The sequence below is a fragment of the Neoakkermansia glycaniphila genome (assembly GCF_001683795.1).
Taxonomy (GTDB): Bacteria; Verrucomicrobiota; Verrucomicrobiia; order Verrucomicrobiales; family Akkermansiaceae; genus Akkermansia; species Akkermansia glycaniphila.
Map to the genome: position 1 here is coordinate 57,672 of NZ_LIGX01000038.1, position 57,671 is coordinate 115,342.

Genomic DNA, 57,671 nt, shown 5'->3' on the forward strand with positions numbered 1-57,671 from the left:
ACGGCTGGATGATCTGCACAGCCTGCAGATCATCAGCCGCGGTACCGAGTGGCACGCCCCCGTCTACATCGGCTGCCATGCCGGCAACCTGTATGCTGTCGAATGCAGCTACAGCCAGGCGACCAACCCGGCCGTCACGTCGGACGTGGGCCAATACTCGAGCATCATGTCGCGCGGCACGTTGTGGGTCAGCCGCACCTACCTGAGCGACCGCGCCAACCAGGACAAGCAGGACGTACCGCCCGCCATCACGATACATGCCCACACCATCCCTCTCCGCAACTGGACGACCTACAAACGCTGGCCCGAAGAACAGGCCCTCCTCGAAGCAGCCGACAAATCCTGGGTGGACTGGCGGTACGTCACCGCCAGCCTCGACTACACGCCCGCAGGCTCAGAAACCGTCATTGTCGCCGCCAACATCGGGCGGCATGTCTACGTTACCGCCGCCGCGCAGGACATCGGCCTCTCCGCATCCGTCTACCGCCCCAAGGCGGGCGACGACACCCTGCTGCCTGACGGCGTCGTGGTGGACATCGACACCGCGGCCACATGGCTCACCCACTCGGGCGGAGCCTTGCACCTCGCCGCCAACACCACGGGCGCGGAGCGCATCGCCAGCGTCTGGCTCTACTCCGCCTCGTTCACGGGCACCATCTACGAACTCCAAATCCACCAAAGCACATGATCCCTCAGCTTCAAATCACCTGTTGCCCAGCCGACTGGGACTCCTCCACCCTCACCGCCGCAGGCATTACATTGCCGGATGGCCGCACACTCCTGCCACGCGACATCATAGCCCGTGACCTGCCGCCCGACCTCCTCACCATCTGGCATGGAGCGGTCGACACCATCTCCACCCTCGACCCCGGAGGCTGGGCCGCCACTCTCATCATCGCCCGGCGGGGAGAAACCGCCGAACCACCGGCAGCAGAGGATGGCCTCAATGCCGCGCCCATCGTCATCCCTCACCTCACCCTAACCATTGACCGCCGCTGGGATGACGGCGCCACCGCTCCACCCATCACTCAGACCTATCCCGATCCCTACATGCTCCACTTCTTCGATATTCTTACCGCTGCCTCGTACTGGGTCGCGGATGCTTGATTTACCGCCATGATCAAAATATCCGCCAAACTGCAAACCGTCATCGTCCCCACCACAGGGTTGGGGCAGGCCGACCTCGCCGAAATCAGCCGCTCCGCTGCCCTGGGTGTCCGGCAGCAGGTCGTCGATCATTTCATGGGGATGAAAGAGGCCACGAAATCTCGGTACTGGTGGCATGGCGCCATCAAATCCATTGGCCAGCCGGCAGTGGAAGGCTGCACCGCCACCATCTCCATCGGGCAGAAAGGCGTGCGCCTGCAGTGGCTGGGCGGAACCGTCCTCCCCAGCGGCCGCACCTCCCGCGTCACGGGTCGTCCGATCCAATCCCTCCTGGTACCTTTCTCCGACTCTCCCCTTCGCCGCAAAAGCCTGGATGAACTCGGCATCCCCGACGACGAAATCGTCGTCCTGCCCTCGCAAACCGGCAAAGCTCCCGTCATGTACTGGGTCCATGAGCGCAAACGGAAAGGCAAAGACGGGCTGAAACACAAAATCGTCCCCCTGGCATGCCTCCTGCGATCGGCCACCATCAAGCCGAAACCGCAGGTCATGCCCACCGACGCAGAGATGACCGACGCGGCGCGATCGGCCGTCGTCTCCTACACCCGCGCCATCAACCACAGAAACACCATCCAACCATGAACATCACGGACAAAGCAGAAACAACGCTCGAAGAAATCGCCAAAGACACCCGCCGCCCGCACTGGCAACGCATCCTGGGCTGGCTCGGCTGGATCATCGCCGCCGGCATCACCGCCGCCTACAACCTCTGACCCGCCATGCCCACCGCTCCGGACATCTCCCAGCTGCCGACATCCCCCCGATGGGAATTCGGGAAGGCCCTCATCGACCGCCTCCGCATGTACGAACCGATCCGGCCGTACGTGTACGAACACCTCATGACCTCCCCCGATCAGATCAAAGCACTGGACGCCATCGTGCGGCAATACTCCGGACTCGTCGCCGTCGTCCCGCAGGACCTGGCCAACCCCACCAGGGACACCACCGTCCGGGCGGCCTACCTGGACTGTGAATACGTCATCTCCTGCGGCGTCTGGAGAGGCCTCGGCATGGACGCAACCGGCATCACGGCCGACGAAGCCACCGACCGCCTTGCCGCCACCGTCATCTCCATCATCCAATCATGGGACATCAGCAACCGCCCCTACGGATCGCCGGTCGTCACCGGAGACGGCGACCTCGCCGTCGTCCTGGGCGACAAACGCCTCCTGCAAACCCGGGGCATCAGCATCACCGCCCGCATCATCCACCCGACCATCGCATTCGATTAAACCAACCACACAAACACATGGCTACAACACCAAAAAACACAGACAAACCCCAAGCCGAAACGCCTGCGGAACCCGCCGTTGAAGCAACAACCTTGCGCTGCACCATCACCGCTCGCTCCCTGCTGATCGGCCGCATGTACCATGCCCGCGGCACCATCGTGGACATACCCTCCGCCAAGGCCGCCGCCCTGGAACAGGCAGGCAAACTCCGCATCCTCGGATAATTATTCACTCATACCTACTCACTAAAAACATGTCTACACCTCCCGTCATCACCCCGAAAATCACGGCCCGCGTCGTCTCGCACGACGTCCTAGGCCCCTCCTCCATCTCCTTCTGCCCCGCCTCCCTCACCGTAGACGGCGCAAAAGTATCCGCCACCAGCCGCCCCGACTACGCCACCGCCCCCGAAGCCTGGCACGACATCGGCCGCGGCTCCAACTTCCAGCCAGCAGCGGAAGAAAAAATGATCGAAATTGAAGAATGCCAGCAAAACGGCGCCTGGATGAAACACAAGGAATCCATGCTCCAATCCTTCAGCTTCACCTTCACGACATCCCAAACCTCTCCGGAGGCTTTGCAGCTCGCCTTCGGCCTCGGCTCCCCCATCAAGGACGGAGAAGAAATGCCCCTGGCCAACGCCGGCAGCAACTGCATCGAAGGCTGGCTGCGCATCGTCATCAAACGCTCGCAGGACGGCACCGACAAAGTGCAGGAACTCTACGGCTACGGCCGCCTCAAACTCAAAACGGCCCCCTCCTTCACCTCCGACTTCATCAAACCCGAATTCGAATTCCTCGTCGATCCCGGCGTCGAAATGGCCACCATCACCTTCGCCAACGTCCAGGCCATCGCCGCCTCCGCCTAACCCCGCGCACCGGGCATGCCTCCACCGTACATGCCCGGTGCGAACCATCTCCATCGCCATGATCGCAACCGAAAAACACCTCAAAACCACAGCAGGCATCCGCGGCGTCTTCTACTTCCAGTTCCGGGATGGCGACACCATCGTGCAATCCCCGGGCATGCTCACCGGAGCCGTCCAGCTCGACTCCACCGCGGGCGGCGGCATCATCACCATGCCGCCGGACACCGAAAACCTCAGCTACCCCGGCCTCCCCGCAGGCCTCCACACCTACGAAATCCGCATCGCAGGCGTACCTGCCGTCCGCGGCCTCCTCGAAGTCCAGCCCTCACTCCTGCCGCCTCCCGAAACCTCCACCTCCGTCTTCTTCGACCTTGACCTCGGCACCACCATGGCCATCCACGTCGAAATCGGCACCGGGCGCAACGGCACCAATGGCAAAGACGCCTACGAAATCGCCGTCGCCCAGGGCTACAAAGGCACCCGCGACCAATGGCTGGCCAGCCTCAAAGGCGACTCGCCCTCCATCTCCGGCCTCGTCCCCTGGGCCACCTACAACGCACACGCCAACAGCGGTGCCACCCACGTCTCTGCTGCCGACCGTACCAAATGGAACGCCGCCGCCACCGGCCCCAGCTACGCCGTCAAAATCCTCTGGACCAACCCGCCCTCAGGCCCCTACTACCGCGACGACCTCGACTCCGCCTGCACCTCCTGCGGCTATGAATACGACTGGCTCGCCGCATCCGGGTGCAACCTCATCGTCTACACCGACACACCCACCCTGCAGCAACCTCTCCTCGCGACACTCGACAGCTACAAATCCACCTCCCCCGGCAGCAGCTACGCCCTGCAAACCGTCTCCCTCTACACAGCCCTGCGCGAACACATCTCCAACGGCGGCGGAACTACTGCCTCCACCGTCCGCCGCAACTACTGGCGGCTCCGCTGGACCAAATTCCCGGACGTCTACTCCCCCGGCACAGTCTCCTCACTGGTACGGGCCCAGCTGGATCAGGACGGCTACACCTACACCTACGACACCGACGACGCCTGCGACATCTACACGGAAGACTCCACACTCGCCTTCGGCTTCATCAACCAATTGAGCGAATTCATCGCCCCGCAAGCGAACGGCACCTACACCCTCCAGCGCGCATGGATGGATGTCGACCCTCTCGCCGCCGCCTGTGCAGACCGCCTCAACCGCCTCCGCACCCCCTGACCCCGCTCTGCCATGCAAACCGCCCTCTTCACCTTCGACTTCGTCACCCTCCTCGGCGGCCAGGAAACAACCATCCCCTGCTGCAGCCTTGGAGACATCATGCCCGGCCCCGAAACCAACGACTGGCAAACCTCCATCCAGACAGACGACATCATCGCCTCCCCCTGGCAGCACCACCAGGGCCGCGGCAACGCCACCAAAACCTTCGGCTTCACCGTCCTGCGCTCCTACCCCACCCGGGCCCAGGCCGAACTATACGCCCACGACCGCGAACACCTCCTCAACACCAGCCAAACCGGCCACGCCCTCTACCGCTACGGCTGGCACGAAGGCATCCCCATCTCCTCCGAACGCTGGCAGGCCACCGTCCAGCGCTGCCGTGCCCTCCCCATCTCCTCCGACCAATACGCCGGCATCCGCCGCCGCTACGGCCAAACCTGCGGCGCCTGGATCGCCGTCGAATACGCCTTCCTCCTCACGCACCGCACCATCATATAATCGTCCCCCGCCATGTCCACCGACCCGAACATCAAAATCACCATCGCCTCCGCCTACGACCCCACCGGCACCAACCAGGCACAGGCCGCCCTCCGACAAACACAGGCCGCCGCCGCCGGCATCGGCAATGAAACCATCACCGACATGAATTTTGCCGATGAGCTGGAGGCTGCCGGCAAAGCGGCAGGAGACGCAGCCAAGGAGGCCAAAACACTGGGAGATACAATCACCGATGCAGGAAGGAAAGGAAAAACTGCTGCAACCGACATCGTCTCGGGTTTCGGAAAAGCTCCCAATATCATACAGACCTCAACAGGTGCTGTTGGACGTATGGCATCTGGATTCAATACAGTCATGGGGTTAGCTCGAGGGCTGCTGGGCAAATTGGGACAGTTGGGCTTAGCTTATTCTCTCCTGCGCGGAATGTATGATTTTTTTACCAAAAGCCAGCGTGAAGCAATCGCACAGAAAAACAAAGATTTGGAAGCTTCCATTGACAAAGCTAAAGACCTTCAAAAAGAATTGAATGATCTGATTGAAAAAAACAGACTACTGAACGAACAACAGGAACGACAAGAACGGTGGGATTCGTTGATGAACTCATATCAATCCCAAACGGCTGAATTGCAGAAACAGTTGGAAATCACGAGAGCGCGTGCTGCCGTCGAAGCCGAAATCAAAGGCTTGGGCATGCAAGCAAAAAAATACGAACTGGATAACAGACGTGACCGAGGTGAAATCACGGCCTTTGAACATCTACAGGAAACGCGAAAACTGGAAGATGAAGAACTACAGGCGAAACACGCGTCGGAGTTGGCAGAGGCCAATACAGAATTGGACAATCTGCGGGAACAATCGAAAAAAACTGCTGAAACGATCAAAGACTTGAATCAGGAATCCGAACGTTTGGATCAAGGCAAAGCCGGAGCACTCACCCCTGAACAGAGAAAACAACATGAAATAAACCAGAAGAAAAATGAAGCCTATGCTCTAACCAGAGAAAAGGCATTGGCAGAAGGCTCCATCGGAGTCATGGACCGCTATCAGGTAAGGCGTGAAGCGGAACTGGGCCGGGCCGAGGCCAAAAAATTTGAAGATGCCATCAAAAGATCGGACGCATGGTACAAGGCGGAAGGCCGCGGTGGAAATTACGAATCGTATATCAAAGCTAAAGAAGACATTCAAGGCAAGAAGACGCAGGCATACGCAAATGCCAATCAACTGATGGGGCGGATTCAGGAAAAAAACAAAACAGTTGATGCCATTAAGAAAAAACAACAGGCAGAAACCGATGCGGTCATAGGGAACCGACAGGTAGTCGACCAAACTGTAGCAGCCAAGGCAGCTGATGATTTCGCCATCAAGGAAGCAGTCGGCACCCTCACCTCGGAACGCAACATCCTCAAGGAGGCGACGCAAGGCCTGGCGGATGCCGCACGGATCGATGCGGAAGAAATCTCCAAACAGGCCGAAGCCATGAACGAAATCGCCGCCGACGCCGCCAAACTGGGCAACAGCGGCAAAGATGCACAGAAACTCATGGCGGACTTCCAGCGGCTCGCCTCCTCCGGAGACTTGTCCGGCCAGCAGGCAACCCTCGCCGAAATGGGCTCGAAACTCGAACTGCTCCTCAACAACGGCACCTTCGACAAAACGCAATACGACACCCTCTCCAAAATCCTGGAACACATGAACAGCATGGCCGGCTACCAGCTGCGGGCAAAAGACAACGAAGCGAAAATCACGGAAATCGACCAGAAAATCGCCCAAATCGAAACCCTCCCCATCCTGAAACGCAACCTCCTCGCCGACGAATCCGGCTCCCAGGCCATGGCTGAAGTCTACAGCTCCCACCTGAAGGGACTGCAGCAACAGGTGGAGGCCGGATCGGAAGCCGAACGTGCGGTAGCTGACTCACTCAACGACCTGTCAGACGGCTACCTCGACACGCAGGAAGCCCAGCGCATGGCTGACAATGCCGAACGCCTCCTGCAATCGCATGATGCCGCCGCCCAGCAGATTGGAGGCTTCCTGAAAACTGTCGTCTCTTCTTATGGTGAAGCTTCCTCCATCCTGCAGGACACCCGGTTTCAAGTTTCATCCGCTCGGGCCCAAATGGAAAGCATCCGCGCGAAAAACAATCAAGCCTATACCGCCAAATGACCACCGAACACCGCTACGACCTCGCCGCCATTGGCCCGGACAAACTCACCGAATGCACCATCACCTACGCCAGCCTCGCCGCCGGAACCTGCAGCATGGCCTGGGCGATGGATAACCTCGCCGACATCCCCGTCCCATGGCAATACGGCCACTGGGTACGCCTCTACCGGGGTACTGACCTCGTCTTTTTGGGATACGTCAAAAAAGCCCAGCCGAAAATCTCCGCCGGCAGCATCCACTACGCCGTCGAAATGACCGACCCCTACGACCTCCTCGGCCGCTCCATCTACCAGCCTCCGCCTGCCGACCCCTCCCGGTCGGATGGCCGCCACCTCCAGATCGGCCAAACCGCCACCACCGCCCGCGCCTGTGCCGACCTCGCCACCGCCCTCGACCAGGCCACCGCAGGCCCCGCACGGAACATGCCCGCCACCATCGACATCCTCGCCAAAGGCACCACGGGAGCCATCGGCACCAACGGATCCAACACCTGCGCTCAGATGATTGAAGCCATGTCCCGCTGGTGCCCCGGCCTCGTCTCCTGGATGGACTACGGCGGCACGCACCCCCGCCTCGTCATCGCAGACAGCCTCGACCTCCCCGTCATCGACATCCCCTACGGCACCTGCGCCATGGGCGGCATCGACCTCACCCCCCGCCACGACCTTGTGCCGCCGGTGGTTGCGCTCAAAGCCCCGGATGGAACCATCGTCAAAATCATCCCCGAAGGCGGCGACCTCAACGTCCCGGACGCCTTCGTCTACACATTGCCCTCTGTGACTCGGACAAAGACTGTGGAGAAGAGCGAAGAGGAAGAAGCCGAAGAACTCTCCAAACCCGGCAAGGCCGAAACCTCCGGCCCCGTGGATGCAGCCACCGCCGCCGCCGCCCGCCAAGTCATGGAACTCAAAGGCATCCCCTTCCCGAAAGCCAACCCCAACGGCAAAGAAAACGAATGGACGAAAAACACGGCCGCCTACAAATACTGGAAACACCACTTCCCCTTCCTCGCCCAGGTCAAAGACCACGTCAAATTCTCCACATGGTGCAACATCACCTACGAAGGCCAGCCCGACGAATTCCACGAAGAAAACCCCGAAACCGGCGTCGAAACATGGATACTGCCCGCCAACTACAAAATCGACGGCCAGAAATACGAACTCATCCTCGGCAGCATCACCCGCAAATTCCCCAGCATCCGCTGGTGCTACGCCAACATCGAACAACGCGTCTGCTGCACCCCGGATGCCCCCCGCAAAGCCAGCGTACGCGAATTCTTCAGCGGCGACGGCACCGACGGCGCCGGCAAAGTCATCACCCGCTCCCTCGCCTACCGGGTCATCGCCATCAACCTCTCCGGCAACAAACGCTACATCGGCGGCGACTACGGCGACGCCTCCGGGGACCCTGCCGCCGATCCCGAAGCATGGGAACAAAACTCGACGCCGGAAGAAGAAAAAGAACACGGCAAATACGAATACCGCTACTACATCGTCCACCTACCGGAAGGCGGCCTCCTCACCCTCTCCACCGAATGGTTCGACGCCCTCGGCTTCATCCTCTGGGGAGACGGCCACGTCACCTACACCATGGACCCCGGCCGCATCAACCAGGGCACAGCCACCGTCCACCCCGCCTCCCGGCAATGGGCACCCCAACAGCAAATCGCCCACACCTACGCCCCCGGCATCTACACCCTCAAACTCGCCGCCCGCGAAAACGAAAGCATCTTCTTCACCCCGCACGACAAAGTGCAAGAAATCGAAAGCGACATCCCGGCCGACCTCATCCGCAACTACTGGGACAAAACGCGAGCCCTCCAGTACGACGGCAGCCTCGGCCCCATCCTCTGGCCCACCCCCTGGCAACTCCCCGGCCACCGCATCCGCATCACCGGCTCCGGATACGCCCCGTGGGACACCATGGACACCACCGTCCAACACGTCTCCTGGGACCTCAAAACCGGACACTGCACCCTCACCCTCGGCACTCGGGCCGCCTACAACTTCGATGAATACACCAACCGCAACCGCGTCGCCGACCTCCGAGACCAAACCCTCGTCAGCGACACCGCCCTCGACCCCGCCCAGCAACCCTCTTCCGGAAACAGCGGCGGAAGCGGTGGCGCAGACAAAACCGAAAAAGAAGACAACCCCGTCGCCCCCATCTTCCAGCCCCTCAACACCGGCAGCAGCGGCGGAGAACGGCGTAAACCCTTCGAAGTCTACGTCGAAAACGGCCAATGGTGGATGAATGGCGGAGAACTCCCCCTGCCGGACAGTGCGCGGCCCCAGAAACTCGAACCCGTCCTCCTCCCGGACGGCCAGAAATACGGCTACTACCACGTCCTCGAAAAAAACAACACACTCGGCTGGATGTGGACCCTCAAAAAGAAACCGAAATGAGCGACATCCCCGACCTCCTCGAAACCGAACAACACCGCGCCATCCACATCGCGGACATCGACGGCATCACCGCCACCCAGCACCACCTCGGCGGCATCCTCCTCCCTCCGTCATGGGGCAGCATCGACCAGATCGACGACCCCGAAGCCTGGATCGTCATGGATGAATGCCCCCTCTACCACAACAACAGCAACGGCACCTACACCCCCGCACCCTCCCGCTACCTCCACGGAGCCTACTGGCGCGGCAAACTCCACCTCCGCATCACCGACATCGCCTTCCCGGAACCGCCTCCGCCACCCGACCACACCATCCCCGACCTCATGGAAGAAGAACCCGGCATCCTCCGTGCCGAACTGGATGGCCCCACCGCCTCGGACGTCAGCCCCGGCACCTACCGCGGCTGCACCCTCGTCCCCGGCGACCTCTACGAACGCGACGCCTACCTCCGCCACAACGGACAATGGCGCGGCGACCTCCCCTGGATCATGGCCGACACATGGGCCCTCCCCTGGTACAACCCGGACGGCTACACCGGGCAAAACGGCGTCACCTACTGCCTCTGGGCCTGCATCACCTGCGGCCGCCTCTTCCTCGTCCTCCAGCACGCCGTCGAAGGCTTCGGCAAAGTCTGCGAACTCATGGATGGCCCCTGGGATGCAGACGGCACCCAACCATGGCGCCCCCTCGGAGGCGAACACATCGGCATCCCCGACCTCGACCCAACCCTCCCATCAACCGCCATCCACATTGCGGACATCGACGGCATCGCCTCCACCCAGCACTACAGCGGCGAACACATCATCCTCCCCGCCTTCGCCCCATCGGCCGTCGCCACCTACGACACCGTCATCCTCCGCTGGCAAGCCATCGACCCGCGCCACACCATCACCACCACCGCCAGCCTCGACCCCCTCACCTGGACCTACGCCCTCCACACCTCCGTCGACTACACCGGATAACCCGTGCATCCCCCGTGCATCCCCCATGCACAACACAGGCACGCCCCATGCACGGGACGTGCCTTTTTCATCCATGAATGCCTCGACATCCAAACTACATGTCAAACGCATCCAAACCCTCATGGCGCGTTACACCAATTATCTGTATGTGCAATCCGGCGGCAACAATAAATACAACGTGTACGGCAATGGCCTGATCGGCAATGGAGGGGAATCGACGGCGCCGATTACGCAGAACGTATGGAACCACATGGCCTTGACCTACCAGAACGGAGTAGCCACTCTGTTCCTGAACGGCGAACAGGCCGGACAATGGACCGGCACACCGATTGCCAATGCGGATGTGACGCAGTTCACCCTTGGAAACGGAGATTCGGGTAGCAAGCCGACAGCCATGTACGATGAGGTGGCGTTGTTCTCCGGAGCTTTGACGAAGGATCAGGTAGGCTATTTGGCTAAGGGACGTGTATCCGATGCCATCAAGGCGGAAAATGCCGCTGTTCCCGAGCCTGCAACGGCAACTCTGGGCCTGTTGTCCCTGGCTGGCCTGATGCTGCGCCGCCGCCGCATGGCGTAAGAGGACAAACGGATTCGGAACGGCTGCCTTTCCATGGGGAAGGCAGCCGTTTTGCATGCTTGCGTGTAGCAGAAATGGTAATAGAACCACGCAGTGAATGTACTTGTGTGTCGTGCGGCTCCAGAATGGCGTGACCACCTGCCTGGGCTCATGGGGGTGCGGTAGGGTGAAAGTTTGCGTTGTTTGGATGGATTCTTTTCCGAAAGGCTATCTTTTTGTGTCTTTTTTTCAAGAAAGCTCGACAATACAGAGGTTTCAGGTGTATTATTAACAGTGCGAAAAAACATGAATTCGCAATAACCCAAAAATAGAAAGAGGTAAGTACCATGCAAAAAGCAGATATTACGGTAACGGGGCGTCATGTAGAAGTGACCGAGGCGATCCGCGAATTCGCGGTCAAAAAAATTGAGGCAATCCATATCGACTACCCCAAGATCATTGAAGCACGAGTGATTGTGGACGTGCAGAAAGACCGACAAATTTGTGAAATCATCCTTTTCTGCTCCGATCATATCACGATTGAAGCTTCCACCGTCGGTGTCGATCTCTATGCGGCCATTGACGAAACGGTAACCAAGATCATGCGCCGCATGCGTAAGCACAAGACGCGTCTGATGAAGAGGTTCCGCCCGCATCGCGCAGAATCCATCCGCCATCTGGAAGCTCAGGTGTATGGGGAAGATGTGCTTGATTACGAAGAAGGTGCAACGGAAGATCCGAAGCCGATCACCATACACCGCGAAGGCTACGAACTTGTCACCATGTACAAGGAAGATGCCATTATGGCACTGGAAATGTCGGACAAGCCTTTCGTGCTGTACCGCAATGCCCGCCGCGATGTTTTGCAGATCGTGTACCGTTTGCCGAATGGAGATTACTCCATTATTGAGCTCGGTGCATCCTTGTAATCATCGATTGTACGGTATTTGAAAAGAGCCCCGGAATGATCCGGGGCTCTTTTTTTGCAATTAATATGACAAAATGATGCAAAATTGTTTATATGAAAATTAATTGTAAAAAATCTGGGAAAAGATGCGAAAAAATGGTAATTTTGAAATAAGGAGAAACAGCAATCGGTATAGTATAAGAAGCGGATTTTAAATCCGTTTATTTTCATTTATGTTTATTTAATTAATACTAAAATGATTGTATTTTTGTACATGTACACAAAAGCCGTTTTCGCTGTGCAATAATATTTTTTCATTCCACGTAACGCGCTTATAGTAACTAATAAATGATAGATGTTCATTTGAGGGTTGACGTACGGATTTAAAAACCGTAGAATAATGCCGTTCCAAATCTGAAAGCTGAACGCCAACAAGTGGAATTTATTGTGCTTGCGTATCCTGTCCTGTCGAGAAGGCAGCAAGGCATCCCCCTCTTCCATCAGGTAAATGGAAGTTACATAGAGAGAGTAGTGCCACCTCCGTAAGGGGGTGGCACTTCTTGTTGGAGAGGAAGAACGGATGATGGTATTTTTTGTGGCGGAGAAAAGGGCTGAAAAAGAGAGGAAAAAAGGATGTGAAATAATTATTTATGATGTGCTGATTAATGAAAATTAACGGATTATCAATCCGTTTGTCAATAATAAAATCCTGAAATATACAACTTCTTCATTTTTTATGCTTCCTGTTGCTACATGGTTGATCTGTGTGCATGATGCCTTCACGGTATATCTATTCATAAGTGCATCAAGACGCTGAATGTCTGACGAATGTGAAATGGGTATGTCATGCGGATTGATAATCCGTATTCTAGGTTTTGTTCCGGATGGGCAAAATATCCCAATGGTTCAATTGTTGTTCTGTTGACGTTTTTACTTCGCCGGGGCAACATCTGCTTCATGCGCTTGCAATTCCTGTCGTGCCGCGAAGGAGCAAGGCATCCCCCTCTTCCACAGGTAAATGGAAGTTACATAGAGAGAGAGCTGCGCCACCTCTGGGTAGAGGTGGCGCAGCTTTTTTTCCGAGAACGGCATGTAACCGGTGTTCGGTTTGTTCAATGTGAAGATTTCCTTGACAACCCGTTGCCTTTTGCCTTGTCAAATTCGTGGAAACAGGGCATTCTAACGGCATGAACCGTCACGATCACAGACAGGCGGACGAATTGCGTCCCATCTCCTTTATTCCGCATATCGCCCCGAATGCGACGGCCTCCGTATTGGCATCGTTCGGGAATACACGCGTGATTTGTGCGGTGACAATCGAGGAGGATGTGCCCCGCTGGATGAAGGTGCAGAAGGTTGAGGGCGGCTGGCTGTCTGCCGAGTATTCCATGTTGCCCTATTCCACGCTGGATCGTAAGCGCCGCGATATTACTTCCGGTAAACTGGACGGGCGTTCTTCGGAAATCCAGCGACTGATCGGGCGCTCCTTGCGCGCCGCCGTCGATCTTTCGAAGATCGGCCAGCGCACGGTCTGGATCGATTGCGACGTGCTGCAGGCTGACGGCGGTACAAGGACGGCTTCCATTTCCGGAGCGTCGGTTGCTCTCGCGATGGCGCTGAACAAGCTTGTAGCGGAAGGGAAATTGGCTGAAATGCCCATGAAGCAGCTCGTTGCCGCTATTTCCGTCGGCATGCTGGAAGGTACGCCTCTTCTGGATCTCTGCTATGTGGAAGACCGCGATGCAGATGTGGATATGAATGTGGTGATGACGGAAGGCGGCCAGTTCGTCGAAGTGCAAGGTTCCGGGGAAGAAGCGGTGTTCACGGCCGATGAGATGGCAGCCATGCTTGCTCTTGCTGGCAAGGGCATCCGGGAGTTGAACGCTTTGCAGCGCGAGGCGATTGCTGCTGCAGACCGCCCGGCGGCCGAGGATTTATCGGCTCTGCAGGCTTTGTTTGCCCGCTAAAAGGGAAGTGCGGGCAGGGGCGATCGGCATGGTCGGGAAAAATGAATTTACCGCTTGCCAACTATACTTGTAAATGCTATAAATAACCGTCAATCACAGATTCAACCATGAAACTCAAATTTGCACATAAAGTCCGTCGCGCAGCGGCATTCACGCTGATCGAGCTGATGGTCGTCGTTGCTATTATTGCGTCTCTGGCCGCCGTATCCTGGGGTCCGATTCTCGATAAGTTGAACGATGGCGATCGCACTGCCGGTGTTTCGAACATGAGGAACGTGTATTCCACCCTGATGGATTTCAATAATTCATACGGTTCCTTCCCGTGCGATAGTACGGCGCTGGATATCGAGGAGCAGAATGGCGAGACAGCAACCCAGTACGGCCCAATCAAAGGCAACTATTCGAACGATTATCTTCGCCAGCTCTTTTTCCTGAACAATGTTGGTCCTTCCTTTGAAGGCAATTTCTATGCAAAAATCGCTATTGCCGATGGCCGCAAGATCAAGGAAGCCGATAAAAAGGTAGGCGGTGGCAAAGCTCTTTCCAAAGGCGAATGTGGCTTCGGTTACGTGATGCGCACCGACCCCGACAATGCGGACGTGCGTACGCCCGTGACGGGCAACGACGCTACTCCGATTCTCCTTTCTTCGGTGGCCAGCAAGGCTCCGACGAAGGCTGCCGATACCCGTTACGATATGAACAGCTTCCGCGGCAATCTCCTGTACTATACGATTTCCAATTCGGGTGGACAGAAGGAACTTGTTGAAGAAGAAGATAATACCGATTATGGTACTCCCAAGAAGAGTCTCTTCGGTGAGGACAAGAAAGGCCGTGACAATGGCAGCAAATACATTGTCATGCCTCCCAATCTCTAAAGAGGCGGGTAGATACTGAACCGAACTTTTCACAAGGCGTTCTGCATCGTGCAGGGCGCCTTGTTGTTTATGGCAGCGGGAGCTTCGGAATGGGCGAAAAGCGCCTTGACATTCCGATGTCCGTGTAGAAGGATACGCCATGCCCTTTCTCTACCTTGTGGTTTTTCTCTGCTGCTGCCTGCTGCTGGGATGCGACGATGCGGTCGATCGTCTACCGGAACCGCCGCTGGTTATTTTTACGCCGGATCCTGCTCCGCTGCGTTGTCTGACTCCGCAGCAGTTGCGCGAGGAGATCAATATCTGTGAGGATTTGATTCCGAAAGGGGAGTTCGGCCGTTGCAAGCCGCGTGAGCTGGTGCCGCACTATATCACGATCCATGCGACGCGGAATATGAATGCCTCCGCCAATGCGGCGCGGCATGCCTCCGTGCTGAAGATGGGGCGCATTACGGGCGGTGCGGTGGGGTATTTGAGCTGGCATTTTACCGTGGATTGCGGGGAGGTGCGCCAGCATTTGCCTCTCAACGAAATGGGGCATCATGCGGAATACGGTTACAAGCCGGGCAATCTGTATTCCATCGGCATTGAGATGTGCGAGAACGAGGGGAACGATATGCCGGCGACGTTCGAGCGAACGGCCAAGCTGGCGGCTTTGCTGATGTACGAGTACCGGATTCCGTTGAAATGCGTGGTCGGCCATATTTTCTGGACGGGGAAGAAATGCCCCGCCCCTCTTCTGGATGACGGGTGCCTGGGGGCGACCTGGGCCGGCTTCATTTCGCGAGTCGATTACTATGACCGTTGCCTTAAATTCGGGTCGCAGCAGCAGAAAAGGGCGGAAAACAAGGCAGGCTGACAAGGGAGTGTCATACTTTGTTTTCTTGTAGGATATTGATTATTAATATAAATGGATGTTCGTTCGTTGCCTCGGCATGAAAAAAATAGTCTGTACGCAAATTATTCTTGCGAATCAGTCTAAAAAACGGCAGAATCCCGGCGCACCAAGTTCATCCTTCATTCAACTTTTCGGTTTTTTCCGCTTCCGATCCTTGACAGGATATTTCTTCATTTCGAGGAGGCTTTTTTTGTTGATTCCCGCATGGCATCCGTGTCTTCCTTTTGTGCGGTCCAGTATCATGTCTCCGCATCTTCTTGCCGCGCCGTAACCGGCAGGTGATTTTTCCGTTCTTTCCTTTTTCATTCATTCACAATTAACATAGAAATAAATAGATCCATTATGAGTTACAAGCCTGAAACATTAGCCATTCATGCCGGACAGCCCGTCGAAAGCGATACCCTTTCCCGCGCTGTGCCCGTTTACCGCACTTCATCCTTCCTGTTCAAGAGCGCCAAGCATGGCGCCGACCTGTTCGCCCTGCGCGAGCTGGGCAATATTTACGCCCGTCTGATGAATCCGACGAACGATGTGCTGGAGCAGCGCATTGCCGCACTGGAAGGCGGAGTCGGCGCCCTGTCGCTGGCTTCCGGTACGTCCGCCATCCAGTATGCGTTGTTGAATATTCTGAAGGGCGGAGACGAGTTCGTGACGGCAAACAATCTGTACGGGGGCACCTACACGATGTTCGACGCCATTTTGCCGAATTACGGGATTACGGCCCGCTTTACGCCGGTGAACGATTTTGCCGCCGTGGAGGCCGCCATCAATGAGAAGACGCGTGCCATTTATATTGAGGTGATCGGGAATCCTTCCCTTGATGTGGCGGATATCGACCGTTATTCCGAGATTGCCCGCAAGCATCATTTGCCCCTCGTCGTGGATTCGACGTTTACGCCGCCCACGCTTTTCCGCCCGATCGATCATGGTGCGGATGTGGTGATTCATTCACTGACGAAGTGGATCGGCGGGCATGGTACGGGCATCGGCGGCATCGTGATCGATGCTGGCAAGTTCGACTGGACGGATCCGAAGTTCGCCCTGTACAACGAGCCGGACGGCGGCTACCACGGGCTGCGTTTCGGACATGATCTCGGCAGTTTGCAGCAGCTTGCCTATATTCTCCGCATGAGGACGGTGCTTCTGCGCAATCTGGGTGCGACTCTTTCTCCCGATTCCGCCTGGAATTTCATCCAAGGAGTCGAAACGTTGCCGCTTCGCACGCAGCGCCACAGCGAGAATGCCTTGAAGGTGGCCCGTTTCCTGAAGAATCATCCGAAGGTGGCATGGGTGCGCTATCCGGGGCTGGAGGACGATCCTTCCTACCCGCTTGCAGCCAGGTACCTGAAGAACGGGTTCGGCGGTATGGTGGTGTTCGGCCACAAGGGCGGTTATGAAGAGGCCGTGCGCGTGATCGACAATATCCAGCTGTTCTCGCACCTCGTGAATGTGGGCGATGCGAAGAGCCTGATCGCCCATCCGGCAAGTACGACTCATTCGCAGCTTTCCGAAGAGGCCCTGCTCAAAGGCGGCATTACGCCTGATCTGCTGCGCCTGTCCATCGGTCTGGAACACGTCGATGATATTATCGCGGCTCTGGACGAAGTTCTGTAAAAAACAAGGAAGCCGTGAACGCGGCTGCGTCGGGAGGCGTCTATACCTGCAAGGCAGGGTAGCCCTTCCGGCCCGGCTGCCCGCGCGGCCTCAACCCGGGCGTCGGCAGCGCCGCACGCCCTCAGCCAATAAGAAAACCATGAGTACACCAGAAACATCAGCAGACAAGAAGGCCTATTCCTCCGTCGTGGAGACGATCGGCCGCACTCCTCTCGTTCGTCTCAACCGCCTGGCCGAAGGCCTGAATGCGGAGATCTGGCTCAAGTGCGAATTCCGCAATCCCCTTTTCAGTGTGAAGGACCGTATCGGCCGCGCCATGATCGACGCCGCCGAGAGGAGCGGAGCCTTGAAGCCCGGAGGCATCATTATTGAACCGACTTCCGGCAATACGGGTATTGCCCTCGCTTCCATCGCCGCTGCCCGCGGTTACCGATGCATTCTCGTGATGCCCGAGACCATGTCTCTGGAGCGCCGGACGCTTCTCCGCATGCTGGGGGCCGAGATCGTGATTACGCCGGGCTCCCTCGGGATGAAGGGCGCTATCGCCAAGGCGGAAGAGTTGTTGAAGCAGTATGGCGATCATGCCTACGGCCCCGGCCAGTTCGATAATCCTGCCAACCCCGAAGCCCACTATTTCACCACCGGCCCGGAAGTGTGGGACGATACTTCCGGCGAGGTCGATGTGTTCATTGCCGGCGTCGGCACGGGGGGTACCTTCTCCGGCACAGTGGAGTATTTGAAGGAGCGCAAGCCGAGTGTGCGCGGTGTGGCCGTGGAGCCTGCCGCCAGCGCGGTCATTTCCGGTGGCGCGCCTGGACCGCACGGCATTCAGGGGATCGGAGCGGGGTTCATTCCGAAGAATCTGAACCGTTCTCTGATCGATGAGATCGTGCAAGTGACGAATGAAGACGCTCTGCGTACTGCTCGCGCCCTGGCGGCCCGCGAAGGTATTCCGGCCGGCATTTCGACGGGAGCCAATGTGTGGGCGGCTCTGGAGCTGGCCCGGCAGCCCGAATATGCCGGGAAGAAGATCGTGGCGATTGCCGCTTCGGCTACGGAGCGCTATTTGTCCACCCCGCTGGCTGCGGAAGCTGCGGAAGAGATGAGACACCTGTCTGTCAGCCCTGTGAATCTTTGAGTTTGCAGGCTGGCTCTGTGCGGATCCCCTTGTCCGGCATGTCCGGGCAGGGGGATTTTAGCGTCGGAGGCAGGAGGGCACCGAAGTATCCGCAGAAGTGGTCAGGGTTCGGTTTAGAGGAAGTCCGGCAGTTTGCGCTGCATGAATTCCATGGGGTCGCCGGCACCGTGGACTGAGAAGCCGAACGGCGCATAGAATTCCGGAGTTTCTGTGAGCAGGGCCATGCGTCCGACGCGGGCAACTTCGGGATTTTCCATGACGGCGGCCAGCAGGCGGGAACCGAGCCCTTTGCCCTGGAATTCCGGCACGATGAAGACATCGGTTACGTAGCCGAAGGTGCAGCCGTCGCTGACGACTCGCGCTCCTCCTACCTGGACTCCGTTTTCCTCGTCGTACATGCCGAAGACCCAGCGGGAGCCGTCGAAGCTTTCTTCGATCATGGCGTGGGAACGCGTTTTGGCCCAGTAGGAGTGGTCGTTCAGGAAGCGGCAGATGACGTCGAACTGGAGTTTGCTCCGGTCGTCGGAAATCAGGATGGATGGTGTTTTCATGGCTGTTGTATCAAGAAAAAAGGACGGGGTAAACCCGTCCTGAGAAAAAAGCGGAATGTCTCGGATGTCAGGCTACTGCCGGTTGAGTGGCCGGAGCTTTGTCTCCTTCGGCTGCGGGTGCAGCAGGCTGAGCCGGAGCTGCGGGCTGGGCTGCCGGCTGTGCAGGTGTTTCGGCGGGAGCCGGTGCGGGCGTTTCTTCCGGTTTGGCGGCATCGGCAGCGGCAGGCTGCTGATTGAGGAGGGCGCCGATGTTTTCCGTGGCAGGCTTGGCCGGTTCGGCCTTTTTGGTGGCGGTCGCCCGATTGCTCAGGGAGGATTGTTCTTTCTTGAAGGCTTTGCTCAGCATGATGCCGAGGGCGAGGCAGACGATGAAGAACAGCGTGCCGAAGAGGACGGTGGCTTTCTTGAGGACATCCGTGGTACGTGCGCCGAAGGCCTGGTCGGTCATGGCTGCGCCGAATGCTGCGCCAAGGCCTTCCTGCTTGGGCCTCTGCATGAGGACGACAAGCAGCAGCAGGGCGCTGACGACGAACAGCACGGCAAACGAAATGTAGATGCTGATATTGAGAAGATCGGCGATAACAAGCATGGCAGGACAGATTAACTGAAAAAAAAGATTTTGTAAAGCCTAGGAAATGATTTCGTTGAGTTCGTTGCAAACGATTTTCGTCGGGATGATGGGTTTGTCGTCCATCGCGAAGCTCATAATGACGACGCGTTCACCTGTTTTGATGAGGTGGGCGGCGCCGCCGTTCATGATGATGTTGCCCGTGCCGGGAGGGCCGACAAGTGCATAGGTTTCAAGGCGGTTGCCGGAGGTGACGGAGGCGACGAGCACCTTTTCTCCCGGCCACAGGTTGGCGGCTTCCATCAGATCCTGCGGAATCTCGATACTGCCTTCGTATTCGACATCGCCACGGGTGATCATGGCGCGGTGAATTTTCGATTTGAGTTGTTGAACGAGCATGGCGTCGGAAAATTTCGCGTGGAGGGATCAAATACCGATACGCGCCAAAGGTCAAGCGAAAACGCAATCGAAGTGTGACTGTCGTTTGACATCGCGGATGCGGGAGTCGCCGTTTGCAAGGGATGGCGGGAGGTTCGCCGTTGATATCCCGGGCGGCGGCTTTCGCCGTCGCTGCCGCAGCTTGTTCTTGTGTTGAGTGAGTGAATCTGTATGATTCGCTCCATGGAAAGCATATTGCATCCGTTGCTTGAAAAGGCGGTGGCCGATGGCAGGCTGCTGGCCTCGTCTCTTGAGAATATCAATCTTTTGCTGGCGGGTTCGAAGGATCCCGTGGTTCCGGTGTCCATCCGGGAGCTGGCCGAGGCCGGGGAGTGGCAGGAATTGAACGACCGTTTTTACAAGACTCTGGCTTTCGGGACCGGAGGGTTGCGGGGCCGGACGATCGGCAAGGCGGTGACGAAGGCGGAGCAGGGGCATGGCGGCCCGAACGGCAGGCCGGAGTTCCCCTGCGTCGGTACGGCGTCGATGAATTATTTCAATGTGGGGCGCGCGATGCGCGGCCTGATTATTTATATGAGCCGTTTCGTGGCGGCGGAAGGCGGCAATCGCAAGCCCCTGATCGTGATCGGGCACGATACTCGCCATTTCTCCCGCGATTTTGCGGAGTTCTGCGCCCGCATCGCCTGCGATCTGGGTTGCGATGTGGCGTTGTTCGACGGCCCGTGTTCGACTCCGGAGGTGTCCTTCGCCATCCGCGAGCTGGGCGCAGATACCGGGGTGGTGCTGACGGCGAGCCACAATCCGGCGCACGATAACGGTTTCAAGGCGTATTTCCGCGACGGTTCGCAGTTGATCGCTCCGCATGACATGGGGGTGATTCAGGAGGTGAATGCTCTGTCTTCCGATTCCTACGAGCCTCTTCCCGAGGCGGAGCGCGGTTCCGTGCGCGTGCTTGGCCCGGAGTTCGACCGCGTGTTCATGGATCGCCTGAAGACGATTATTCTTCGTCCCGGCGAGTTCGAGCAGGGCGGCGCGAATGTGGTTTATACGAATCTTCACGGCACGGGCGGCCGCTGTATCGTGCCTTTGCTGCGCGAGCTGGGCTGCAAGGTGACGACGGTAGCCGAGCAGGATGTGCTGGACGGGCGTTTTCCGACGGTGGCTTCTCCGAATCCCGAGAATGCTTCAGCCCTTGCGATGGGGATTGAGCAGGCCGACCGCATCGGTGCGGAGATCGTGATTGCGACCGATCCTGATGCGGACCGCATGGGTATTGCCGTGCGCGATGCTTCGGGCGAGATGAAGCTGATGACGGGTAATCAGATCGGCTCTCTGCTGGCCTGGTACCGCTGCATGACGATGCTTGAGCTGGGCATGATTTCTCCGGACAATCTCGATCACACGGTGATGGTGAAGACGTTTGTGACGACTCCCCTGCAGGATGCGATCGGCGAGAGCTACGGTATTCCCGTGGTGAATGTGCTGACGGGTTTCAAGTACATTGCCGCGAAGCTCGGCAAGTACGAAGCCGCGATTCCCGAGGATCTTCGCCGCGGCTACCGCCGCATGAGCGAGGACGAGACTCGCGCCCTGCGCCTCAAGTTCAGCCGTTTCTTCGTGTTCGGCGGTGAGGAGAGCTACGGTTATCTGGCTCAGGATTTCGTGCGCGACAAGGATGCGAATGCCGCCGCGCTGCTGGTGGCCGAGCTGGCGGCCTATGCCTCGAACCACGGTACGAATTTGACGGCTCTGCTGGACGATTTGTTCGGGAAGTACGGTGTGCATCTCGAAGGCGGCAAGTCCATCGTGATGGAGGGTGCGGACGGTGCGGCGAAGATTGCCGCTCTGGCGCAGTCCTACGCCGATCATCCTCCCGTGGAGGTGGACGGTTCTGCGGTGAAGGCGATTCGCGATTTCTCGAAGGGCGATATGGTGGATGCCGAAGGCGATCCCATTCCGGCGGAGAAGATGCTTTTTGTCGATCTGGAAGACGGCCGCAGCTTTGCCGTGCGCCCTTCCGGTACAGAGCCGAAGATCAAGTATTACCTGTTCGGCCACGGTGCGCCGGGTGCCGATGTGCAGGAATCCCGCAAGGCCGTGCAGGCCGCGGAGGATTCGCTGTGGAAGGCTGTGGAAGCCGATGCGCACAATCGCATGGCCTGATGCGGTCAAACAGTTGCCTGTTTCCGGGCGGGGCCTGTTCCGAAGGGGCGGCTCCGCCCGTTGCTTTTCAGGGAGAGAAGTCAGGGGAATGAGAGTTAGTTAGAACAAACTTTCTTTGAACGCCTCTCCTGTTCTTCGTGTCCAAGCGGTACTATGGAAAAAGATCTGTTCATTACAGAAACAAAAGCCCGCGAAATTCTGGATTCTCGCGGCAATCCCACCGTCGAGGTCGATGTCCGCCTGGCAGGCGGCGCCGTAGGCCGTGCGGCGGTGCCCAGCGGAGCCTCTACGGGCGAGCATGAGGCATGGGAGTTGCGCGATGGGGACAAGAGCCGCTATCTCGGCAAGGGCGTGCAGAAGGCCGTGGATAATGTGAACGATATCATTGCTCCCGAGCTGGCCGGCATGCGGGCGACGGATCAGGTTTATCTCGATCATCTTTTGATCAATCTCGACGGTACGCCGAACAAGGCTCGCCTCGGTGCCAACGCCATTCTCGGCGTTTCTCTGGCTATTGCACGCGCGGCGGCCCAGCAGCTCGGTGTGCCTCTTCACCGCTATCTCGGCGGCCCGAATGCGAAGGTTCTTCCTGTGCCGATGATGAATATTATCAATGGCGGAGCCCATTCCGACGCTCCGATCGATTTCCAGGAGTTCATGATCGTGCCGAAGGGCGCGCCGACTTTCAAGGAGGCGTTGCGCTATGGTGTGGAGGTGTTCCATGCTCTGAAATCCGTGTTGCACGACCGCGGGCTGGCAACGACCGTAGGCGACGAAGGCGGTTTCGCCCCGACGCTGAAATCGGCCGACGATGCGCTGGAATGTATCATGAAGGCGATCGAGAAGGCGGGCTACCGGCCCGGCGAGGATATCGCGATTGCGCTGGATGTGGCTTCTTCGGAGTTCTACGATGCGGAATCCGGCCTGTATGTGTTCAAGAAATCGGATCAGAGCCGCCGGACGGCCGCCGATCTCGTGGCGTACTACAAGGAGTTGCAGGCGAAGTTCCCCATCGTGTCGATCGAGGACGGTTGCGCGGAAAACGACTGGGCAGGCTGGAAGGTGCTGACCGACGAGCTCGGCAGGACGATGCAGCTCGTGGGCGACGATTTGTTCGTGACGAATGTCGATTTCCTGCGCAAGGGCATCGATCAGGGGGTGGCCAATTCCATTCTCGTGAAGGTGAATCAGATCGGCACGCTGACGGAGACGCTCGATGCCGTCGAGCTGGCGCGCACGAATCGCTATACCGCCGTGATTTCACACCGCTCGGGCGAAACGGAGGATTCCACCATCGCCGATCTCGCCGTGGCGACGAATGCGGGGCAGATCAAGACGGGTTCCCTGAGTCGTTCCGACAGGCTCGCCAAGTACAACCAGCTTCTTCGTATCGAGGAAGATCTTTATGAAGACGCCATTTATGCTGGCACCATCATGAAGTTTTAGTCTATAATGCGGTCGAGCAGCAAGTTATGTTTCGACTGTTTCACAGACACCGGCAACGCCCCACGCTGGAAGAGGTGGAGATGCGCCGCGCGGCACGCGCCGACGGCCTGAAAAGCCTTCTTCCGGTGATGGGGATCATTCTGCTGGTGATTCTGTTTTTCCTGCTGACGCTGATCGTCTTCCGCCCGTTGCGGGATCTGCGGCGGCTGGAGCAGGACAAGGCTGCGATGCAGGGTAAGCTGGAGGATGCCAAGGCCGACCACGAGAAGGCCCGCAACGAGTTCCGGTGGATGGCTGATCCTGAGTATTTTGAAAATGTGGCGCGCGACCGGGCCAATCTGGCAAAACCCGGAGAAACGATTCTGCGCCAGCCGGAAGCATTGCCTCAAAAGCGCTAATTCCATGCTTGAAAACGGCTGGGGCGCATGCTAGGCTGTGACGACACTATGGCACGGCGCAGACGAAAGAGCAAGGGACCCAAGACGGGCGTGAACTGGAAACGCAGGCTGACGATCATCGCGGCCGCGCTGGTGCTGGTTTGCCTGCTGGCCGTCGGGGGCGGCTACCTGTGGCTGACTTCCTATCTTTCCGGCTCTTCCTTCCGCTCTTCTCTGGAAGACCGCTTCATGCGCGAATTGCGCGCCGACCACGTGGCGCTGGGCAATCTCGACTGGGCAGGCGGCAAGATCGGCATGCCGAAGGCGCAGGTGGAAATGCGCGGCGCGCTGAATATGGCCGATGCGCGTGATATCGAGGTGAGCCTCAACCGCTCCGCCCTGTGGGACCGTCTGTGCCATATCCCGATGCTGAACATCAGGTCGCTGGATGTGCGGCTCGATCTCTCCCGCCGCGATGTCGAGCTGCCTGCCTACGAGGCTGTCGAGAAAGGTTTCTTCGATTCCTTCGCCCCGAATAAGACGCGGGTTGACCGGGTTATCATCCGCCAGCTGGATGTGGACGCGGTGGACGGCCCCAGCTCCTATTCCCTGCAGAATGCCAGGGTGACTGTCAAGCCGGGCCTCAAGCTGGATTCCTTTTCGGCTTCCATTCAGGGCGGCACGTTGAAGCTTCCTCTGGAATGGGTGCGCGAGTCCGAGCTGGAATCCATGACCGCTTCCTACACGAACGGCAATCTGGAGCTGCGCGACGGTATTTTCCGGACGAATCCCGGCAATATCGTGCTGGAGCGTGCTTCGTGGGATCGCACCGACAATCTTTGGAGCCTGTTGCTGCGCGTAAACAATGCCAATGTGGAGCGTCTGCTCAATCCGGACTGGAAGAAGAAGCTGACTGGCTCCCTCCTCGGGAATGTGCGGATGGACGGCGATGCTTCGGGCATCCGCCACGTTTCGGGCAAGGTGAATCTGGTTGGCGGCCGGTTGACGGCTCTGCCCGTGCTTGAACGCCTTTCGACGCTCTGGGACGAGCGTTACCGGAGCCTTTCGCTGGACGAGGCCGGGGCGACTTTTTCCTTCCCGTACAACGATCCAGAGAAGAATATCCGCAATGCGTGGATGATTCGGAATATCAACGTCGTCAGCAAGGGGATGATTCATGTGAAGGGCTATGCCATCATCGGGCAGGACAGGCGCTTGAGCGGCACGCTCCAGATCGGCATTCCGGCCCGTTACGTCGAGATGGTGCCGATGCTCAAGGAGGCCGTGTTCAATGTGCGTCACGAGCCTGACGGGGGTATGCTCTGGGCCAATATGAACCTTTCGGGTACGATAGACGCTCCGGAAGACGATCTCGTGGTGAGGGCTTTTTCCGCTCTCGGTTCGGCGACTCTCGGCGCCGCGACGAATGCTGCTGCCGGAGTGGCGAATACGGCTGCCGGTACTCTGAAGAATCTCGTCTCGCCCTCGGGCGGCGATAAGGAAGCCGGTGAAGAGGAGGAAGACGGCAAGAAGGATGAAGACCAGCCCGGCGGCTTGCTCAATAAGGCTGTGGACGGCGCCGGAAAGGCTCTTGATACCGCAAGCGATGCGCTGAAAAAGCTTCCTCTTTGAACGAAAGTCCCAGTTATGAAAAGAATCATTCATCCGTCGAATTTCATCGAATGCACGGGCATTGTGATCGACCGTTTCGCCGAAACGGCGTTTCATGCCAGCTTGCCCAACGGCAAGGAGTGCGTGGCTTTCGTGGAGAAAAAACAGGCCCCTCTGCGCGATCTGCTGAAACCCGGCGACCGGGTGCGCCTGACCTTGTGCCCGGCCGATATGGATCGCGCCCGCGTGGACGCCCTGCTGGAGGATGAACCTCGGACGAAGTAGGCGATGAAGGCGGAAGAGATCATCCAATGCCCGGCAGGCGCGATGTTCCGCCACCCGGAGAAGGGGCTTGTGATCGGTGTGGGGCCGTTCGAGGAGTGCGCCGACTGGCCGGAAGGCAGGACGGCCTTTTATGTGAACGATTTTTTCCTCTCGGCGGCAAAGCCCTGGAAGATTCCTTCGGAGGTTGTCGTCCTGTCCGAGTCTTGTCTCCGGAAGGAGCCGTTGCCCGTGCAATGGGAGGCTCCGTCCCCTGCGGCATTCGTGCAGGTCTTTGAAGAAATTGCCCGCGAGTTGAAATCCGGACGACTGGTGAAGACGGTGCCTGCCGTGGCGGAAAAGGGAGTGATCGGCGAAGGGCATTCTCCAAAGGAAATCGTGCTTGCTGCGGCTTCTGCGCCGGATTACCTGTATCCCTATGCCTTTTGGGAGGGCGATCGCGGTATCTGCGGCGCGACTCCCGAGATTCTGTTCCGCCAGAGGGGCAGGCGGCTGGAGACGATGGCTCTGGCGGGAACCGCCCGGCCGGAGGATATCGAGGTGTTCCGCGACGATGCCAAGGAAATTCACGAGCATGAGATCGTCGTTCGGGCGCTCCTCTCCCGTCTCTCGCCGCACGGCAATCTGGTGCGTGCGCCTAGGGGGATCATGGAGCTGGGTTCTCTGGTGCATTTTCTGACTCCCTTGGCTCTGGATGCCGATGAAGACCTGTCGCCCGGTTTCTGGCTGAATCTGTTGCACCCCACTCCCGCACTGGGGTGCCAGCCCTGCACGCCGGAGACTCTCGGCCTGCTGAAGCAGTGGCGGGAGAGGCTGCGCTGCCCGGCGTCTTTCGGGGCCCCGTTCGGCCTCGGCATGGATGGGGAGGTAATCATGCTGGTCGCCATCCGCGGCGTGGAGTGGAGGGGGAACCGCCTGTCGCTGACGGCTGGCGGGGGGATTGTGGAAGCGTCGTCCGTGACGCACGAATGGCGCGAATTCGGCCTGAAACGCGCTGCCATCAGGCGGGTGCTGGGGCTTGCCTGACCGCAGCTGCGCCGCTCGGCGGCTCCGGAAAACAGGAGTTTGTCCGGTTATTTTTCTATGGTCCTCATGTTGAGTTCCGTATTCTGTTATACGCGTGTGCAGGCAAGTCTTGACATTTGTTGCAACAATGCTAATCTTTTCGCAGGTTTCTCTCTCTATATTTTTCATGACAAAAGACAGCTCGTTTTACATCCGCTTTTTCAAGGTGCTCGATATGGGGCTTGTGGCTCTTTCCATTTGGGTTTCATGCCATCTTGTCGTGCTGCTTGCGCCATTGTTCCATTGGGAAGGGGTGTTTTATCCGGATGCGTTCGACTGGGCTCCGTGGAAGGTGTGGACGGTGGTGGTGGCTGTGCCTTTGATCCTGGAGCGGTACGGATTTTACCGGAAACGCAATTTGCAGCGGCCGGCCCGCGCCGTCCAGCAATTGTGCAAGTTCATGGTTTGTGTGGGCGTGCTGCTGTCTCTGTACCTGCTGTGGCTGCAGTCCATCGACCTCAATGTGAAGCGCCTGTTGTGGGTCGGTTGTGCGCTGGTGCCGATCGTTTTGTTCGTGCGGTACTATCTCTGCTACCGGTATATGACCCGCGAGCATGCCGATGCGGAGCAGTTGACGAGCGTTGTACTGATGGGCAAGCATTCCAAGCAGATGGCGATGTGGGAATCGTTGCCGGACGACTGGAGAAAGTCGTTCAACGTGGTGGGTGTTTACGATCCCGACATGATGACGCTCGACGAGTTCGAGCAGCTGATCGTCGTGCACAGCGTGGAGCAGGTGGTCGTGTTCGGCAAGCTGGCCGAGGCGATGCTCACGAGGGAGGCCTGTGAACTGTGCGATCTGCAGGGGATCGATGTTTGCCTGTGCGTCGATAATCTCTCCGCCACGGAAAAGATGCCCCGTTATGAAACCGTGGGGAACAAGGGTTTCCTCATTTTCCGCAATGCGCCCGTGTTGTCGTGGCAGATGTTCTTCAAGAACGTGCTGGACAAGGTGGGGGCGCTCTGCCTGCTGCTGGTGAGCAGCCCCTTGTGGCTGATTGCGATCATCGGCATCAAGGTGTCCGATCCGAAGGGCCCCGTCTTCTACAAGCAGAAACGCTCCGGCTTGTATGGCAAGCCGTTCAATATGTGGAAATTCCGGTCGATGTACGTGGATGCGGAACAGCGGCTGGAGGAAGTAAAGCGCGAATATGGCAACGATATGTCGGGCCCCATCTTCAAGCTGAAGAACGATCCCCGCATTTTCCGCTTCGGCAGCTTCATCCGTAAAACATCCATCGATGAACTTCCCCAGCTGTTCAATGTGTTGACGGGCGATATGAGCCTCGTCGGCCCCCGCCCGCTGCCCGTGTACGAAACGGCGGCCCTGCCGAACATCAAGGACCGCCGCCGCATGAGCGTGAAGCCCGGCCTGACCTGCTACTGGCAGATCGAAGGGCGTTCGTCCACGACGGATTTCGACCAGCTGATCGCCAAGGATCTGAAATATGTCGATACATGGAGTTTCTGGCTCGACATCCGGCTGCTCTTGCGTACGATACCTGCAGTCCTTTTCCGCAGGGGCGCCGAATAGAACAGAAAAGCAAGCGTGTACCACATCGTCCTCTTTCAGCCAGAAATCCCCCACAACGCAGGAGCAGCCGGAAGGCTCGCCGTCGCGACAAACTCGGCTCTGCATCTCATCAAGCCGCTGGGTTTCAGCCTGGACGAGAAGCATATCCGCCGCACGGGGCTGGATTACTGGCAGTATGTGGATCTTCACCTGTGGGATTCGCTGGATGAGCTTTGTGCCGCGGCCGATCCGGACGCCCGTTTCTGGTACCTCTCCACCAAGGCCAGCGTGGCGCACTGGGATGCGCCGATCAGGGATGGAGATTACTTCGTGTTCGGCCCCGAGTCCCGCGGCCTGCCCGAGAGCTGGATATACGGACATCCTGAGACCGCCCTGCGCATCCCCATGAGCGGGGAGCATGCCCGCAGCCTGAATCTTTCCACCGCCGTGGCCGTCGTCCTTTACGAAGGGATGCGCCGCTTGTCCCTACCTCGATAAACGCCATGCAAGATATCGTCTATTTCGACTTGGAAACGCGCCGTTCGGCTGCCCAGGTGGGCGGCTGGCACCAGACGGCCAAGATGGGTATTTCCGTCTCCGTCACCTATTCGACGAAACTCGACGAATACAGGATTTATACCGAAGAGGAAACCGGTGCGCTGATCGACCAGCTCCGCGGGGCGGATCTCGTCGTCGGGTACAACCACGTCGGCTTCGACTACGGCGTCGTGCAGCCCCATACCTTGTGGAATATCGGCGAGATGACGCGCAACCTCGACCTTTGCACCGATTTGTCGGAAAAAATCGGCCATCGCCTCAAGCTCGATTCCGTCGCGACGGCCAGCCTCGGCCTGACGAAGACGGCGGAAGGTACGGATGCCCTCAAATGGTGGGCCGAGTACGAGCAGACGAAGGAAGTGTCGAAGCTGATCGATATTGCCTACTATTGCTGCTACGATGTGAAGGTGACGATGGCCGTGCACCGTTTCGGGGTTGAGAACGGTTATGTCCTCTACGACGACAGGAACGGAAATATCGTCAAAATCGCCGTCGATTGGTAAGATGCGGGGTGTCGATTTTTTTCCGGCCGGATGACTCGAAGCGTGCTTGCCATCCTGACGCGATGGGGTAGCATGAGCAAGCTTCCGCGGGAATAAGCGTATGTTAGGTATTGTCATGCGTCTCTCCCTTTCCGCGCCGTGCCGCGTATGCAGCGGTATCTGAAGCCCCAAATGCCGGGTATCCTTGCATGAGCATCCCGGCCAGTGCAACCGACCAAAACACCATATTCCAACGATAACATGTCGCAACACCAAACACATGGAAGACAAGGGCAGGGTTCCCGCCGTCGCTCCTACAACAAGAGCAACTACCGCCGTGGCGAAGGAAGCCACCGCATGCCTCGCCCGGAACAGCCTCCCGTCAAACTGACTTTCTGGCAGAAGCTGCTGAAGGCGATCGGCCTCTACAAGCCGGCCCCGCCCGTGAAGCGCAGCGCTCCCCGCACCAATACGCGGGTCGCCGGCGAATCAAGGCCCCCGCAGAAGGAACGCCGCGCCTCCTTCTCCAAGGCTCCGACTTCCAGCCCCCGCCTGTACATCGGCAATCTCTCCTACGAAGCTTCGGAAGTCGATATCGAAGAACTGTTCAAGGGTATCGGCGATGTCAAGAGCGTGGAAATCATCTACAACCCCCGCACGCACAAGTCCAAGGGCTACGGCTTTGTGGAAATGTACCAGATGGGCGATGCTGCCCGCTGCGTGGAAGTTCTTCATGGCCAGCCCTTCATGGGCCGCGAGCTCATGGTGAGCGCCGCCAACGAAAGGCAGGAACGCCAGGACGACAGGCAGCCCGCCGATCGCCAGGAGCCGGCCGGGTTCGATCCGGACGACGTTTGATTCCGTTCCTCTCGTTTTTTACCGGGCCGCAGCACAAGCTGCGGCCTTTTTTGCGTCGTTGTGCGGCCTGTGCCGGATATTGCGTATTTTCTTCTTTTATTTGAACGTGGGACGTGATTCAATGTCTCACCTACAACCTTCAAGAATTCATTCCTGATATCACATGAAAACAATTCGCAAGATGATGTGCGCGACTGCCTTGGCAGCCGTCTCCCTCAATGGCATGGCCCAGGATGCTCCCGCAGCCCCTGCCGCAGCTCCGGCTCCCGATAAGGAACAGAAAGCGGAAGCCCCCAAGCTGGACGATGAAACTGTCAAGCAGCGCGTGGGCTATTTCCTCGGCCACCGCATGGGGCAGCAGCTTGCGGAAATCCCGACGTTCAATCTGGACGATGTGGACGCGAACTCCCTTCTTCAGGGCATCAAGGATGGCCTGAACAACAAGGTGGACGACAAGATGAAGGAAGTCGAGCCCGCTCTCGACATTTTCCGCCAGCGCATGGACGAACGCTATGAAGCCAAGGCCGAGGCCAATCTCGAAGCCGGCAAGAAGTTCATGGAGGAAAATGCCAAGAAGCCCGGTGTGAAGACCCTTCCTTCCGGTGTTCAGTACATCGTGGTGAAGCCCGGCGGCGACGTCAAATACAATGTTGAGAAAGATGGGGACGATCCTACCTTCAAGCTCATGTACGAAGGCCGCCTGATCGACGGCACCGTGTTCGACAAGTCGGAAAAGCCCGTCGAATTCAAGCTGCAATTGATCCCCGGCTTTACCGATGCGCTCAAGGCGATGCCTGTCGGTGCGAAGTGGAAGGTGTTCATCCCCTCCGAACTGGCCTACAAGGAAGCCGGTCCCGGTATCATCGGGCCGAATTCTACGCTGATCTTCGACATCGAATTGCTGGAAATCATTCCCGGCAACTCCCCCGCCACGCCTCCGGCCGGCGGCGGTCAGCTCACGCCTGAAATGCTGCAGCAGCTTCTCGAAGCCCAGCAGCAGGGTGCAGCGAAGTAAGCTTCTCAGCCTTCCCGTTTTGTCAGTCCGCAGGGTTCGCCCTGCGGATTTTTTTTGTTGGTTTTTCCGGGTGTTGATTTCCCGCCGATCATGCGGAAGCCTCAACATTTTATTCAAGGTGCGTACTTTGGGATTGAGTCGCCGGGTTCATTTGTGTTATAGGTACTCCGCTATGGATTTAGAGCAACGCGAAATCAACGTGGGGACAATCAGTCCCTATTTTGAACAATACTTTGGTCATAAGCCGACAGTGGTGGCCGCCTCTCCCGGACGCGTGAACCTCATCGGGGAGCATACGGATTACAATAACGGGTTTGTCCTTCCGATGGCTCTTGAAAACAATTGCGTCGTTGCCGTCGCCCCGTCTCCTACGGGCAAGCACCGCTGGTGCGGCTCTCTGGGCGATACCATTTATGAAATCCCCGTGGAAGAAGCTTCCGAAAAGGGTGAACCCTTCTGGTCCAACTATGTGCGCGGCGTGGTCGCTCTGCTCGGACGCCGCGGCATCGAAGTAGGCCCCGTCGATATGCTGATCGACAGCAATGTGCCGCGCGGCGGCGGCCTTTCCTCCAGCGCCGCCTTGGAAGTGGCCGTCTGTACGGCTCTCGCCGCCCAGTTCGACGCCGATATTTCCTCGAAGGACAAGGCTTTGATCGGCCAGGCCGTCGAACACGAATTCGTCAACGTGCCCTGCGGGATCATGGATCAGTTCGTCTCCGCCCATGGCAAGAAGGGCCATGCCCTGATGCTCGACTGCGCCGATCTGGAATACAAGCTCATTCCGATGGACGATCCTGAAGTTTCCGTGCTCGTGCTCGACAGCGCGGTGAAGCACTCTCTCGCGGACGGAGCCTACGGGCAGCGCCGCAAGCAGTGCGAAGAAGCCGCCCGTATTCTCAACGTGCCTTCCCTGCGCGAAGCCGACCTGCAGATGGTGGAAGCAGCCAAGGCCGAACTCGGCGATGTGCGCTACCGCCGCGCCCGCCACGTGGTAGGTGAAAACAACCGCGTGCAGGCTTTTGCCGGAGCGATCGCCACGCGCAACTGGGATGCCGCCGGCGTCGCCATGCGCGGAAGCCATGCCTCCCTGCGCGACGATTATGAAGTTTCCTGCCCCGAGGTGGACACGCTCGTCTCCCTGTGCGACAGTATTCCCTCCGCCTCTTCCATCTACGGCGCACGCATGACGGGCGGCGGCTTCGGCGGCTGCATCGTGGCTCTCGTGAAGACGAAGGATGTGGACAAGGTCGGCCAGGAACTGCTGGATGCCTACCGTGCCGCCACCGGAATCGAGACGATTTATCTCGTGACCCGCGCAGGCGACGGTGCCCGGGTTCTCTCCAGAAAATAAAACTTTTTTACTTATACCTGTGATCATATGAACAAGATCAAACTCGCATTGGGCCTCCTCTCCCTCGTCGGGATGGGCGCATGGGCTCAGGAAGCTGCACCCGCTCCGGTCGATCCGGCTCCGGTGCAGGCAGTAGCGGCCGAAACTGCGCCTGCGGCACCTGCCGCCGCTCCGGCTGCCGCACAGCCCGCACCTGCTGCGGCCGTTGTGGAACAGGCGGCAACCGCTGAAGCCAAGGCTGCTCCGGTTCCTGCCGTCGAAGCCAACAAGCAACCCATGATTTCCGTGTGGGAAGCCATCGTGTTCTGCGTCGTCGTCATCGGCGTCATTTTCCTCGGCATCTGGAAAAGCCGTGATGAAAAAGACAGCGAAGACACGGACAAGGGCGCGTCCGACTACTTCCTTGCAGGCCGTGGCCTGTCCTGGTGGCTCGTCGGCTTCTCCCTGATCGCCGCCAATATCTCGACGGAGCAGTTCGTCGGCATGTCGGGCAAGGCCGCCGACTGGCTCGGCATGGCCATCGCCTCCTATGAATGGCTTGCGGCCATCACGCTCGTCGTCGTTGCCTTCTTCTTCCTGCCCAAGCTTTTGCGCGGCGGTGTGTACACCATTCCGGAATTCCTCGAATACCGCTACAATACGGGAGCCCGCGCCATCATGGCTCTGGCGACTCTCGTCATTCTCGTCGGCGTGCCGACGGCAGGTGTGATCTACTCCGGCGCGAAGGTGATTTCCGTCTTCTTCTTCAGCAGCGACATGGGTTCGTTTGAGCTCGGCCTTGCTGGCATCGCGTTCCCGTGGCCGATCCTGATCGGCTGTATCATCATCGCCCTCTGCGGCACCATCTATGTGTTCGTGGGCGGCCTGAAGGCCTGTGCCTGGACCGACCTCATCTGGGGCGCGGGCCTCATCGTGGGCGGCGGTGTGGTGGCCTACCTCGCCATGCAGGCTCTCGGTTCCGCCGATCCGGCTCACTTGATCCATTCCGCTTCCGCCAATTCCGGTGCGACCGTCGATTCCCTCAAGGATGCCGATGCGTGGAGCCGCCTGATGCAGCTCAATGCGGGCGATGTGGTCGATGGGGTGAACAGCGCCGGCGGCAAGCTTCACATGGCCCGTCCCGAAAACGATCCGGATATTCCCTGGACGGCTCTTTGCATCGGCCTCTGGATCCCGAACTTCTTCTACTGGGGCCTGAACCAGTACATCATGCAGCGCACGCTGGCTTCCAAATCCCTTGCCGAAGGCCAGCTCGGCATCGTGTTCGCCGCTTTCCTGAAGCTGATCATTCCGTTCGTGGTGGTGATTCCCGGCATTCTCGCCTACAATCTGTACCGTGACGATCTCCGTGCGGAAGCCGTGGTGAAGAACGCCGTCGAAATGAAGAAGCTCGAGAATAGCGAGAAAAGGGCCGTGACCGTGATTCATGTGACGGACAGCTATCTCATGGAGAATTCCACGGAGGGTTGTGCTTTCGTGAAGAAGAACGCCGAGTTGATGAAGGCGTCTCCCGATGTCGTCAAGGAACTGGATACGGCCATTTCCGCCCTGCAGGCCGACGTGGCCGACGAGTCGACGACCATGGCACAGCGTTCCCAGCTCATCAAGCCGATCGTCAAGATCAATGAAGAGTTCGTGAAGAAAGCCAAGAAGGACGACAAAACCTACGCCGTGACGGATAAGCTGGTCGGCTTCGACTACGATGCTTCCTTCCCGACGCTGCTCAAGAAGCTTCTGCCCGGTACGGGCTGGACGTGGTTCGTGCTGGCCGCCCTGTTCGGTGCGGTGGTGTCCTCGCTGGCTTCGATGCTGAACTCGGCATCGACCATCCTCACGATGGATATTTACAACAAGCTCCGCAAGGATGCCTCGTCCCGTTCTCTGGTGCGTTTCGGCAAGTTCGGCGTGCTCATCTGCGCCCTGATCGCCTTCATGATCGCTCCGTTCCTCGGCAGTCCGTCGTTCAACGGCATCTTCAACTACATTCAGGAGTTCCAGGGCTACCTGAGCCCCGGTGCGCTGTGCGTGTTCCTCTTCGGCTTCTTTGTGCCGAAGTGCCCGCGCTGCTTCGGCTGGATGGGTATCGTGATCAATGCCGTGCTGTACGGTTCCCTGGCTCTGGCCTATCCCGATATGGCGTTCCTGAACCGCATGGCGGTCTGCTTCGGCGTGATCGTGGTGGTCGGCCTCATCTTCACCATCGTGAATGCAGCCCGTGGCGGCGAAGCCATCGTGCTGCCTGCCAAGAACGAAGTCAGCCTCGAATCGTCTTCGAAGGCCAAGGTCTTCGGCGTATTCGTGATTATCTGTACGCTTCTTCTTTACTGGAAGTTCTGGTAAAGAACCGGATTTATCCGATCTTTGGAAAACCCCGTGGAGCAAGTCTCTGCGGGGTTTTTGCATGAAAGGGCGCAGAGGCATGATCGGAAAGGTGAAAGAATGGAGGGCATGCACGCGTATTCATGGAATGCTTCGTACATGGTTTTTGAGTATGTGCGCCTGTGCCGGTACGGCAGCCGGCGCTGCGCTGCCGCCCGTTGTTTCGGATCAGGATCTCGTGATGACCCGCCAGACGTGGGGGGAGGCTCGCCGTGATGTTTCCGTCGAAGGCAAGCCGCTGACCATCGGCGGCAAGGTGTACGCCTCCGGTATCGGCACGCATGCCATCAGTATGATCCCGGTGGATGTGCCTGCGGCAGCCGCCGTGCTGGAAGGCGCCTGCGGCATCGACGACGAGGCGAAAGGCGGTTCTGTTCAGTTCCGTGTGATGGACGGTTCGTCCGTGTTGTGGCAGTCCGCCGTGATGAAGAAGGGCATGCCTGCCGAGGCGTTCAAGGTGGCTTTGCCTGCAGGAGCCCGCAAGCTGTACCTGATGGCTCACTGGGTAGAGAACAGCGATAACGACCACGCCGACTGGGTCGATCTTGCATGGAAGGAAGGTCAGCGTGCAGCCGGCGATGCCCCGGTGCGCATTTCTGCGGCCGATTTCGGCATCAAACCCGGCGAAGGGAAGGGCGCGGGCAAGGCTTTGCGCGCGGCCATCTCCGCCGCTCGCAAGGCGGGCGGTTCAAGGCCGGTGGTGATCGAGCTGCCGAAGGGCGAATACCATTTCGACCGTGAGGAGGCGCTGGAGATGAGTTTCCATGTGTCGAACCACGACCAGCCGGAGATTCACCCCGTCGGCGTGCCGATGGTGGATCTGCAGAATGTGACGTTGAAGGGGAACGGTTCCGTGTTCGTGTTTCATGGCCGGATGATGCCTTTTCTGGTGATGGACAGCAGCGGCGTGAAGGTGGAAGGCATCGGAATCGACTATGCGCGGCCCTTCTATTCGGAAGGCCGCATCGTGAAGAACGAGGGCGGCAGTACGGAGCTTTCTCTGGACAGGAAGCTGTTTCCATACGAAGTGAAGAACGGGAGGTTTGAAGCCATTTACGACGACGGCAGCAGGTCGGGCATTCAGACGGCCATGGCATTCCAGAAGGATACGCTGCATATCGCCCCCGATACGAGCGATATTTCATGGAATGGCCGCTGCGAACAGCTGGAGAACGGCAATGTGCGGATGGAGTGGGATACGCAGGCCCGCGGGTTGAAGCCGGGCGATACGCTGGTGCTCCGCAACTGGGGACGCCCTCACCCCGCGATGGTGATTTACCGTGCGAGCGATACCGTGCTGAACGATGTGCCCTTCCACTGCTCGCAGGGGATGGCTCTGCTGGCGCAGCGGTGCGAGAATGTGACCATCCACGGTGGCGGTTGCGTGATTCGCCCCGGTTCGGAGCGGGTGTACACGGCCAGTGCGGATGCGACGCATTTTTCCAATACGAAAGGCTTGATCAAGGTGGAGGGAGCCCTGTACGAAGGGATGATGGACGATGCGATCAATGTGCATTCGACTTGTTTGTCGATTAAGGAAATCGTTTCCCCTAATACGATCAAATGCCGCTATATGCATTATCAGGCCGTCGGGTTCGAGGTGTTCCTGCCGGGTGAAAATCTCTGTTTCATCTCGGGGCGCACGTTGGAGAACGGCAGCACGGCGAAGGTGAAATCCGTTCGCAAGCTCAATACGAACGAATTGCTGGTTACGCTGGAAGGAGATCTGCCTGCCGGAGTGAAGGCCGGAGATGCCGTGGAGAATGCGGATTATTATCCTTCCGTGGTTTTCAATGGCAATACCATCCGCAACAATCGCGCCCGGGGTTCCCTGTTCACCACGCCGAAGAAGGTGGTCGTGGAGAATAATCTGTTCGACCATTCTTCCGGTTCCGCCATTCTTTTGGCCGGGGATGCGCAAGGCTGGTACGAGAGCGGCCGCTGCATGGATGTGGTGATCCGGAATAACAGGTTCCTGCATAATCTGACGTCGCGCTACCAGTTCACGGAAGGCATTATTGCCATTTATCCAGAAGTGAAGGATTTGGCGAATCAGAAGGAATACTACCACCACAATGTGCTGATCGAGGGCAATGAGTTCGTGACGCAGAACGTGCCGCTGGTATTCGCCATTTCGACGAAGGATCTCGTTTTCCGGGACAATAAGGTGACGTACGACGATAAGTACCGCAGCTGGAACACGAAGCCTTTCATCCTCCGCCGCTGCGCGGATGTGCTGATCGAAGGCAATAAGGTGAACCGCCCCGCATGGACGATCGACAGCTGCAAGCTGGAGATGACTCCGGCTTCGGCGGTCACGGTCAAGCCGTAAAACAAATGCAGCTCCTCCGCCTGCAAAAGATGACGGCAGAGGAGCTTGCCAGTATTCCCGTGTCCTGTTATTCTCGCGCCAGCAATGATTGCGGATATATTGACGACGTTCGAAAACCTGCCAGACGGGTTTTATACGGCAGCGGGCCTCCTGATTCTCGGCCTGATTTTGATTGAAGGACTTTTGTCCGTGGATAATGCGCTGGGGATTGCCGCCATGGCGGCGCACCTGCCCAAGCACCAGCAGAAGCCGGCGCTTCGCTGGGGGATCATCGGCGCCTATCTGTTCCGCGGTATCGCTCTGGCGACTGCGGCATGGCTCATGCACAATATGTGGGTGAAGTGGTTCGGGGCTGCGTATCTGATCTATCTGGCCTGCGAGCACCTGATGCTGCATCCGAAGGAGGAATCGCACGATGAGAGCGGGCAGGTGGCGAAGCTCGCGGGCAAGAGCTTCATTGCCACGATTTGCAGTATTGAGCTGATGGATCTTTCCCTTTCAATCGATAACGTGGTGGCGGCGGTCGCCATGGTGAACGGCGAGAAGCGCATTCCTGCGGAATTGCATATCTGGGTTGTCTGCCTTGGCGTGTTCATCGGCATTATCGCGCTTCGCGTCGTGGCGGGCTGGTGCATCGGCATTTTGGAGAAGCATCCGATCCTGAAGTATACGGCTTTCCTGCTGGTCGGCTTCGTCGGCATGGCGTTGATTACGGAGATGTCTCTGGCGCAGTTCGGCATCGAATGGCATCTCGGCATTCCGCTCAAGTTCGCCTGTATCATGGCTATCGTCGTGTCGAGCCTGTGGTATGAGCAGTCTCCCGCACTATACCGCGCCCTGCATCCGGTCGTTCACGTTTTCCGGGCCGTTTGTTCCGGCGTGACAATTGCGGTCGAATCCGTTATCATGCCTTGGAGATTTTTCAAAAAAACCAAATAAGGACGATTTATGAGCGAGCAGCCCCCATTGACACCGGAACTGATCCGCGCCGCGTTGACGACTGTCAAATATCCCGGCTTCAGCAGGGATATCGTGGCCTTCGGACTGGTCAAGAATATTGCCGTGACTCCCGATAATGAAGTGACGGTCGATCTCGTGATCGAGAGCAAGAATGCGGATATTCCGCGCTACATCTACGAAGGCGTGCAGGGTGTGATGAAGCACTTGCCCGGTGTGAAGCATGCGGATATCCGCATCGAGCACAAGGCTCCGGAAGTGAAGCAGGCGACCAATGACGACCCGGCGAGCTGGAAGGCGGCCGTGCCCGGCGTGAAGCATGTGATCGCCGTGGCCTCCGGCAAGGGCGGCGTGGGCAAGTCCACGGTGTCTGCCAATCTCGCCGTCGCGCTGTCGAAGCTCGGTTACAGGGTCGGCCTGCTTGACCTCGATATCTACGGCCCCTCCATGGCCCTGATGTTCGGCACCAAGGAGCGTCCCGGCGCAAACGATAATGATGAGTTCCTTCCGATCGAGGCTCATGGCATCAAGCTTCTTTCCCTTGGCCTGATGATCGAAGAGGATTCCCCCGTGGCCGTGCGAGGCCCGCTGGCGACCCGCTATGTGCAGCAGTTCCTCCGCAATGTGGAGTGGGGCGGCCTCGATTTCCTGATTCTCGATCTTCCTCCGGGTACGGGCGATATTCAGCTCACTATCGTGCAGACGGTGGAGCTGGCCGGCGCCGTGATCGTGACGACTCCGCAGGAAGTGGCGCTGATCGATGCCCGCAAGGCGATCGGCCTGTTCAAGAAGGTGGAAACGCCCATTCTCGGCGTGGTCGAGAATATGAGCTATTTCCTGTGTCCGTCCGATGGCAAGAAGTATTTCATCTTCGGCGAAGGCGGCGGCAGGAAGGAAGCGGATAAGCTGGGAGTGCCGCTGCTGGGGCAGATTCCCCTTGATGTGGATACGCGCACCTGCGGTGATGAAGGCCATCCGGTCGCGCTGGAAGATCCTGCCGCGAATCCCGTGTCCGCCGCTTTCCGCGAAGTGGCCGAAGCCTGCGCGAAGACGGTGCAATAAACGAAGTACCGGATTTTTTTGACAGGGCGCATCTTCGGATGCGCCCTTTTTTCGAGGGTTCGGCGACGTGCCGGAGGCGGGTGGAGCCGGGGGAGGAGCTTTCGGCTTGAGTAGCCGTTTTTTTGTGGTATGGTATTCGGATGAATTTTATTGCCGCTTTTTGCGTGACATTGCTGTGCCTGCCGCTGTTCGCCGATACGATCAGCGACCTGCGCCCAGCCATCCGGAAATCGGCTGTGGAACACGGTATCGACCCCGTGCTGATGGAGGCGATCATTCGCTTCGAGTCGGGCAACGGAAAGTCGAAGGCCGCGCGCCAGAAGAACAATTTCGGCGGCCTGATGAGGAAGCGCGGCGGGTTGCAGAAGTTCGAGACGCCCGAGCAGGGCGTGGAGGCCGTGGCCGTGCTGCTGGAAAAATACCGTGCTTCCGGGTTGACCTCGGTCGAGTCGATCGGCCGCCGTTATTGCCGGAGAAGTACGGGTCGCTGGGTGCGGAATATCAATTCCTACCGGAAAGCCATCGTGGAGGGGAAATATGGAGCCGTGGAGGAGGGCGGTGCGGCGGAGGCGGCCGGAAAGCGTTCGGGATCATGGTTTTCCCAGAATGCTCCGGACGATGAAAAGAAGTCGTCGGTAAGCGTCAGGCCGTGAGCGGCGAAGATGCTCCGGGACCAGGCAGGGGAGAATGACGGAAGAGTTGCAGTTTCATGGCAGATAGATTGAACGCAATGTGTTTTTTTTGACTCTAACCAATAGCAAGCAAGTTTTATGTTGAGTTCCGCCGCATCCATTGTTCTCTGTTGCACGATCAGTGTCGTGGATGAGCCTCGTACAGATCTTGTGTGGTTGGAGAATATCGAACAGGCTGTGCAGAAGGCGAAGGTGGAGCATAAATCCGTGTTGGCCAGTTTTCTGGGCCCGGATTGGGATGCCACCAGCCGAGCCGTGCGTGAGGAAGTGCTGCATACCCCGGCGTTTGCCGAATACGCGTCAAAACGTTTCGTCTGCGTTGAGATAAGGTTTCCGGGGTTCCGCCCGATATCGCCCGAGCGTTGCAAGTATAATACGGAGCTGAAGAACCGCTTTCAGGTAGGGTCATACCCCAGTCTGGTGCTTTTGGATGCCAACGGCCTGCCTTATGCCCAGGTGGTTGGCGGCGAGGAGCTGCTGGATGCGAACGAGTGGATCGGCCAGCTGAAGCTCACATTCAGGGTGAAGGAGAAGTTCGATGCCCTGATGCAGGATGCCCGGCATTCCAGCGGCATGGCCCGTGCGACTTTGCTGGCGCATGGCGTGGAGCTTATTCCGGAGAATTTGCAGCTTTGCTATGAGCCGGTGATGCAGGAAATCGTCAAGATGGATCCGGATGATATGCTGGGTTTCGCCAAAAAGCTGGATAAGCTGGTGCGGCACCGGGATCAGAGCGAGAGGCTCGACACGTTGCGCGATCTCGTGTCGGACCAGAAGTTCGATGAAGCGGATGTGATGGTGGATGAGATGCTCGCCAGCACGGATCTCCTGCCCGAGATGCGCCAGAAGCTGCTGGCCCGTTACCAGATGCACCGCTACGCCGTGCGCAAGAAGGATATGCGCAAGGCCTACGAGATTCTCAAGGCCGCCTACGATGCGGCTCCTTCTTCGGAGATGGCTCCGAAGCTGAAGGAACAGCTGACCCGCATGAAGCTGTACGTCGAGTAGGGCGTTGCATGATCGTTGAACCGCCCGGTTCACAGAAGGGCCGCTATCAAGGGCGGCCGTTTTTGTGCTCTCAGGCGGAGGAATTTTATTTCAGCACGCGGCCGATTTCACGTCGGGCGGCAAAGACGATGGGGATCGAGGAGATGAGGACGCAGGCGATCAGTGCGCAGGCAAGCAGCTGCACGTCCGGCATGATTTCCGGGAGGGTGAGAGTTTTGTTGCCCAGTCTGAAGAATTCGCGCAGGACGATCTTCTGTGCTTCCATGAAAGCGAAGACTGCCGCGACGAAGGCGATGGCGACCAGAAAGAGGTTTTCGATGATGAAGGAGCCGACGAGCAGGATGGGATGGATGCCGAAGCTCTTCATGAGCGTGTAGATGTATTCGTTCTGCCGGTATTCCATGGAGGCCAGCGCCGTGAGCAGGATGCCGACGATGACGGCGATGCCGATGGAGAAGCCGGCGCGGCATTCCGCCTGGTTGCTCATGATGAGCTCCATGTCTTTCAGCAGTTTGGAGATGGTGGTGACGTTGAGGCGTTTGTTGTCCAGCCTGCCCAGGGTTTTGAAGTAGTCTTCCACGCGCTTGAGGGCTGCATAGCTCATTTCATCGAGCTTGAGGAGAACGCTCGTGAGGTTGCTGCGGGCATTGAATGTGGCGGCCAGTTCGGGGGCGACGAGGATGAATCCCCGGGAGTTGCCGCTCAATTGGGCGCAGACGAGGCTGTCCTCCGGGATGCCGAGAATGCGGACGTCGCGCACGATGCTTCCTCCATTGCCGCTGATGGTGAGGCGTTCCGGCCCGTCTCGCAGCGTGGCGTTCTGTGTTTTGGGGTAGAGGAGTACGGGCTGCCCTTCGTTGATGGGGTAGAATTCGGCAAGTTGCGTGTTGGAGTAGGTGTAGATGGGGTAGTTGTCCGTGCCGATGTTGGCCGATCCGACGCTGTGCAGGATGACGGCCTTGCATCCGAATGTTTCTTCGTAGAACTGAGGGTCGTCCGTCAGGCTTGAAGTGGCGTTTTGCGGAGTGATTTCCATGATGCTCGCGAAGTCGCCTCCCTGCTGGCGTATCTGGCTCGATACGTTTTTGGCGGTGAGGACGTAGTTCGCCATGAAACACAAGGAACACAGGGAGAGGAAGAAGACGACGAGGAGGCGAGCCAGCGGGCTCGAGAGTCGGGTTATCCACCGATGGAACGTATCCTTAGCGAGATACAGGCATGTCAAAATCAATGATTTCATCGGCGGTGTCGAAGAGGCGCACGTCGTGCGTGCTGATGATCCAGATTTTGTCGGCCATGTCGTTCCGGATCAGGTTTTTGATGATGTCCGTATTGCCGTCGTCCAGGCCGGAGGTCGGTTCGTCGAGCAGTACGATTTCGGAGTTTTTCATGAGCGTGCGGGCGAGGGCCGCGCGCTGGGACTGGCCGCCGGAGAGTTTGTCCGCGCGGCGTTTGCGGAGGTCGGCGAGGCCGAGGGCTTCGAGCAGGTGGTTGCAGCGGGGTTGCCAGTCCTTGCGTGGGAGCATGGCCATTTCGGCGCAGAGCCGCAGGTTGCGTTCCACGCTGACGAGGGGCAGCAGGTTGATGCCCTGGAACATGTAGGAGGCGTGCTTGCGGCGGTAGGCTCGGCTCGTGACTTTATCGCCGCTGGGCGTGATGATGTTGCCCTTGTTGATTTTGAGGTACCCGGCGAGGATTTTGAGCAGCGTCGTTTTGCCGCTGCCGGAGTATCCCTTGAGGATGGTGATACCGGGAGGGAAGGTGAAGGAGAAGTCCTTGATGACGGGAGCTTTGCGCGAATACCCGAATGTGATGTGATCGCAGACGAGATTCATTTGGGGCGGAGAATGATGCTCTTTTCGGCGATGAGGACGATGTTGTAGTCGGGATAGACCCGTTCGACGAGATTTTCCCAGCTGTAGGCGGTGGCGGCTTCCGGTCTTCTGGCGAGTTCCAGCCGGGAGACGACCGTGTCGTTGCCGTCGCTCTTGTAATAGAGGGTGACGCGCGGGCGGGAGGCGATCATGTCGTAGGCCCGTTCGTTGTCCTCGGGGGAGAGCTTGAAGAAGTACAGGATGGAGGTGTTGCTGGCCGAACCGCCTGCTGAGGATACCTGCTTGCGGTCGAACTCGCCCTTCATCAGTTTGCCTTCGGAGAGGGTGATCCGGGCGCAGATTTTTTTGCCGTCGAGCTGGGTGATTTCCGCATTGGTGATGGGGCAGGTGATGTAGAAGGAGGAGTCGTCGTAAGCGGTGGCGAACTGGGGCTGGGTAGGCATCATTTCCATTTCCATGGGCGCGTCGAGATCCTTCGGCAGGGGGAAGCTGTATTGCAGGCGGCCGTCGAAGGGCATCTTCATCACATACTTGTCGAGCTTCTTGTCGTAGGTTTCCCGTTCGAGGCGTTCGGAGGTTTCGAGGTTTTTCTCCGCCAGCGCGATGCGTTCATCGGTATCCTTGATGACGTCCTTGTTGTCGGCTCCGGTCGGTTTCGGTGCCATTTTGCGTTCTTCTTCGGGCAGGGAGAAGTAGAATTCGATGTCGCGCTTTTGCTTCTGCATGTTGCGGATGTCGTCGCGCTTGGTCATTTTGTTGGTCCGAATGCGCGTTTCCATGTCCTCCTTTTCCTGCTTCAATTGTTCGTCGTTGAGCTTGGCGAAGACGGTTCCCTTCGCAATGCGGCCTTCGGGATCGATCAGGTTGGTGACGGTTCCCTTTTCGGGCAGGGTGAACGGGCGCATTTGTTCCGGCACGATGGATCCTTCATAGGTGCCGATCGGAATGAGTACTTCCTTGCCTTGGCAAAGGAAGCATGAAACGATGCTGAGCAGGGGGAAAACGGTCTTGAGCATAACAAAGGGCCATGCGGGCTGTTCCGCAGTATCCGCCAGCCGATGGTGAAAGTCAAGCCGCTTTTGCATGCCTCGGGGTGGCGGAGAGGTGTTGGAATGCAGGGAGCAAAGGCCGGAAAATCAGGCTGTTCCCGGCTTTGGACTTGCCATTTTCTGACAAACCATGCATGATGACGGCCATGGTGCGTTACCTGTTCTGTTTTCTGTTGTCGGTGTGCAGCATGGCGTTTGCCGCGACGGAAATCTCGCCGAAACGGCCGAATATCGTCGTGATTCTGGCGGACGATATGGGCTGGTCCGATCTCGGGTGCTACGGGTCGGAGATTGCGACGCCGCATATCGATTCTCTGGCGAAGCAAGGCATGCTGGCGACGCGCTGCTATACCGTGCCGCGCTGTTCTCCTTCCCGGGCTTCGTTGTTGACGGGCATGTACCCGCAGAGCGTTGGCGTGGGCCATCTGGACAAGGATCTCGGACGACCCGGCTACCGCGGGCATCTGGACCCGTCCATTCCCACTCTCCCCGAACTCTTGCGCAACAAGGCGGGTTACCGCACCTATATGTCCGGCAAGTGGCATGTGGGCACAGGAGACGGCTGGTATCCGTGGCAGCGCGGATTCGATCGTTACCGCGGGCTGCTGAGCGGGGCGAACGGCTATTATACGCTCGATCCCGGCCGCAAGATGGCGGAAGACGGCCGCATGCTGGAAGCCGGAGATTTGCCCAAGGATTTCTTCATGACGGACGATATTACCGGAAAGGCCATCGAGTACCTGAAGGATGCCGCCAAGACGCCGGACAAGCCGTTTTTCCTGTATGTGGCCTATACGGCTCCGCATACTCCGCTCGAAGCTCCCAAGGCGACGGTGGACAAGTATATCGGTTCCTACGCCCGGCAGGGGTTCGCCGCTGTGCAGAACAAGAGGCTTGCCAGGCAGAAGAAGCTGGGGCTTGTCCGCAAGGATGCGGCCATTCCTGCGGAGCGCACTCTGCCTGCCGTTTGTTCGAAGGAAGACGATGTGAATATGGCGCTGTATGCCGCGCAGATCGTGGAGATGGACAAGGGTGTGGGCCGCTTGATCGACGCATTGAAGCGGCAGAAGCAGTGGAATAATACCGTCGTCATGTTCCTTTCCGACAACGGGGCGACGAAGGAGATGCCCGGGCGGAATTACGAGCCGTATCCCGGCCATCCGCGCAAAACGAGTGGTTATGGCAAGGCATGGGCAAGCGTGTCCAATACGCCGTATAAGGGTTACAAGATCCAGACCTATGAAGGAGGCGTGGCCGTGCCGTGCATCATCCGCATGCCGGGCATGGAGCAAGGTGCGCTGTATCATGCGCCGATGCACTTTATGGATATTGCCCCCTCCATTTTGCGATGGGCCGGAGTACAGCCGGAAAAGCCCATGGACGGCATGGCGGAGCCATGGAAGAAACCGGGGGCGAAAAGGACTATTTTTTGCGAACACGAGGGCAACAGGATGGTGATGACGCCGGAGTACAAGCTCGTCTATGCGAAGCAGAAAAAGGCGTGGGAATTGTATGCCGTCGACGACCGGGCGGAGCTCCGGGATGTGGCTGCCGGGCACAAGGATGTGGTGGACGATTTGAAGAAACGGTACGCGGACTGGGCCGCTACGCACCAGGTTGACGACAAGGTGAAGAATTACTATCCGTGACGCGTGGCCGGAGGGGTGTCTTAAGCGTTGATGGAAAGAGAAATGCGTTTTGCTTTCGCCCGTGTGTGAGAAGGATGGGCCTGCAGGGGGTGTTTCTCGCCGAAACGATTGATTTTTCTTGTATTTTCATACGCGCGCGCGTATAATTGCGCGCGTATGACTGATGAAAACCATGAGGCCGGCATCCCCAAAGTGGATACCGGCGCTCAGCAAGAATACAGTGCGGCCCAGATTGACAAGTTGGAAGGTCTTGAGGCGGTGCGCAAGCGCCCCGGAATGTACATCGGCGACCCTGACGAACGAGGATTGCACCATTGTGTGTTTGAAGTGTTGGACAACTCGATCGACGAACATCTCGCCGGCTACTGCACCAAGATCGAAATCGCCATTCATGTCGATTGCTCCATTTCCATTATCGACAACGGCCGCGGCATCCCGGTGGACGTTCATCCGAAGTTCGGCATTCCCGCCGTCGAGCTGGTGCTGACCAATCTGCACGCGGGCGGCAAGTTCGGGCAGGGCGCATACAAATACTCCGGCGGCCTGCACGGCGTGGGTGCGAAGTGCGTGAACGCCCTTTCCGACTGGTTCAAGGCGGAAGTGCGCCGCGACGGCAAGCGCTACCAGATCAAGTTCGAGCGCGGCCACACCATCGAGCCTCTCCGCGTCGTCGGTGAAGCACCGGCGGGCGTGACCGGTACGACGATCACCTTCTTCCCGGATGCGACTATCTTCACCGATACCATCGAGTTCAAGTTCGACCGCATGACGACGCGTCTTCGCGAGCTGGCATTCCTGAATCCCGGTCTCATCATCGAACTGCGCGACGAGCGCGATGCGCCCCATCGCAAGGAAACCTTCTATTACAGGGACGGCATCATCGAGTTTGTCCGCCAGCTCGGCACGAACAAGGAAGTCATCAATGAAGATCCCATTTGCATTTCCGGCCTCCGTAAGGTCGAAGTCGAATACGACGGCAAAAAGATGGATGACGACGTTCTCGTCGATGTCGTGTTCCAGTACAACAATACGTACGAAACGAACATTCTCTGCTTTGCCAACTCCATCTACAACGGCGACGGCGGCACCCACCTTTCCGGCTTCCGCGGCGCGCTGACGCGCGTCATCAACGGCTATGCCAAGGCCAACGGCCTGCTGAAGGACAAGGACCCTTCCCTGAGCGGCGAAGACGTGCGCGAAGGTCTCGTCGCCGTCATCTCCGTGAAGATGCCGAACCCCCGTTTCTCCTCGCAGACGAAGGACAAGCTCGTCAATACCGAGATCGAAGGCGTCGTCGGCAATGTCGTGTATGAAGAAATCAAAACCTTCTTTGAAGAGAATCCCGCGATTGCCAAAAAGATCATCGACAAGAGCATTACCGCCTCCCGCGCCCGCGAAGCCGCCCGCAAGGCCCGCGAAACCGTGCGCAAGAGCGCGCTTTCCATCGGCGGCCTTCCCGGCAAGCTGGCGGACTGCTCCGACCGCGACCCGAAGAAGTGCGAACTCTTCATCGTGGAAGGTGACTCCGCAGGCGGCTCCGCCAAGATGGGACGCGACCGCCGCACGCAGGCCATCCTTCCGCTGCGCGGCAAGGTGCTGAACGTCGAAAAGGCTCGTCTGGACAAGGCGTTGTCCAACAAGGAAATCCAGAATATGATTACCGCCATCGGTGCCGGTATCGGTGACGGCGAGGACGAAGGCTCCTTCAACCTCGAGAAGGTGCGCTACCACAAGATCGTCATCATGACCGACGCCGACGTGGACGGCGCGCACATCCGCACGCTGCTTCTCACCTTCTTCTGCCGCCACATGCCGCAGCTCGTCCGCGCCGGGTATCTCTACATCGCGCAGGCCCCGCTGTACCGCGTCATCCGCAAGAAGAAGGAAGAGTACGTGCAGGACGATATCGCACTGAACCGCAAGCTCATCGAGCTGGCTGTGAACGATGTGACGCTGCGCCGCGCGGACGGAGAACGTACCTTCTCCTCCGAAGAGCTCTCCACCATTCTCGACGTGCTGGTCAACCTCCAGCGCTACATCGATTCCATGCAGGCGCAGGGCGGCGAGTTCTCCGCGCTGCTCAAGCACCGCGAAACCTGCGGCGACTTCCCCGAATACCTCGTCAAGATCCGTTGCGGCAACGATGAAGAAGTGCAGTACTTCCACGATACGGAAGCCCTCGCCGCCTTCTCGAATGAAAACCGCGACCTCTTCATCTTCGGCGTGCCGTCGGAAGAAGAACTGCTGGCGAATCCGCTCCCGGTGCGCGAAGGCCCGAGCCGCCGCGCCCTCACGCACGAATTGCATGAGGCCAAGGCCATTGCGCGCCTTCTCGTGCGCCTTGAAGAACTCGGTATTCCGGGCAGCATGATCCTTTCGGAGGATGCGCCGCTCTTCGAACTCGTCGAAGGCGAGGGCGACAAGCAGAAAGTCGTTTCCCTCTTCTCAGTGACGGACATCCTCGAAACCGTCATCAACATCGGCAAGCGCGGCGTCGAGATCACACGATTCAAGGGCTTGGGCGAAATGGACGCCAAGGACCTGTTCAAGACGACGATGGACCCGGAAAAACGCGAACTGCTGCGCGTCGTGCTGAACGATGACAACGCCGTCCGCGCCGACGAAATGTTCACCATCCTGATGGGAGACGTCGTCGAACCTCGCAAGAACTACATCGTCGACCACGCACTCAACGTCCGCAACCTCGACATCTAACCCCCATCCACCTTTTCTATCATGGAAAACAATCGAATCAGACCTGTGGACGTAGCCAGCGAGCTTTCGACCTCCTTCCTGGACTACTCCATGTCCGTCATCATCTCCCGCGCCCTGCCGGACGTGCGCGACGGCCTCAAGCCCTCGCAGCGCCGCATCCTGTACGCGATGAAGGAGCTGAACCTCAGCCCCGGCGGCAAGACGCGCAAATGCTCCAAGATCGTGGGCGATACGATGGGTAACTACCACCCGCACGGCGACCAGGCCATCTACGGCACCCTCGTCAACATGGCCCAGAACTGGTCCATGCGCGACATCCTCGTCATCGGGCAGGGCAACTTCGGCACGCCGGACGGCGACCCCGCCGCCGCCTCCCGATACACCGAAGCCAAGCTCTCCGGCATGGGGCTGGCCCTGATGGCCGACCTCGACAAGGATACCGTCGACTTCGTGCCGACGTACGACAACGAGCATACCGAGCCCGTCGTCTTCCCGTCCGCCTTCCCGAACCTCCTCGTCAACGGGGGCACCGGCATCGCCGTCGGCATGGCCACCAACATGGCTCCGCACAACCTCGGCGAAGTGGTGGACGGCATTTGCGCCACCATCGACAACCCCCAGATGACCGCAAACGACCTGCGCGCCTACATCAAGGGGCCGGACTTCCCGACGGGCGGCGACATCCTCGGCTATTCCGGCATCGACAATTATTTCCGTACCGGGCGCGGCTCCGTCCGCATCCGCGGCAAGATCGACATCGAGCAGACCGACAGCGGCAAGGACCTCCTCATCATCCGCGAAGTTCCCTACGGCGTGAACCGCGCCGCCCTGCAGGAACGCATCGCCGAGCTGTACAAGGAAAAGATCCTGACGGATATTTCCGGCATCCGCGACCTTTCGGACGAAATCACCTGCATCGAAATCGAGCTCAAGCGCGATGCCCGTCCGCAGGTCGTCGTCAACCAGCTCTACAAGCTCACGGCCATGGAAACCTCCTTCTCCGTGAACATGCTGGCCATTCACGACAACCGCCCGAAAACGCTCACGATGCTCGATGCCATCAACTTCTACATCGAGCACCGCCGCGAAGTCGTCGTGCGCCGCACGCGCTACCTCCTCGGCGAAGCGGAAAAGGATGCCGAACGCCTCGAAGCCTTCCTGCTGGCCCTCGGCCACATGGACGATTTCATCCGTATCATCCGCGAATCGAAGAACCGCGACGAAGCCCGCGAACGCCTGCAGGCCTACACCTTCTCCACCCAGACGGCGGAGCAGCTCGGCATCCTCATCCGCTCGCAGGCCTCCGTACAGGGAGACCGCTACGTCTTCACCGACCGGCAGGTCAACTCCATTCTCGACCTACGCCTCTACCAGCTCACCGCCCTTGAAAACGACAAGATCTCCGGCGACTATGCCGAACTTCTCGTCCGCATCAAGGACTACCTCGACATCCTGGCCAACGAATCCCGCGTGCTCGGCATCGTGAAGAGCGAACTCATCGCCATCAAGGACAAATACGCTACCCCGCGCATTACCCGCATTATCCCCTTTGAAGGAGATATGGCGATCGAAGACCTCATCCCGAACGACACGATGATCGTCACCATCACCCACAGCGGCTACATCAAGCGCACCAGCTCCGCCGAATACCGCGTGCAGGCGCGCGGCGGCAAGGGCGTGAAGGCCGCCACCACGAAGGGGGCGAAAAAGGATGCCGAAGCCGACTTCATCGAGCATCTCTTCGCCGCCCAGAACCACGACTACCTCATGTTCTTCACGAACACCGGGCGCGTGTATGTGGACCGCGTGTATGAAATCGACGAAGCGGCGCGCAGCGCACAGGGCCGCAGCATCAAGAACCTGCTCGACCTCCAGCCCGAAGAAGCCATCGCCGCCATTCTGCGCCTCGAACGCAAGGTGGACGACAACGGCAACGACATCACCTTCGCCGAAGGCAGCGGCAACGTCGTCTTCGCCACGAAGGACGGCACCGTCAAGAAGACCAGCCTCAACGACTTCGTCAATTACCGCAAGGCGGGCATCATCGCCATCAACCTCGAAGAAGGCAACAGCCTCGTCAACGCCGCGCTGACCACGGGCGGAAACGAAGTTGTCCTCGTCACGCACGACGGCATGAGCATCCGCTTCCCGGAAGACGATCTCCGCACGCAAGGCCGCAACACCATCGGCGTGCGCGGCATCCGTCCTCGCACGGGCGACTACGTCGTGGCTCTCGCCATTGTTGATCCGACGAAGACGCTCCTCGTGGCCTCCGAAAACGGCCTCGGCAAGCGTACTCCCTTCGACGAATACCGCGTCCAGAGCCGCGGGGGCACCGGCGTCAAGACCATGAATTGCACGGAGAAAACGGGCAAGGTCGTCTCGGCCACCGTCGTGTCGGATGAAGACGAACTCATGCTCATGACCACCGCCGGGCAATCCGTCCGCATCAAGGTGGCCACCATCCGCGAAACGGGCCGCGCTACGCAGGGTGTCAAACTCATGACTCTCGCCTCCAACGAACGCATTCAGGACATCTCCATCGTCATCCCCGACGATGAAGACGAACTGCCGGAAACCGATGCAGCAGGAGAACCTGCCGAAGGAGGCGAAAGCGCTCCGGCACAGGAACCCGCTGCGGAATAAACGGCTCGCTGTTCATCCGGATTTTCACAGGCCGCCTCCCGCATGGTGAGGCGGCCTTTTTTTGCCTTGTCGGGGCATGCTGAGTCGTGCATCATAGACCGCGTGCGGTGCATGCACGGCATGTTGCATGCGCCGCTTCCTCCTGATAGAAACACCTATGAAAATCAAGAATGCCCTGATAGTCACCGCCGGATTGCTATCGCTGGCCGGACTGGTGCAATGCACCCATTATGCGTGGAAAGAAGTTCGTTTGTCTCCCGAGGAGAAGCAGGATTACGAATTCTGGCTGTCCACGCATCAACGGTCGTACCATATCCGGTTGCAGGATGGAGTGCAGACGGTCGAGATGGAAACATGGGAGGATGGGAAAATGCATGATACGAATGAGGCTGCCGGGGTTAAAATGGTGAAAAAAACGCGCCGCCTTCCTGTGCCGGACAAGAGGCTGAATCAGCTGATCGAGAAGTTCGTCCAGACGGGGCAATTCTGTTACGATAGCGAAAACGATTTTCTCAGGATCGAGGGTGTGTGCCTCGGCGCCGGCTGGAAAAGCGGGAACAAGAGCCATTCATGGAACCTGCTGTGGGAAAAAGTGCAGGAAAAGCTGCGGGAGCCTTACAATGAACTGAATCTTTATCTGTACCTGAGCAACCCGCAATGGAATCAATACCCGGAAGCATTTCCGCTGCTGACGACGGAACCTCCGCCCCATGTATCCCCTCAGTCGCCCGGAAATATGCGGAGGTGAGGGCAGCAAAAACGGCAGACCTTGCATGGCCTGCCGTTTCGGATAAAGGGTATGTAGCCGCGTCAGGGTTTGACGGCGGGCTCGTTGTCCATGGTGCGTTCGAGCGTGTAGCCGAAGCGTTTTTCAAAGGGCTTTTTGTGGGCTTCCATCTTTTGCTGGAATCGCTCCCAGCTCCATGCGGATTTCGGGCTCCATCCCTTTTCCGCTACTGCCATGGCGCGCGGGTAGGCCCGGTACAGCGTGTGTTCCAGCGTGGGAAGCTGTTCTGCCCACAGCGTGCAGTGCACGCCGACGATGTGATCCACCTGGTCGGCGGGTTTGCCCTGCGTGGGGTCGAGCTGGTAGCATTTTTCAAGAGTGACCATGGGCATCCATCCGCGGTTGCTGTGGCCGGGAAGCTGCGGGTAGTCCAGATAGCAGTGTTCGCCCGGGGTCAGTACCAACTTGAGGCCGGCCTTTTTCGTGGCATTCACCGTGGCGGGCGTTTTGCCCAGGCGCCATGTGTAGACGGTCTGCCCTTTCTGGTAGAAATCGTCTTCCAGCTCGAACCAGAACTGGGCTTCCTTGCCGTATTTGGCGAGGAGGGAGGTCATATCCTTGAAGAACCCGCGCATTTCTTCGTTCGTATTTTTCTGTCCCTTGGCCTTGCGTGCTTCGGTGCAGGCTGCGCAGAGTTCCCAGCGTTCTGCCGGGGCTTCGTCGCCGCCGAGATGGATGATCTTGCCGGGGAAAATGTCGGCCAGCTGTTTGACTGCGGCTTCGTAGAACTTCCACATTTCCTTGCTTTGCGGGCACAGCAGATGGTAGCTGACGCCGCCGGAACGCCGGGTTTTGACATCCTGGGGAGCGGTCAGCAGTTCCTGTTTCTGGGCGTCGTTTTTGCTTGTGTAGGCTTGCGTCTGCTTGAATGCTTCCACCTTGTCCGCGGAGGGATTCTGGCAGAATAATTCGGGGTAGGCTTCGCAAAGAGCCTGGTTGTGGCCCGGTACGTCGATCTCGGGCACGACGTCGATGCCCCTTGCCTTGCAGTACGCGACGAGGTCTTTCAGCTCCTGTGCCGTGTACATGCCGCTGGAGGCGGGCATCCAGCCGGGGCCGCCGCCATCGCCGGGGCCGCGCGTGGATGCCACTGTCTTCAGGCGGTCGTATCCCGGCACAGGGAAGCGCCAGCCCTGATCGTCCGTGAGGTGGAGGTGAAGGACATTGAATTTGTAGAAGTGCATGACATCCACGAACTTTTTGAGATCCTCCAGAGGCATGAAGGAGCGGGCGACGTCGCACATCATGCCGCGCCATGCGTAGGCGGGCTTGTCCGTGATGGTGCCGCAGGGGATGCCGGCCGGCGATGCGCCGAGCTGGTCTTCGAGTTGCAGAATGGTGATTTTGGCGTTTTCAAGGCCGCGTTTGTCGGCGTAGCGGATGCTGATGCCTTGCGGCGTGATGTCGAGGGCATAGCCTTCTGCGCCGAGGGATGGATCGAGCTTGGCATTTTTGATGTCGAAGCGGAGATTCTGGGTCATCCCCTGTTTCTGCTCGATGCGGACGGGTTCGGGAATGATGTTGTATGAAGGTCCGCCGTTTTCGTTTGCATGGAGCGAGCCGGACAAACAGGCGAGAGATGCGAGAAGGAATGTGGATTTCTTGAACATGGCGGCAAGGATGGCTGTACTGCTGCATGCAGATACGGTATCAATTATACGCAGTCTGCAGGGAATTCTTTCAAACAGGATGCTTGATCGGTATTCCGGTGATGATGATGGGGCAAGTTTCCGGCATCTGTGCTATGGTTGGAGTTGTTCTCTGGCATCCAAATACCGTTGTTTCATTTTTTTCCGGCCGCTGGAGATATCGCCTCCGTATGCCTTGGCTTCTTTTTCGCTCATCAGGCGATTGTATGTGTGGAGTTCCTGCAAGGTGGAGATGCCCATTTCCCTGATGCGGCGGTCGAGGGTAGGGAGGGAGTCGCCGGGTGTGGTGTAGATTCTTTCTCCGGCTTCCGTCGGCATGACGAAGTGCGTGCCGGGGCATTGCTGCGCCAGCTTCTTCATGGAGTGGAGGAGAGGAAGGGCGGCTTCGTTGCAGTCGATGACAAGGGCGACGATTTCTTTCTCGGCAAGGAAGAGTTGGCGAAAGGCGGACATTTCCTTGGCGTCGGCAACCCGGAAGATATGAGGGATGAAGGAGATGTCTCTCAAGGCATAAGTGCCGCTGTTGCTCGGATATTCGATTTTGTGGAAGAGTATTTCGATGATTCCTTGTTTGAGGAAGATTTGGATATGGTGCCCCGAGTCTTGCAGGCTGCTGTCGCCGTCGCGGGGTTCTTCAAACCGCTGGTAGGTGAAGAAGGGTTGACCATCCAGCCGCAATTCGGTTGGCTTGAAAGGGTGCATCGGCAGGATGGTGAAGGCGGCGTAGAAGGCAGGGAAGAGGTCCAGCCCTGTTTTGTTCGCCATTTCTTTGCTGGAGATGTCGATGATGTTGATGTGGCTCTGCGGGAGTTCCCTGGCTTTGAATTCGATGCCGTCAAGACGCGCTAAAGAGAGTTCCGGTTGTTTGGCATGGGCGAAGCAGGCGAGTGCGAGAAGAAGAGGAAGGAATTTCATGGGTGTGCAGCAGGTGCGGTGGGATGCCCGTTTTTTTGTTTGAGGGCTTCGACGAAGGGTTCATCGACGGTTTCCATGCGTTCCGCAATTTGCCGGAGTCTGTTCGATCCGTAGAAGCCTTTTTTCCGGAGCTCGTCGATGACTGCTTTTTTCTGTTGCTGCATGGCCTCCCAACGTTTTTGCAGGTAGGGAAGAAAACCGTGTCCATCGTATTCATCCTCTTGAAGATCAGTTCGGAAAGATTTGATTTTATCCTGCATGTCTTCGTTTTCCAACCATATTTCCATACTGCGGGCGCAGCGGTCGGCCGATTCCTTGTCCGTTGCCAGTAGCAGAAGGTTGACCGGCGCGAGAAACAGGAAATTCTCCGTATCTTTCGTGTTGTAGCCGCCCATGTTGGATGTTTCTTTCTTCCATGTTTCTACGGGAAGCGGGTCGAGGAAAATGCCGGGCGGGCAGGGCAAAGGGCGACGGTATTCCGGCGGGAGAGGGATCGGTAGAGAGTTTTGAAGCGGCAGGATGATCTTGCCCGATGGGAGCGCGATGCGGTGAATCGTTTCCGTCAGAAAGGCGGCAGCCGGGTAGATTTCCCCCTGGTTCACAAAATCACCATACAGAGGCCACCATGCCGAGACCTGGCCTTGTCCGTTTGTTTTGGCTTCGGTCGTGATTTCGTGGACTTCATCATCGGAGTAATGGCCTTTCCTCAGTTTGCGGATGACGATCGTGTCGGTATGCGCTGGCAGCTTCATGGTGGGCAGATCTTCGTCGAGGGAATATCTGGTTCCATCTTTCCAAAAGGAGTCGTTGCCGAAGTCGGAAGAGAAAAGTACGTTGGGACCCACCCCTCCATTGGGGCGCGCCAAGGCTTCTTTCCATTCCTGTGCAGCGAGCCGCTCCAGATCTTCGCCTCCAAGTATGGTGAGGTCATAGCGGGAGTGGTTGGTGTATCTGCAAGTGAGGACGGGAGTGTCGCCATTCGGCTGGAAGGAGATGATTTCAGCCGATAACCAATGGCGGATGTCGGGAATTCCGGGTTTCCTGCCATAGAATAAATCCCAGTCTTTCGGCTCCATGTCAGAGGCGTTGGCTTCTACCGGAGTTCGGTTTTCCGGGGCGGGCGTGTTTTGGCTGGCGGCGGGCTGTGCCGTGGCGGAGAGCAGGCCGCAGAGGAGGAGCAGGCGTATGATGGTCGGTTGCATATCGGGTGATGGGTTGATTGATGATGAAACGAAGCGGCGCACCGGGTGTTTGGATATGGTCGGCGAGTGTTGTTTTTGTCTGGTGCCGCAGTTAAAGGACGATGCTGTAATGTGTTTTGCCTTTTTCCAGACGAATCGCCTTTTGGGTGCGGATCAGTTCGATCTGACGATTTCCGACGGGGATTCTTTCATAGATCGTCAGAATGTAGTCATTCGGCTGCAGGTATTCAGTCACGGCCGTGTAGGTGTTGTTCTTTTCCGGGTGCTTCATGGCGATGCACGGACTGGTTGACTGAGGGATGACCGTGGGGGTATTCAAATTTTCGTCGGATAAGAATATGTTGTCTGGCGGCGCTGGGATGCTTTCCAGTTTGCCGACAATGACATTGCTGTTTCCGGGAAAGAAATAGGGGAAAGCTTCATCCTGATTCCAGACGAGTTCGACGGTTGCCTGCATCAGGTAGGCTTCCACACGATTGGCTTCCGGTTTGATTTCGACCTTTTGATAATAGTTGGCACCCGCAATGGCGATCGGCAGGGAGGCCTCGCAAAGCTGGGAAATCGAGAGTATGTGCGTTCCTGTCGATTTCAGACGGAAGGAGCAGGTGTATGGTGATGCGAGTTCCTTGTTTTTAGCCTGTTTTTGTTGTCTGGCTGTTCCTGTTTTGTCGCATTGTACATAGAAGACCGGGCTTTCCGTAGATGGTTCCAATGTCAGCGCAACGGTTAGTGACGGCGGGTTGTTTGTGGCTTTTTGCCGGGCGTGGACGGGAGATAAAATACCCAGCATCAGGCAGCTGGCAGCGAGTTTTTTCATCTTGGCGTGTTTCGGCGGAGTGGGGGGAGATAGAGATAACGGGCAGTTTTATTTTTACTTTGTCCTGTGGAGGGTCGCAAGATTTTTATGAGTTCTCATGCATATGTGGTTGTTTCCGGATATGGTTTGGAGCGGTTGGTGTGAGGTATTCCATGAAATGGTCGTGATAGCGGGTGGCAAAATAATCCGGCAGGGGCGGCAGGGGGCCTTGCCGGAGGATTGTCCGGATCAGGGCGGGGATTTGATCCGGCGTTTCGGCGAGGTGGATGTGTTGGCGGAAGGGGGCAGGGAACCATTGGAGGCCCGAGGTCAGTTTGTGGTCGCGGGAGGGAAGGACGATGACGGGGGTGTTGGCGATCAGGGAGAAGATGATGCCGTGGTATCGATCGGTGACGACGGTTTGGTAATGCGAGAATCGGCTGATGGTTTCATGAAGGAGTTCCGTTCTGTGGGCGATGGTGTAGCTGCCCGTATGGTTGATGGTGGTGTCGGTGGCGGACGTGGTGGATATACGATCGATTTCCCTCCGTATGGAGAGGATGCGGTCGGCTGGATGCTTGGTTTCCTTGTCGTTTCTCATGCAGAAGAGTACGCCTTTTCTGGCGTGGGGAGGAAGTTCCGTTCTGCCGATCATGGCGGTGACGAGGTCGGGATAGAGGAGGAGCCTGCAGCGGTGGAAGAGGTGTTGTGCGGTGCGGAAGGAGTGTTCATCGCGGCAGAACAGGGTGCAGTCCGGGTGGTTGTTGAGGATGGCGGCAGTCTTATCCGCGACGCGTGGGTTTTTGTAGTAAATGGTCTGGGGGAGGATGCGGAGCGGATGATCCGGGAAGAGTTCGGCGAGTTTCAGGTAGATGCTTTGTTCGTTGTAGAGGTCGGTCATGTGGTAGCCGCTGTGGCAGAGTAAGAGGTCTTCCGGGCGGATTTTCCTTCGTATGGCGGCAAGGAGGCCGGGCGTGGAGTTGCGGAGGGTGGAGAGGATGACGCCGTGTGCCGGCAGGTTGTCGCGTAGCAGGTGCAGGATGCATTCCGTTTGTGCCTGGTCGCCGAGGTTGGAGTGGTACGGCGTACCGAAGAGATAGACGAGCGGAGGCCGGGATGGGGCGTTGATTCGTGCGATGCGGTTATCCGGTTCCTTCGGGTGAGCGGGGGTTGCCTGTTTTTGTTCGGGCTGCAGGCGGTAGGCTGTTCCGGATTTGACGAAGCGTTCCGTGCCCCAGCGGTTCCATTTTAGGCTGAAGGAGTCGTCCTTGATGTCGAATACATCGGCCG

The 57,671-nt window shown here is 58.2% G+C and carries 53 protein-coding genes (2 of these 53 cut by a window edge); 42 read left to right on the forward strand and 11 right to left on the reverse strand.

Annotated elements, in window-relative coordinates:
• From AC781_RS10790 to cysK, 20 genes are all read left to right on the forward strand, one after another.
• Positions 1–688 carry the end of a hypothetical protein gene (locus tag AC781_RS10790; protein ID WP_067771764.1) on the forward strand. The gene continues 1,343 nt to the left of window position 1, outside the view, so the window shows 688 of its 2,031 coding nt (coding positions 1,344–2,031); the start codon falls outside the window, past its left edge; its stop codon occupies positions 686–688.
• On the forward strand, positions 685–1,107 hold the full coding sequence (locus tag AC781_RS10795; protein ID WP_067771761.1) for a hypothetical protein: 423 nt from the start codon (positions 685–687) through the stop codon (positions 1,105–1,107). Before AC781_RS10790 ends, AC781_RS10795 begins: the two co-directional genes overlap by 4 nt.
• 9 nt (positions 1,108–1,116) lie before the next feature.
• Complete coding sequence (locus AC781_RS10800; RefSeq protein ID WP_067771758.1) at positions 1,117–1,749, forward strand: hypothetical protein; 633 nt, start codon at positions 1,117–1,119, stop codon at positions 1,747–1,749.
• A complete protein-coding gene (locus AC781_RS14375) occupies positions 1,746–1,880 on the forward strand; it encodes a hypothetical protein (RefSeq protein WP_281241744.1) in 135 nt (44 codons plus the stop codon). Before AC781_RS10800 ends, AC781_RS14375 begins: the two co-directional genes overlap by 4 nt.
• Before the next feature lie 6 nt (positions 1,881–1,886).
• Positions 1,887–2,399 carry a hypothetical protein gene (locus tag AC781_RS10805; protein WP_067771755.1) on the forward strand — a complete coding sequence of 171 codons (513 nt, stop codon included), beginning with the start codon at positions 1,887–1,889 and terminating at the stop codon, positions 2,397–2,399.
• A 17-nt stretch (positions 2,400–2,416) separates the two neighbouring features.
• On the forward strand, positions 2,417–2,623 hold the full coding sequence (locus AC781_RS10810; protein ID WP_067771752.1) for a hypothetical protein: 207 nt from the start codon (positions 2,417–2,419) through the stop codon (positions 2,621–2,623).
• 29 nt (positions 2,624–2,652) lie between these two features.
• Positions 2,653–3,267, forward strand: a complete 615-nt coding sequence (locus AC781_RS10815) for a hypothetical protein (protein WP_067771749.1) — start codon at positions 2,653–2,655, stop codon at positions 3,265–3,267.
• A gap of 58 nt (positions 3,268–3,325) precedes the next feature.
• Entirely contained in the window at positions 3,326–4,489 is a 1,164-nt protein-coding gene (locus AC781_RS10820; RefSeq protein WP_141675641.1) for a hypothetical protein, read from the forward strand.
• A gap of 12 nt (positions 4,490–4,501) precedes the next feature.
• Positions 4,502–4,987: a hypothetical protein gene (locus AC781_RS10825; protein ID WP_067771743.1), complete on the forward strand. Its 486-nt coding sequence runs from the start codon at positions 4,502–4,504 to the stop codon at positions 4,985–4,987.
• A gap of 12 nt (positions 4,988–4,999) precedes the next feature.
• On the forward strand, positions 5,000–7,150 hold the full coding sequence (locus AC781_RS10830) for a hypothetical protein (RefSeq protein ID WP_067771740.1): 2,151 nt from the start codon (positions 5,000–5,002) through the stop codon (positions 7,148–7,150).
• Entirely contained in the window at positions 7,147–9,555 is a 2,409-nt protein-coding gene (locus AC781_RS10835; RefSeq protein WP_067771736.1) for a hypothetical protein, read from the forward strand. Before AC781_RS10830 ends, AC781_RS10835 begins: the two co-directional genes overlap by 4 nt.
• Positions 9,528–10,517 carry a hypothetical protein gene (locus tag AC781_RS14125; protein ID WP_218107243.1) on the forward strand — a complete coding sequence of 330 codons (990 nt, stop codon included), beginning with the start codon at positions 9,528–9,530 and terminating at the stop codon, positions 10,515–10,517. Before AC781_RS10835 ends, AC781_RS14125 begins: the two co-directional genes overlap by 28 nt.
• 73 nt (positions 10,518–10,590) lie before the next feature.
• Positions 10,591–11,094 (forward strand): LamG-like jellyroll fold domain-containing protein, encoded by a 504-nt coding sequence (locus AC781_RS14130; RefSeq protein WP_172801783.1) that lies wholly within the window; start codon positions 10,591–10,593, stop codon positions 11,092–11,094.
• Between the two features lie 326 nt (positions 11,095–11,420).
• Positions 11,421–12,002 carry a ribosome hibernation-promoting factor, HPF/YfiA family gene (gene hpf / locus AC781_RS10850; protein ID WP_067771726.1) on the forward strand — a complete coding sequence of 194 codons (582 nt, stop codon included), beginning with the start codon at positions 11,421–11,423 and terminating at the stop codon, positions 12,000–12,002.
• A gap of 528 nt (positions 12,003–12,530) precedes the next feature.
• Complete coding sequence (locus AC781_RS14380; protein ID WP_281241745.1) at positions 12,531–12,656, forward strand: hypothetical protein; 126 nt, start codon at positions 12,531–12,533, stop codon at positions 12,654–12,656.
• A gap of 511 nt (positions 12,657–13,167) precedes the next feature.
• Entirely contained in the window at positions 13,168–13,947 is a 780-nt protein-coding gene (gene rph / locus AC781_RS10865) for a ribonuclease PH (protein WP_067771717.1), read from the forward strand.
• Between the two features lie 107 nt (positions 13,948–14,054).
• A complete protein-coding gene (locus tag AC781_RS10870) occupies positions 14,055–14,822 on the forward strand; it encodes a type II secretion system protein (protein WP_067771714.1) in 768 nt (255 codons plus the stop codon).
• Between the two features lie 139 nt (positions 14,823–14,961).
• Positions 14,962–15,678 (forward strand): peptidoglycan recognition protein family protein, encoded by a 717-nt coding sequence (locus tag AC781_RS10875; protein ID WP_067771712.1) that lies wholly within the window; start codon positions 14,962–14,964, stop codon positions 15,676–15,678.
• Between the two features lie 381 nt (positions 15,679–16,059).
• Positions 16,060–17,331, forward strand: coding sequence for an O-acetylhomoserine aminocarboxypropyltransferase/cysteine synthase family protein (locus tag AC781_RS10885; RefSeq protein WP_067771707.1), 1,272 nt, complete (start codon positions 16,060–16,062; stop codon positions 17,329–17,331).
• 139 nt (positions 17,332–17,470) lie between these two features.
• Positions 17,471–18,469 carry a cysteine synthase A gene (gene cysK / locus AC781_RS10890; protein ID WP_067771703.1) on the forward strand — a complete coding sequence of 333 codons (999 nt, stop codon included), beginning with the start codon at positions 17,471–17,473 and terminating at the stop codon, positions 18,467–18,469.
• Between the two features lie 113 nt (positions 18,470–18,582).
• Here cysK and AC781_RS10895 read toward each other — a convergent pair whose 3' ends face one another.
• From AC781_RS10895 to AC781_RS10905, 3 genes are all read right to left on the reverse strand, one after another.
• The gene (locus tag AC781_RS10895; protein ID WP_067771700.1) at positions 18,583–19,020 is read right to left on the reverse strand and encodes a GNAT family N-acetyltransferase; all 438 of its coding nucleotides are present in this window, start codon (positions 19,018–19,020) and stop codon (positions 18,583–18,585) included.
• 67 nt (positions 19,021–19,087) lie between these two features.
• Positions 19,088–19,609 carry a preprotein translocase subunit SecG gene (secG, locus tag AC781_RS14225; protein ID WP_067771697.1) on the reverse strand — a complete coding sequence of 174 codons (522 nt, stop codon included), beginning with the start codon at positions 19,607–19,609 and terminating at the stop codon, positions 19,088–19,090.
• A gap of 39 nt (positions 19,610–19,648) precedes the next feature.
• Positions 19,649–19,987, reverse strand: a complete 339-nt coding sequence (locus AC781_RS10905; protein ID WP_067771694.1) for an aspartate 1-decarboxylase — start codon at positions 19,985–19,987, stop codon at positions 19,649–19,651.
• A gap of 222 nt (positions 19,988–20,209) precedes the next feature.
• On the opposite strand from AC781_RS10905, the gene AC781_RS10910 reads away from it, so the two are divergent.
• The 18 genes from AC781_RS10910 to AC781_RS10995 all read left to right on the forward strand — a co-directional run bounded on the left by AC781_RS10910 (position 20,210) and on the right by AC781_RS10995 (position 41,138).
• Entirely contained in the window at positions 20,210–22,150 is a 1,941-nt protein-coding gene (locus AC781_RS10910) for a phospho-sugar mutase (protein WP_067771987.1), read from the forward strand.
• Positions 22,151–22,303: 153 nt separating this feature from the next.
• Positions 22,304–23,596 carry a phosphopyruvate hydratase gene (gene eno / locus AC781_RS10915; protein ID WP_067771691.1) on the forward strand — a complete coding sequence of 431 codons (1,293 nt, stop codon included), beginning with the start codon at positions 22,304–22,306 and terminating at the stop codon, positions 23,594–23,596.
• Positions 23,597–23,622: 26 nt separating this feature from the next.
• On the forward strand, positions 23,623–23,994 hold the full coding sequence (locus AC781_RS10920) for an FtsB family cell division protein (protein ID WP_083076303.1): 372 nt from the start codon (positions 23,623–23,625) through the stop codon (positions 23,992–23,994).
• 48 nt (positions 23,995–24,042) lie between these two features.
• Positions 24,043–25,605 carry a hypothetical protein gene (locus AC781_RS10925; RefSeq protein WP_067771685.1) on the forward strand — a complete coding sequence of 521 codons (1,563 nt, stop codon included), beginning with the start codon at positions 24,043–24,045 and terminating at the stop codon, positions 25,603–25,605.
• 15 nt (positions 25,606–25,620) lie between these two features.
• Entirely contained in the window at positions 25,621–25,869 is a 249-nt protein-coding gene (locus AC781_RS10930; RefSeq protein WP_067771681.1) for a hypothetical protein, read from the forward strand.
• A 3-nt stretch (positions 25,870–25,872) separates the two neighbouring features.
• Positions 25,873–26,892: a chorismate-binding protein gene (locus AC781_RS10935; RefSeq protein ID WP_067771677.1), complete on the forward strand. Its 1,020-nt coding sequence runs from the start codon at positions 25,873–25,875 to the stop codon at positions 26,890–26,892.
• A gap of 166 nt (positions 26,893–27,058) precedes the next feature.
• Entirely contained in the window at positions 27,059–28,465 is a 1,407-nt protein-coding gene (locus AC781_RS10940) for a sugar transferase (protein ID WP_067771674.1), read from the forward strand.
• A gap of 15 nt (positions 28,466–28,480) precedes the next feature.
• Entirely contained in the window at positions 28,481–28,942 is a 462-nt protein-coding gene (locus tag AC781_RS10945) for a tRNA (cytidine(34)-2'-O)-methyltransferase (RefSeq protein ID WP_067771671.1), read from the forward strand.
• 5 nt (positions 28,943–28,947) lie between these two features.
• Positions 28,948–29,505 (forward strand): ribonuclease H-like domain-containing protein, encoded by a 558-nt coding sequence (locus AC781_RS10950; RefSeq protein ID WP_067771668.1) that lies wholly within the window; start codon positions 28,948–28,950, stop codon positions 29,503–29,505.
• Positions 29,506–29,745: 240 nt separating this feature from the next.
• Positions 29,746–30,342: an RNA recognition motif domain-containing protein gene (locus AC781_RS13465; protein WP_083076302.1), complete on the forward strand. Its 597-nt coding sequence runs from the start codon at positions 29,746–29,748 to the stop codon at positions 30,340–30,342.
• Between the two features lie 163 nt (positions 30,343–30,505).
• Positions 30,506–31,357: an FKBP-type peptidyl-prolyl cis-trans isomerase N-terminal domain-containing protein gene (locus AC781_RS10960; protein ID WP_067771665.1), complete on the forward strand. Its 852-nt coding sequence runs from the start codon at positions 30,506–30,508 to the stop codon at positions 31,355–31,357.
• Positions 31,358–31,529: 172 nt separating this feature from the next.
• Positions 31,530–32,708, forward strand: coding sequence for a galactokinase (gene galK / locus AC781_RS10965; RefSeq protein ID WP_067771662.1), 1,179 nt, complete (start codon positions 31,530–31,532; stop codon positions 32,706–32,708).
• 279 nt (positions 32,709–32,987) lie between these two features.
• Complete coding sequence (locus AC781_RS10970; protein ID WP_083076321.1) at positions 32,988–35,048, forward strand: sodium:solute symporter family transporter; 2,061 nt, start codon at positions 32,988–32,990, stop codon at positions 35,046–35,048.
• 151 nt (positions 35,049–35,199) lie between these two features.
• Positions 35,200–37,419 carry an NPCBM/NEW2 domain-containing protein gene (locus AC781_RS10975; RefSeq protein ID WP_172801784.1) on the forward strand — a complete coding sequence of 740 codons (2,220 nt, stop codon included), beginning with the start codon at positions 35,200–35,202 and terminating at the stop codon, positions 37,417–37,419.
• 84 nt (positions 37,420–37,503) lie between these two features.
• Positions 37,504–38,358 carry a TerC family protein gene (locus AC781_RS10980; protein ID WP_067771653.1) on the forward strand — a complete coding sequence of 285 codons (855 nt, stop codon included), beginning with the start codon at positions 37,504–37,506 and terminating at the stop codon, positions 38,356–38,358.
• Positions 38,359–38,367: 9 nt separating this feature from the next.
• Positions 38,368–39,438 carry an Mrp/NBP35 family ATP-binding protein gene (locus AC781_RS10985; RefSeq protein ID WP_067771650.1) on the forward strand — a complete coding sequence of 357 codons (1,071 nt, stop codon included), beginning with the start codon at positions 38,368–38,370 and terminating at the stop codon, positions 39,436–39,438.
• Positions 39,439–39,578: 140 nt separating this feature from the next.
• Positions 39,579–40,091 carry a glucosaminidase domain-containing protein gene (locus AC781_RS10990; RefSeq protein WP_067771647.1) on the forward strand — a complete coding sequence of 171 codons (513 nt, stop codon included), beginning with the start codon at positions 39,579–39,581 and terminating at the stop codon, positions 40,089–40,091.
• A gap of 165 nt (positions 40,092–40,256) precedes the next feature.
• Complete coding sequence (locus AC781_RS10995; protein WP_176712461.1) at positions 40,257–41,138, forward strand: thioredoxin family protein; 882 nt, start codon at positions 40,257–40,259, stop codon at positions 41,136–41,138.
• Positions 41,139–41,223: 85 nt separating this feature from the next.
• Here AC781_RS10995 and AC781_RS11000 read toward each other — a convergent pair whose 3' ends face one another.
• The 3 genes from AC781_RS11000 to AC781_RS11010 are packed head-to-tail and all read right to left on the reverse strand — an operon-like array spanning position 41,224 to position 43,989.
• Entirely contained in the window at positions 41,224–42,378 is a 1,155-nt protein-coding gene (locus AC781_RS11000) for an FtsX-like permease family protein (RefSeq protein ID WP_083076299.1), read from the reverse strand.
• Positions 42,341–42,973, reverse strand: a complete 633-nt coding sequence (locus tag AC781_RS11005) for an ATP-binding cassette domain-containing protein (RefSeq protein ID WP_067771639.1) — start codon at positions 42,971–42,973, stop codon at positions 42,341–42,343. Before AC781_RS11005 ends, AC781_RS11000 begins: the two co-directional genes overlap by 38 nt.
• The gene (locus tag AC781_RS11010) at positions 42,970–43,989 is read right to left on the reverse strand and encodes a hypothetical protein (protein ID WP_067771636.1); all 1,020 of its coding nucleotides are present in this window, start codon (positions 43,987–43,989) and stop codon (positions 42,970–42,972) included. Before AC781_RS11010 ends, AC781_RS11005 begins: the two co-directional genes overlap by 4 nt.
• Positions 43,990–44,168: 179 nt before the next feature.
• Here AC781_RS11010 and AC781_RS11015 point away from each other — a divergent pair, with 179 nt between their 5' ends.
• The 4 genes from AC781_RS11015 to AC781_RS11030 all read left to right on the forward strand — a co-directional run bounded on the left by AC781_RS11015 (position 44,169) and on the right by AC781_RS11030 (position 51,780).
• On the forward strand, positions 44,169–45,671 hold the full coding sequence (locus AC781_RS11015) for a sulfatase-like hydrolase/transferase (RefSeq protein ID WP_172801785.1): 1,503 nt from the start codon (positions 44,169–44,171) through the stop codon (positions 45,669–45,671).
• 156 nt (positions 45,672–45,827) lie between these two features.
• Entirely contained in the window at positions 45,828–48,386 is a 2,559-nt protein-coding gene (gyrB, locus tag AC781_RS11020; RefSeq protein ID WP_067771630.1) for a DNA topoisomerase (ATP-hydrolyzing) subunit B, read from the forward strand.
• 21 nt (positions 48,387–48,407) lie between these two features.
• The gene (gyrA, locus tag AC781_RS11025; protein WP_067771627.1) at positions 48,408–51,032 is read left to right on the forward strand and encodes a DNA gyrase subunit A; all 2,625 of its coding nucleotides are present in this window, start codon (positions 48,408–48,410) and stop codon (positions 51,030–51,032) included.
• Between the two features lie 157 nt (positions 51,033–51,189).
• The gene (locus tag AC781_RS11030; protein ID WP_067771624.1) at positions 51,190–51,780 is read left to right on the forward strand and encodes a hypothetical protein; all 591 of its coding nucleotides are present in this window, start codon (positions 51,190–51,192) and stop codon (positions 51,778–51,780) included.
• 62 nt (positions 51,781–51,842) lie between these two features.
• Here the strand turns inward: AC781_RS11030 and AC781_RS11035 are convergent, their stop codons facing one another.
• The 5 genes from AC781_RS11035 to AC781_RS11055 form a co-directional block, all read right to left on the reverse strand.
• The gene (locus AC781_RS11035; protein ID WP_067771621.1) at positions 51,843–53,429 is read right to left on the reverse strand and encodes a beta-N-acetylhexosaminidase; all 1,587 of its coding nucleotides are present in this window, start codon (positions 53,427–53,429) and stop codon (positions 51,843–51,845) included.
• A 132-nt stretch (positions 53,430–53,561) separates the two neighbouring features.
• On the reverse strand, positions 53,562–54,383 hold the full coding sequence (locus AC781_RS11040; protein WP_067771617.1) for a hypothetical protein: 822 nt from the start codon (positions 54,381–54,383) through the stop codon (positions 53,562–53,564).
• Positions 54,380–55,585, reverse strand: coding sequence for a hypothetical protein (locus AC781_RS11045; RefSeq protein ID WP_067771614.1), 1,206 nt, complete (start codon positions 55,583–55,585; stop codon positions 54,380–54,382). Before AC781_RS11045 ends, AC781_RS11040 begins: the two co-directional genes overlap by 4 nt.
• Before the next feature lie 91 nt (positions 55,586–55,676).
• Positions 55,677–56,402: a hypothetical protein gene (locus AC781_RS11050; RefSeq protein ID WP_067771612.1), complete on the reverse strand. Its 726-nt coding sequence runs from the start codon at positions 56,400–56,402 to the stop codon at positions 55,677–55,679.
• A gap of 85 nt (positions 56,403–56,487) precedes the next feature.
• On the reverse strand, positions 56,488–57,671 hold the 3' portion of the coding sequence (locus AC781_RS11055) for a glycosyltransferase family 10 domain-containing protein (RefSeq protein WP_067771608.1). It continues 1,090 nt past the right edge of the window; 1,184 of the gene's 2,274 nt are visible here — the last part of the coding sequence; its start codon lies beyond the right edge, outside the window — the gene reads right to left on this strand; it ends in the stop codon at positions 56,488–56,490.

What these genes read in the sequence shown, in the direction of transcription:
- AC781_RS10985 (WP_067771650.1), top strand. Translation starts at nt 38,368, where the DNA reads ATGAGCGAGCAGCCCCCATTGACACCGGAACTGATCCGCGCCGCGTTG.
- AC781_RS10925 (WP_067771685.1), top strand. Translation starts at nt 24,043, where the DNA reads ATGGCACGGCGCAGACGAAAGAGCAAGGGACCCAAGACGGGCGTGAAC.
- AC781_RS10980 (WP_067771653.1), top strand. Translation starts at nt 37,504, where the DNA reads ATGATTGCGGATATATTGACGACGTTCGAAAACCTGCCAGACGGGTTT.
- AC781_RS10885 (WP_067771707.1), top strand. Translation starts at nt 16,060, where the DNA reads ATGAGTTACAAGCCTGAAACATTAGCCATTCATGCCGGACAGCCCGTC.
- AC781_RS11030 (WP_067771624.1), top strand. Translation starts at nt 51,190, where the DNA reads ATGAAAATCAAGAATGCCCTGATAGTCACCGCCGGATTGCTATCGCTG.
- galK (WP_067771662.1), top strand. Translation starts at nt 31,530, where the DNA reads ATGGATTTAGAGCAACGCGAAATCAACGTGGGGACAATCAGTCCCTAT.
- hpf (WP_067771726.1), top strand. Translation starts at nt 11,421, where the DNA reads ATGCAAAAAGCAGATATTACGGTAACGGGGCGTCATGTAGAAGTGACC.
- secG (WP_067771697.1), bottom strand. Translation starts at nt 19,609, where the DNA reads ATGCTTGTTATCGCCGATCTTCTCAATATCAGCATCTACATTTCGTTT.
- AC781_RS10875 (WP_067771712.1), top strand. Translation starts at nt 14,962, where the DNA reads ATGCCCTTTCTCTACCTTGTGGTTTTTCTCTGCTGCTGCCTGCTGCTG.
- gyrB (WP_067771630.1), top strand. Translation starts at nt 45,828, where the DNA reads ATGACTGATGAAAACCATGAGGCCGGCATCCCCAAAGTGGATACCGGC.
- AC781_RS13465 (WP_083076302.1), top strand. Translation starts at nt 29,746, where the DNA reads ATGTCGCAACACCAAACACATGGAAGACAAGGGCAGGGTTCCCGCCGT.
- AC781_RS11010 (WP_067771636.1), bottom strand. Translation starts at nt 43,989, where the DNA reads ATGCTCAAGACCGTTTTCCCCCTGCTCAGCATCGTTTCATGCTTCCTT.
- AC781_RS10990 (WP_067771647.1), top strand. Translation starts at nt 39,579, where the DNA reads ATGAATTTTATTGCCGCTTTTTGCGTGACATTGCTGTGCCTGCCGCTG.
- AC781_RS11015 (WP_172801785.1), top strand. Translation starts at nt 44,169, where the DNA reads ATGGTGCGTTACCTGTTCTGTTTTCTGTTGTCGGTGTGCAGCATGGCG.
- AC781_RS10905 (WP_067771694.1), bottom strand. Translation starts at nt 19,987, where the DNA reads ATGCTCGTTCAACAACTCAAATCGAAAATTCACCGCGCCATGATCACC.
- AC781_RS11050 (WP_067771612.1), bottom strand. Translation starts at nt 56,402, where the DNA reads ATGAAAAAACTCGCTGCCAGCTGCCTGATGCTGGGTATTTTATCTCCC.
- AC781_RS11005 (WP_067771639.1), bottom strand. Translation starts at nt 42,973, where the DNA reads ATGAATCTCGTCTGCGATCACATCACATTCGGGTATTCGCGCAAAGCT.
- AC781_RS14375 (WP_281241744.1), top strand. Translation starts at nt 1,746, where the DNA reads ATGAACATCACGGACAAAGCAGAAACAACGCTCGAAGAAATCGCCAAA.
- AC781_RS11000 (WP_083076299.1), bottom strand. Translation starts at nt 42,378, where the DNA reads ATGAAATCATTGATTTTGACATGCCTGTATCTCGCTAAGGATACGTTC.
- AC781_RS11045 (WP_067771614.1), bottom strand. Translation starts at nt 55,585, where the DNA reads ATGCAACCGACCATCATACGCCTGCTCCTCCTCTGCGGCCTGCTCTCC.
- AC781_RS10975 (WP_172801784.1), top strand. Translation starts at nt 35,200, where the DNA reads ATGTGCGCCTGTGCCGGTACGGCAGCCGGCGCTGCGCTGCCGCCCGTT.
- AC781_RS10870 (WP_067771714.1), top strand. Translation starts at nt 14,055, where the DNA reads ATGAAACTCAAATTTGCACATAAAGTCCGTCGCGCAGCGGCATTCACG.
- AC781_RS10835 (WP_067771736.1), top strand. Translation starts at nt 7,147, where the DNA reads ATGACCACCGAACACCGCTACGACCTCGCCGCCATTGGCCCGGACAAA.
- AC781_RS10950 (WP_067771668.1), top strand. Translation starts at nt 28,948, where the DNA reads ATGCAAGATATCGTCTATTTCGACTTGGAAACGCGCCGTTCGGCTGCC.
- AC781_RS10815 (WP_067771749.1), top strand. Translation starts at nt 2,653, where the DNA reads ATGTCTACACCTCCCGTCATCACCCCGAAAATCACGGCCCGCGTCGTC.
- AC781_RS10960 (WP_067771665.1), top strand. Translation starts at nt 30,506, where the DNA reads ATGAAAACAATTCGCAAGATGATGTGCGCGACTGCCTTGGCAGCCGTC.
- AC781_RS10795 (WP_067771761.1), top strand. Translation starts at nt 685, where the DNA reads ATGATCCCTCAGCTTCAAATCACCTGTTGCCCAGCCGACTGGGACTCC.
- AC781_RS11040 (WP_067771617.1), bottom strand. Translation starts at nt 54,383, where the DNA reads ATGAAATTCCTTCCTCTTCTTCTCGCACTCGCCTGCTTCGCCCATGCC.
- AC781_RS14130 (WP_172801783.1), top strand. Translation starts at nt 10,591, where the DNA reads ATGAATGCCTCGACATCCAAACTACATGTCAAACGCATCCAAACCCTC.
- rph (WP_067771717.1), top strand. Translation starts at nt 13,168, where the DNA reads ATGAACCGTCACGATCACAGACAGGCGGACGAATTGCGTCCCATCTCC.
- AC781_RS10930 (WP_067771681.1), top strand. Translation starts at nt 25,621, where the DNA reads ATGAAAAGAATCATTCATCCGTCGAATTTCATCGAATGCACGGGCATT.
- AC781_RS10910 (WP_067771987.1), top strand. Translation starts at nt 20,210, where the DNA reads ATGGAAAGCATATTGCATCCGTTGCTTGAAAAGGCGGTGGCCGATGGC.
- AC781_RS10920 (WP_083076303.1), top strand. Translation starts at nt 23,623, where the DNA reads ATGTTTCGACTGTTTCACAGACACCGGCAACGCCCCACGCTGGAAGAG.
- AC781_RS10810 (WP_067771752.1), top strand. Translation starts at nt 2,417, where the DNA reads ATGGCTACAACACCAAAAAACACAGACAAACCCCAAGCCGAAACGCCT.
- AC781_RS10830 (WP_067771740.1), top strand. Translation starts at nt 5,000, where the DNA reads ATGTCCACCGACCCGAACATCAAAATCACCATCGCCTCCGCCTACGAC.
- AC781_RS11035 (WP_067771621.1), bottom strand. Translation starts at nt 53,429, where the DNA reads ATGTTCAAGAAATCCACATTCCTTCTCGCATCTCTCGCCTGTTTGTCC.
- AC781_RS10805 (WP_067771755.1), top strand. Translation starts at nt 1,887, where the DNA reads ATGCCCACCGCTCCGGACATCTCCCAGCTGCCGACATCCCCCCGATGG.
- AC781_RS10820 (WP_141675641.1), top strand. Translation starts at nt 3,326, where the DNA reads ATGATCGCAACCGAAAAACACCTCAAAACCACAGCAGGCATCCGCGGC.
- AC781_RS10895 (WP_067771700.1), bottom strand. Translation starts at nt 19,020, where the DNA reads ATGAAAACACCATCCATCCTGATTTCCGACGACCGGAGCAAACTCCAG.
- AC781_RS10940 (WP_067771674.1), top strand. Translation starts at nt 27,059, where the DNA reads ATGACAAAAGACAGCTCGTTTTACATCCGCTTTTTCAAGGTGCTCGAT.
- eno (WP_067771691.1), top strand. Translation starts at nt 22,304, where the DNA reads ATGGAAAAAGATCTGTTCATTACAGAAACAAAAGCCCGCGAAATTCTG.
- AC781_RS10825 (WP_067771743.1), top strand. Translation starts at nt 4,502, where the DNA reads ATGCAAACCGCCCTCTTCACCTTCGACTTCGTCACCCTCCTCGGCGGC.
- cysK (WP_067771703.1), top strand. Translation starts at nt 17,471, where the DNA reads ATGAGTACACCAGAAACATCAGCAGACAAGAAGGCCTATTCCTCCGTC.
- AC781_RS10935 (WP_067771677.1), top strand. Translation starts at nt 25,873, where the DNA reads ATGAAGGCGGAAGAGATCATCCAATGCCCGGCAGGCGCGATGTTCCGC.
- gyrA (WP_067771627.1), top strand. Translation starts at nt 48,408, where the DNA reads ATGGAAAACAATCGAATCAGACCTGTGGACGTAGCCAGCGAGCTTTCG.
- AC781_RS10800 (WP_067771758.1), top strand. Translation starts at nt 1,117, where the DNA reads ATGATCAAAATATCCGCCAAACTGCAAACCGTCATCGTCCCCACCACA.